47 protein-coding genes (2 of these 47 only partly in view) are annotated in these 57,671 nt (G+C 58.2%); 22 read left to right on the top strand and 25 right to left on the bottom strand.

The window, feature by feature from the left end; translation table 11 throughout:
* The 3 genes in view from AC5S26_RS21465 to AC5S26_RS21455 are tightly spaced (each overlapping or abutting the next) and all read right to left on the bottom strand, a layout consistent with a single transcriptional unit that may run on beyond the window.
* On the bottom strand, nt 1-47 hold the 5' end (the start) of the coding sequence (locus AC5S26_RS21465) for a M28 family peptidase (RefSeq protein WP_494186988.1). Its footprint begins 922 nt before the window's first position; the window shows 47 of its 969 coding nt (coding positions 1-47); it begins with the start codon at nt 45-47; its stop codon lies beyond the left edge, outside the window.
* Nucleotides 44-823 (bottom strand): twin-arginine translocase subunit TatC, encoded by a 780-nt coding sequence (gene tatC / locus AC5S26_RS21460; protein WP_494186987.1) that lies wholly within the window; start codon nt 821-823, stop codon nt 44-46. The genes AC5S26_RS21465 and tatC overlap by 4 nt, the downstream gene beginning before the upstream one ends.
* Nucleotides 816-1,340 (bottom strand): twin-arginine translocase TatA/TatE family subunit, encoded by a 525-nt coding sequence (locus AC5S26_RS21455; RefSeq protein ID WP_494186986.1) that lies wholly within the window; start codon nt 1,338-1,340, stop codon nt 816-818. Before AC5S26_RS21455 ends, tatC begins: the two co-directional genes overlap by 8 nt.
* A 370-nt stretch (nt 1,341-1,710) precedes the next feature.
* Here AC5S26_RS21455 and nadA point away from each other — a divergent pair, with 370 nt between their 5' ends.
* The gene (nadA, locus tag AC5S26_RS21450) at nt 1,711-2,853 is read left to right on the top strand and encodes a quinolinate synthase NadA (protein ID WP_494186985.1); all 1,143 of its coding nucleotides are present in this window, start codon (nt 1,711-1,713) and stop codon (nt 2,851-2,853) included.
* Nucleotides 2,850-3,287, top strand: a complete 438-nt coding sequence (locus AC5S26_RS21445; protein ID WP_494186984.1) for a DUF2203 domain-containing protein — start codon at nt 2,850-2,852, stop codon at nt 3,285-3,287. The genes nadA and AC5S26_RS21445 overlap by 4 nt, the downstream gene beginning before the upstream one ends.
* A gap of 168 nt (nt 3,288-3,455) precedes the next feature.
* On the opposite strand, the gene AC5S26_RS21440 is transcribed toward AC5S26_RS21445, so the two are convergent.
* The 7 genes from AC5S26_RS21440 to AC5S26_RS21410 form a co-directional block, all read right to left on the bottom strand.
* Nucleotides 3,456-4,181 carry a 16S rRNA (uracil(1498)-N(3))-methyltransferase gene (locus AC5S26_RS21440; protein ID WP_494186983.1) on the bottom strand — a complete coding sequence of 242 codons (726 nt, stop codon included), beginning with the start codon at nt 4,179-4,181 and terminating at the stop codon, nt 3,456-3,458.
* Nucleotides 4,178-4,783: a hypothetical protein gene (locus tag AC5S26_RS21435; RefSeq protein ID WP_494186982.1), complete on the bottom strand. Its 606-nt coding sequence runs from the start codon at nt 4,781-4,783 to the stop codon at nt 4,178-4,180. Before AC5S26_RS21435 ends, AC5S26_RS21440 begins: the two co-directional genes overlap by 4 nt.
* 112 nt (nt 4,784-4,895) lie before the next feature.
* The gene (locus AC5S26_RS21430) at nt 4,896-5,897 is read right to left on the bottom strand and encodes an AI-2E family transporter (protein WP_494186981.1); all 1,002 of its coding nucleotides are present in this window, start codon (nt 5,895-5,897) and stop codon (nt 4,896-4,898) included.
* Between the two features lie 110 nt (nt 5,898-6,007).
* Nucleotides 6,008-6,601 (bottom strand): shikimate kinase, encoded by a 594-nt coding sequence (locus AC5S26_RS21425; protein WP_494186980.1) that lies wholly within the window; start codon nt 6,599-6,601, stop codon nt 6,008-6,010.
* 243 nt (nt 6,602-6,844) lie between these two features.
* Nucleotides 6,845-7,135, bottom strand: a complete 291-nt coding sequence (locus AC5S26_RS21420; RefSeq protein WP_494186979.1) for a hypothetical protein — start codon at nt 7,133-7,135, stop codon at nt 6,845-6,847.
* Complete coding sequence (locus AC5S26_RS21415) at nt 7,132-7,791, bottom strand: RNA polymerase sigma factor (RefSeq protein WP_494186978.1); 660 nt, start codon at nt 7,789-7,791, stop codon at nt 7,132-7,134. The genes AC5S26_RS21420 and AC5S26_RS21415 overlap by 4 nt, the downstream gene beginning before the upstream one ends.
* Before the next feature lie 168 nt (nt 7,792-7,959).
* Complete coding sequence (locus tag AC5S26_RS21410) at nt 7,960-9,075, bottom strand: ThiF family adenylyltransferase (RefSeq protein WP_494186977.1); 1,116 nt, start codon at nt 9,073-9,075, stop codon at nt 7,960-7,962.
* A 233-nt stretch (nt 9,076-9,308) separates the two neighbouring features.
* Here AC5S26_RS21410 and AC5S26_RS21405 point away from each other — a divergent pair, with 233 nt between their 5' ends.
* The 5 genes from AC5S26_RS21405 (at nt 9,309) to AC5S26_RS21385 (ending at nt 19,552) form a co-directional block, all read left to right on the top strand.
* On the top strand, nt 9,309-12,539 hold the full coding sequence (locus AC5S26_RS21405) for a BamA/OMP85 family outer membrane protein (protein WP_494186976.1): 3,231 nt from the start codon (nt 9,309-9,311) through the stop codon (nt 12,537-12,539).
* Nucleotides 12,540-13,301: a SurA N-terminal domain-containing protein gene (locus tag AC5S26_RS21400; RefSeq protein ID WP_494186975.1), complete on the top strand. Its 762-nt coding sequence runs from the start codon at nt 12,540-12,542 to the stop codon at nt 13,299-13,301.
* Nucleotides 13,298-17,758 (top strand): translocation/assembly module TamB domain-containing protein, encoded by a 4,461-nt coding sequence (locus AC5S26_RS21395; RefSeq protein ID WP_494186974.1) that lies wholly within the window; start codon nt 13,298-13,300, stop codon nt 17,756-17,758. Before AC5S26_RS21400 ends, AC5S26_RS21395 begins: the two co-directional genes overlap by 4 nt.
* Nucleotides 17,759-17,829: 71 nt before the next feature.
* Nucleotides 17,830-18,612: a BON domain-containing protein gene (locus AC5S26_RS21390; protein WP_494186973.1), complete on the top strand. Its 783-nt coding sequence runs from the start codon at nt 17,830-17,832 to the stop codon at nt 18,610-18,612.
* Nucleotides 18,613-18,688: 76 nt separating this feature from the next.
* Nucleotides 18,689-19,552 carry a UbiA-like polyprenyltransferase gene (locus tag AC5S26_RS21385; RefSeq protein ID WP_494186972.1) on the top strand — a complete coding sequence of 288 codons (864 nt, stop codon included), beginning with the start codon at nt 18,689-18,691 and terminating at the stop codon, nt 19,550-19,552.
* Between the two features lie 58 nt (nt 19,553-19,610).
* Here AC5S26_RS21385 and AC5S26_RS21380 read toward each other — a convergent pair whose 3' ends face one another.
* Together AC5S26_RS21380 and AC5S26_RS21375 are read right to left on the bottom strand one after the other, a co-directional pair.
* Entirely contained in the window at nt 19,611-19,946 is a 336-nt protein-coding gene (locus AC5S26_RS21380; protein ID WP_494186971.1) for a CsbD family protein, read from the bottom strand.
* 91 nt (nt 19,947-20,037) lie between these two features.
* Nucleotides 20,038-20,187, bottom strand: a complete 150-nt coding sequence (locus AC5S26_RS21375; RefSeq protein ID WP_130418194.1) for a lmo0937 family membrane protein — start codon at nt 20,185-20,187, stop codon at nt 20,038-20,040.
* 139 nt (nt 20,188-20,326) lie between these two features.
* Here AC5S26_RS21375 and pheA point away from each other — a divergent pair, with 139 nt between their 5' ends.
* Nucleotides 20,327-21,181 (top strand): prephenate dehydratase, encoded by an 855-nt coding sequence (gene pheA / locus AC5S26_RS21370; RefSeq protein ID WP_494186970.1) that lies wholly within the window; start codon nt 20,327-20,329, stop codon nt 21,179-21,181.
* Here pheA and AC5S26_RS21365 read toward each other — a convergent pair.
* From AC5S26_RS21365 to AC5S26_RS21345, 5 genes are all read right to left on the bottom strand, one after another.
* Nucleotides 21,168-21,548: an EVE domain-containing protein gene (locus AC5S26_RS21365; RefSeq protein ID WP_494186969.1), complete on the bottom strand. Its 381-nt coding sequence runs from the start codon at nt 21,546-21,548 to the stop codon at nt 21,168-21,170. The genes pheA and AC5S26_RS21365 overlap by 14 nt on opposite strands.
* A 43-nt stretch (nt 21,549-21,591) precedes the next feature.
* Nucleotides 21,592-22,425: a glutamate racemase gene (gene murI, locus AC5S26_RS21360; RefSeq protein ID WP_494186968.1), complete on the bottom strand. Its 834-nt coding sequence runs from the start codon at nt 22,423-22,425 to the stop codon at nt 21,592-21,594.
* Nucleotides 22,422-23,051, bottom strand: a complete 630-nt coding sequence (locus AC5S26_RS21355) for a GerMN domain-containing protein (RefSeq protein ID WP_494186967.1) — start codon at nt 23,049-23,051, stop codon at nt 22,422-22,424. The genes murI and AC5S26_RS21355 overlap by 4 nt, the downstream gene beginning before the upstream one ends.
* A complete protein-coding gene (locus AC5S26_RS21350) occupies nt 23,048-23,791 on the bottom strand; it encodes an N-acetylmuramoyl-L-alanine amidase family protein (RefSeq protein ID WP_494186966.1) in 744 nt (247 codons plus the stop codon). The genes AC5S26_RS21355 and AC5S26_RS21350 overlap by 4 nt, the downstream gene beginning before the upstream one ends.
* 196 nt (nt 23,792-23,987) lie before the next feature.
* The gene (locus AC5S26_RS21345; RefSeq protein ID WP_494186965.1) at nt 23,988-25,343 is read right to left on the bottom strand and encodes a DUF1015 domain-containing protein; all 1,356 of its coding nucleotides are present in this window, start codon (nt 25,341-25,343) and stop codon (nt 23,988-23,990) included.
* 401 nt (nt 25,344-25,744) lie between these two features.
* Between AC5S26_RS21345 and AC5S26_RS21340 the strand changes: the two genes are divergently transcribed.
* The 6 genes from AC5S26_RS21340 to AC5S26_RS21315 all read left to right on the top strand — a co-directional run bounded on the left by AC5S26_RS21340 (nt 25,745) and on the right by AC5S26_RS21315 (nt 32,092).
* A complete protein-coding gene (locus AC5S26_RS21340) occupies nt 25,745-26,716 on the top strand; it encodes a VWA domain-containing protein (RefSeq protein ID WP_494186964.1) in 972 nt (323 codons plus the stop codon).
* A 4-nt stretch (nt 26,717-26,720) separates the two neighbouring features.
* The gene (locus AC5S26_RS21335) at nt 26,721-27,878 is read left to right on the top strand and encodes a VWA domain-containing protein (RefSeq protein ID WP_494186963.1); all 1,158 of its coding nucleotides are present in this window, start codon (nt 26,721-26,723) and stop codon (nt 27,876-27,878) included.
* A 3-nt stretch (nt 27,879-27,881) separates the two neighbouring features.
* Nucleotides 27,882-28,796 (top strand): PLP-dependent cysteine synthase family protein, encoded by a 915-nt coding sequence (locus AC5S26_RS21330; RefSeq protein WP_494186962.1) that lies wholly within the window; start codon nt 27,882-27,884, stop codon nt 28,794-28,796.
* 81 nt (nt 28,797-28,877) lie between these two features.
* A complete protein-coding gene (locus AC5S26_RS21325) occupies nt 28,878-30,029 on the top strand; it encodes a trans-sulfuration enzyme family protein (protein WP_494186961.1) in 1,152 nt (383 codons plus the stop codon).
* A 516-nt stretch (nt 30,030-30,545) separates the two neighbouring features.
* On the top strand, nt 30,546-31,136 hold the full coding sequence (locus AC5S26_RS21320) for a TetR/AcrR family transcriptional regulator (RefSeq protein WP_494186960.1): 591 nt from the start codon (nt 30,546-30,548) through the stop codon (nt 31,134-31,136).
* Entirely contained in the window at nt 31,133-32,092 is a 960-nt protein-coding gene (locus AC5S26_RS21315; RefSeq protein ID WP_494186959.1) for a haloalkane dehalogenase, read from the top strand. Before AC5S26_RS21320 ends, AC5S26_RS21315 begins: the two co-directional genes overlap by 4 nt.
* 25 nt (nt 32,093-32,117) lie before the next feature.
* Here the strand turns inward: AC5S26_RS21315 and AC5S26_RS21310 are convergent, their stop codons facing one another.
* Nucleotides 32,118-34,070 carry a TonB-dependent receptor plug domain-containing protein gene (locus AC5S26_RS21310; RefSeq protein ID WP_494186958.1) on the bottom strand — a complete coding sequence of 651 codons (1,953 nt, stop codon included), beginning with the start codon at nt 34,068-34,070 and terminating at the stop codon, nt 32,118-32,120.
* A 750-nt stretch (nt 34,071-34,820) separates the two neighbouring features.
* Nucleotides 34,821-37,022 carry a hypothetical protein gene (locus AC5S26_RS21305; protein ID WP_494186957.1) on the bottom strand — a complete coding sequence of 734 codons (2,202 nt, stop codon included), beginning with the start codon at nt 37,020-37,022 and terminating at the stop codon, nt 34,821-34,823.
* Between the two features lie 183 nt (nt 37,023-37,205).
* Here AC5S26_RS21305 and AC5S26_RS21300 point away from each other — a divergent pair, with 183 nt between their 5' ends.
* The gene (locus AC5S26_RS21300) at nt 37,206-38,360 is read left to right on the top strand and encodes an acyl-CoA dehydrogenase (RefSeq protein WP_494186956.1); all 1,155 of its coding nucleotides are present in this window, start codon (nt 37,206-37,208) and stop codon (nt 38,358-38,360) included.
* A gap of 325 nt (nt 38,361-38,685) precedes the next feature.
* Here AC5S26_RS21300 and argG read toward each other — a convergent pair whose 3' ends face one another.
* The 6 genes from argG to AC5S26_RS21270 all read right to left on the bottom strand — a co-directional run bounded on the left by argG (nt 38,686) and on the right by AC5S26_RS21270 (nt 46,363).
* A complete protein-coding gene (gene argG, locus AC5S26_RS21295) occupies nt 38,686-40,029 on the bottom strand; it encodes an argininosuccinate synthase (protein ID WP_494186955.1) in 1,344 nt (447 codons plus the stop codon).
* A gap of 246 nt (nt 40,030-40,275) precedes the next feature.
* The gene (locus tag AC5S26_RS21290; RefSeq protein WP_494186954.1) at nt 40,276-42,576 is read right to left on the bottom strand and encodes a protein kinase domain-containing protein; all 2,301 of its coding nucleotides are present in this window, start codon (nt 42,574-42,576) and stop codon (nt 40,276-40,278) included.
* A 19-nt stretch (nt 42,577-42,595) separates the two neighbouring features.
* Nucleotides 42,596-43,303: an iron-containing redox enzyme family protein gene (locus tag AC5S26_RS21285; RefSeq protein ID WP_494186953.1), complete on the bottom strand. Its 708-nt coding sequence runs from the start codon at nt 43,301-43,303 to the stop codon at nt 42,596-42,598.
* A 100-nt stretch (nt 43,304-43,403) separates the two neighbouring features.
* A complete protein-coding gene (locus tag AC5S26_RS21280; protein ID WP_494186952.1) occupies nt 43,404-43,688 on the bottom strand; it encodes an aroma-sacti cluster domain-containing protein in 285 nt (94 codons plus the stop codon).
* Between the two features lie 228 nt (nt 43,689-43,916).
* The gene (locus AC5S26_RS21275) at nt 43,917-44,459 is read right to left on the bottom strand and encodes a hypothetical protein (RefSeq protein ID WP_494186951.1); all 543 of its coding nucleotides are present in this window, start codon (nt 44,457-44,459) and stop codon (nt 43,917-43,919) included.
* Between the two features lie 71 nt (nt 44,460-44,530).
* Nucleotides 44,531-46,363, bottom strand: coding sequence for a trehalase family glycosidase (locus tag AC5S26_RS21270; RefSeq protein ID WP_494186950.1), 1,833 nt, complete (start codon nt 46,361-46,363; stop codon nt 44,531-44,533).
* Between the two features lie 244 nt (nt 46,364-46,607).
* On the opposite strand from AC5S26_RS21270, the gene AC5S26_RS21265 reads away from it, so the two are divergent.
* From AC5S26_RS21265 to AC5S26_RS21235, 7 genes are all read left to right on the top strand, one after another.
* Nucleotides 46,608-47,807 (top strand): sugar isomerase, encoded by a 1,200-nt coding sequence (locus AC5S26_RS21265; protein WP_494186949.1) that lies wholly within the window; start codon nt 46,608-46,610, stop codon nt 47,805-47,807.
* Nucleotides 47,808-47,874: 67 nt separating this feature from the next.
* Nucleotides 47,875-48,957 carry a substrate-binding domain-containing protein gene (locus tag AC5S26_RS21260; RefSeq protein WP_494186948.1) on the top strand — a complete coding sequence of 361 codons (1,083 nt, stop codon included), beginning with the start codon at nt 47,875-47,877 and terminating at the stop codon, nt 48,955-48,957.
* Nucleotides 48,958-49,124: 167 nt separating this feature from the next.
* Complete coding sequence (locus tag AC5S26_RS21255; RefSeq protein WP_494186947.1) at nt 49,125-51,332, top strand: bifunctional rhamnulose-1-phosphate aldolase/short-chain dehydrogenase; 2,208 nt, start codon at nt 49,125-49,127, stop codon at nt 51,330-51,332.
* Nucleotides 51,329-52,777 (top strand): rhamnulokinase, encoded by a 1,449-nt coding sequence (locus AC5S26_RS21250; protein WP_494186946.1) that lies wholly within the window; start codon nt 51,329-51,331, stop codon nt 52,775-52,777. Before AC5S26_RS21255 ends, AC5S26_RS21250 begins: the two co-directional genes overlap by 4 nt.
* Nucleotides 52,778-52,796: 19 nt before the next feature.
* Nucleotides 52,797-55,532 carry a glycosyl hydrolase gene (locus tag AC5S26_RS21245; protein WP_494186945.1) on the top strand — a complete coding sequence of 912 codons (2,736 nt, stop codon included), beginning with the start codon at nt 52,797-52,799 and terminating at the stop codon, nt 55,530-55,532.
* Nucleotides 55,533-55,705: 173 nt separating this feature from the next.
* Nucleotides 55,706-56,974: a glycoside hydrolase family 28 protein gene (locus AC5S26_RS21240; RefSeq protein WP_494186944.1), complete on the top strand. Its 1,269-nt coding sequence runs from the start codon at nt 55,706-55,708 to the stop codon at nt 56,972-56,974.
* Nucleotides 56,975-57,009: 35 nt separating this feature from the next.
* Nucleotides 57,010-57,671: the beginning of a glycoside hydrolase gene (locus tag AC5S26_RS21235; RefSeq protein WP_494186943.1), read on the top strand. Its footprint extends 1,249 nt past the window's final position; 662 of the gene's 1,911 nt are visible here — the first part of the coding sequence; it begins with the start codon at nt 57,010-57,012; its stop codon lies off the right edge, out of view.

Raw genomic sequence — 57,671 nt, 5'->3', positions numbered from 1 at the left:
AATAGAGAGCAAAATACTGAAGGTGAAGCGCACTTCCTGCGGATCATGCGGACTTCGCCTCTTTCCGTCGCGCCGGATTGAAGACCCATGCGACTCCCACCCCGAGCATGTACAGAACCAGCATCGGCAGGGCAAACAGGCACATGCTCACCGGGTCGGGAAGAGGACAGATGATGGCCGCGATGACGAAGATCGCGAGCACCGCGTAACGGATGTGGCGGATGAGGAACTTCGCATCCACGATGCCGAGGATGGAGAGGAAGAAGATCAGGATGGGAAGCTCGAAGGTGATGCCGAGGCCGAGGATCACCGCGAGAAAGAAGCTGGTGTAGTCCTCGATGGTGATGATCGGATGAAAGCGCTTGCCGAAGTCACCGATCAGCACTTTGAGAGCGCCGGGAAGCACCCATTGGTATCCGAACCAGACCCCGGCGAGAAACAGCGTGACCGTCGCGGTCATAAACGGAATCACATATTTCTTCTCATTGGAGTACATGCCCGGCGCGATAAACAGCCAGAGCTGGTAGAGGATGAAGGGGGAGGCGAGGATCGCGCCACCGACGAGAGAAGTCTTCAGGTAGAGGTTCAGGCCATCGGTTGGATGGGTGAAGTTCAACGGCAGGTTGAGCATGTCGATGGGTCTCGACACCAGGCCGTAGAGGCGCTCGTGAAAGGCGTAGGCGACGGCAAAGCCAATCAGCAGATAAACCACTGAGTGGATAAGGCGCTTACGTAGCTCGCCCAGATGCTCCATCAGGCTCATGCCTGGAAGCTCGGCGCGGTCTGTAACCGCTGTACGAGCGCGGTCGACCAGATCATCCATGCAGTTGTGCCTCGCTTGCTATGTGGTCCGGGGCGTCCGGAGTGTGGCCTTCGGAGGGATCAGACAGGAAGGTTGTTGTTCCTGGAGCTTCTACGTGAGGGACCGAGTCGAAGGCATGGGAGATGGAGGAGCTCTCCACGGGCAGACCGGTGGAGGGAGGCATCAGGTTGAGATCGCCTGAAGTCGCAATCGGCAGCGGAGCGGTCTCCGGCTCCGAGGCGCTTTCGATAGAAAGATCCCCTGAGGCGTCAGCTGGAGCCGCGATCGTATTTTCGGTTCCGTCGGAGATAGCGGGTGTCGGCGGTGCCGCGGCTTCCATGGCGGCTATTTTCTTCTGCTGTTCGGACTGCTCGGAGAGGCGAAGCTCTTCCTCCATTTGCATACGGAACTCGTTGGAGGCACGGCGGAATTCGCCCATCAGCTTTCCGAGTTGGCGCGCGAGTTCGGGCAGCTTCTTCGGGCCGAAGAGAATCAGGGCAAGGATAAAGATGAAGGCGCTGTCGCCGAAGCTCGGCATAATTCTTTTTATGATACGGCCTTGATCGAAGAGCGACAATGGCCCCGCGAGGGTCTTTATCCTGTTGTAAAATCGATGTTGTAATGCCACCTCGCCGGATGACGGGGTAGCGGGAAAGAAAAAGATGTGTCGTTCCCGTTAAAAGATCGTCCAATGCAGTAGAAGCGGCGAGAGCCGCTGCAGTGAAGTAACGCAGGTTGTAGATGTTTGGTTGCAACATCCCCGTGGGTTGGGTAATGGCTTTTGAGCCGGCACAGCGAGCCCACTGCAACCGTTGCAGTGCATGCTTTCAACATCCCCGTCTCAGAGGCAAAAGACGGCGCCCGCCCATTGGTGCCTGACGCCTCCGTGAGACTGAAGGCGGAGTGCTTTGAGTTTACTGATGGAAGAGGCCGCGGTAACGTCCGCGGCAGGTGCTGTTCAGGATTCTTGCTCCCTCGATCACTATCTCTCGCAGCCGGACCACACCATGGACGACCGCATTGCAGCGGCGCGTGCCTCGCTTGGAACCGACGTCATCCTGCTGGGGCATCATTATCAGCGCGATGAGGTCATCCGGTTTGCCGATTACACCGGCGACAGCTACAAGCTGTCGAAGATTGCCTCCCAGACGGATTCGAAGTACATGATCTTCTGCGGCGTTCACTTTATGGCCGAGACTGCCGATGTGCTGGCGAAGCCGTGGCAGCAGGTGATTCTGCCGGACCTGAACGCGGGTTGTTCGATGGCCGATATGGCCGAGATCGGCCAGGTGGAGAACTGCTGGGATTCCCTCGAGCGGGCTGGCCTGACGGGCGACCTGGTTCCGCTGACTTATATGAACTCCGCCGCTGCCATCAAGGCGTTTTGCGGCGAGCGTGGAGGGCTGGTCTGCACTTCCTCGAATGCTCGCGGTGCCTTCGAGTGGGCCTTCGAACGGGGCTCAAAGATTCTCTTCCTGCCCGACCAGCATCTTGGGCGTAATACCGCCTTTGCGATGGGGATTACCTTGAGCGAGATGGTCATCTGGGATCCCTATCAGATCAATGGCGGGCTTGCGCCGGATCGGCTTCGGGCTGCAAAGGTCATCCTGTGGAAGGGGCATTGCTCGGTGCATCAGCGGTTCCTGCCGGAGCACGTCGACCGCATTCGGCGCGAGCGTCCGCAGATGCAGGTGATCGTACATCCGGAGTGCCGCTGGGAGGTCTGCCAGAAGGCAGATGCGATCGGCTCGACCGAGCGCATTATCGAGGTCATTGAAAAGGCTCCTGAGGGCTCGAGCTTTGCGGTCGGGACGGAGATCCACCTGGTCAATCGTTTGGCAAAGCGCTTCGCTCCGCTAGGCAAGGAAGTGATTACTCTTGACGATGCGGGGTGCCTGTGCACGACAATGTACCGCATCTCTCCGCAGCACCTTGCATGGTCGCTCGAGAACCTGATTGCTGGAAATGTTGTGAACCGCATCAAGGTGGAGGACGAGGTGAAGCATTGGGCCAAGGTGGCTCTTGACCGCATGCTGGAGGTCAAGGCTTGAGCAGAACCTTCACACTTGGCGAAGCACAGACCCTGCTACCGGTGCTGGAATCACTTTTGCGCAGGGCACAGAAGACCGGCACGCGAGCGGCCGAGCTCGAAGCCGAGCTGGAGCAGCTGCGCCAAAAGATCTTTCTGCTCGGCGGCGTTCATGTCGATATCGCCACTATGGCGCGACGCCGGGCGGAGCGGGATAAAGCCTTGCAGGACACGAAAGACACGCTGGCAGAGATCGACGCGATTGGCGTGCAGGTAAAGGATCTGGACAAAGGGCTGCTGGACTTTCCATGCATTCTGGATGGCGAGACGATTCTGCTGTGCTGGAAGCTTGGGGAGACGGAGATTGGCTACTGGCACTCCACCGAGGAAGGCTTTGCGGGGCGGAAGCCTTTGGGCGCGAGATTCGGACGGACGGAGCGCGATAAGCCGAACTGAACTGGCCGATGGTTCGATACGTCTCGGGCGAGTTGGTTTTCGGCTTCTGGGGTAATGCTCTCTTCTGCCTTCGACCATGATCTGTGGCTGCATAGGCAAAATACAGGGATTCTTCGCTGCGCTCAGAATGACGTTCTTTGGGGTGCGCTCTCTGTTCACAAACCGATTTCAGGCAATCTGCGAGGAGAGAATTGCAATTGCCGCGATAGCCGCAGTTTCAGCGCGAAGGATGCGTGGCCCCAGAGTTACGGGTTGCCACCCATGTTGCGTGAAGAGGCTCATCTCCTCGGGTGTCCACCCGCCCTCCGGGCCGATGCCCAGAGCATATTCCGGTGAATCTCCGAGTGCGACATCTTTCGAAAGAGCAGAGGCGATGTTCGTCGTCTGCTCCGTCTCCGAGAGAAGGATACGGATGGGCTCAGTCGCACTTTCGAGAACGGATTTGAGCGGGGACGGTTCGGAGATCTCAGGAATGGTGGTTCGCCGGGACTGTTTGGAGGCTTCGAGCGCGATCCGACGCCACCGCTCCACACGTTTCGCCGCGGCCTGAGCGAGATGCTTTTCCGTCCGGCGTGCGAGGACAGGCGTGATGCGGGCTACGCCAAGCTCGGTCGCCTTTTCGATAGCCCACTCCATGTGATCGAATTTGAAGACGGCAAGCAGCAGGTGCAGAGGAAGAGCTGTGTCCGATTCCAGCTCCTCGTGCAAGGCAAAGACAACCTCACTGGACTGAACGGTCAGGATCTCGGCGCGATGAAGGAAGCCCCCTGCGACGACGTCATAAACCTGTCCGGGAGTGGCGCGGAGTACACGTGCGAGGTGCTCGGCTTGTTCTCCCGTGAGTGTGGCGTTGGTTTTGTTCCAGGTATCGGCGATCCAGCGGCGGCGGGTCATTCTTCTTCTGATGGTCTTTCGTCTTTAGGAGAAGAGGCGTGATCGCCAATCGGGATCGTTACGGAAACACGGCCCTGGTGATAGAGGGCGACATGAAGTGTAGCCGAGCGGCGGTGGTTCCAGACTTCTTCGCTGACCGGGAAGTGCAGCAGCACCATTCCCTCGGCTGTCTTGCCGGAATCGATGAGGGTGTCGCGCAGAAGCGGCTCGGAGGCGAGAGGACGCAAGGCGGGGAAGCTGGTGTAGAGGTTTTCGAACTCCTGCTTCTGCACCGCGCTGGTCTCGATCTTTTCTCCATCGGCGGTGACCAGCGTGGCGGTGAAGTCCTTGATAAAGAGAGGCAGGTTCAGCCGGTCTTCCATGCGCAGCGTGGTGACCACGTAGAGGTCGTCCTGTGAGCGATCTCGATTGACGAGGATGGAGTCTGATTTGAAGACGATGTGGGCCGGATAGACTGCGGTTTTCAGGATTCTAAGCTCGGCGGTGCTGTGCGGGGTATAGCGCAGCACGAGGGCGATAGCGATGCCGAGAACCAGGAAGGCAACAAGGACAGGAGCCAGGAGGTTGCGGCGTTCGGGTTGTGCAAACTTTGGATCAGGCACTGTTAAAAGGATAACAATTGGATTTTATAAAACGACATTTTTTCTTTCACTACCAGTTACCAAAGGTCGCTATACCTTTTGTCTACATAAATTTACGGGAATTGGATCATGGCTAAGTTACATCCTTGTGAACGGCATACTCCTCGAGCAGGACGGCGATCAGGGCGGCGGTTGGCACCGCTACCAGAGCCCCTACGATTCCTGCAAGAGCGGTGCCGCAGAGAAGTGCGATCAAAACCGTGAGTCCCGAGAGCTCGACACTGCTGCTCATGATGCGCGGGATGAGATAGGCATTTTCGACATTGAGATAGAGCGCGTAGAAGATTACGACGCCGAGAAGCTTCCCCCAGGAATCGAACGCAGCAACGATGGCGGACAGCGTGATGGTAAAGACACCTCCTGCGATGGGAATGAGATTGAACAGTCCCATAAGAAAACCGAGCAGAAGGAAGTAGCGAACATGCAGGATAGCGAAGACGATGGTCGAAGAGATACCGAGGATGAGCATGAGAAGCCCCTGACCGATGAGCCAGTTGCTGATCTTGTCGTCTGCGCGCTCAAGGGTTGCGCCTAACCGCTCCCGATGGGTTGAAGGGAACAGGGACAGGATAAAGCGATAGGCAGTATCTCCCTCGAGCATGAAGTAGATGCAGAGAAACAAGGCGGAGAGGATATCGAAGAGATGCGAGAGCCAGTTGGGCAGCGATGTCATCAGATAGCTGGCGGTCGTGGTCAGAGCGCCCTCGGCGCGCTGGACGATCCCGTCGACGCCGAGCCGATTGGCGATCGGTAGCTGGTTGAGCCGCGACATCATCTTCGGAATACGTGCCGGAAGCTCAGCGGAAAATTGGTTGAGATCGTGCAGGACCGGCGGGAGGCCGACGGTCAGAAAGATGCCCACAACAAGTACTATGCCGGCCACGAGAAGAAAGATGGCTGCGGGTTTGGATGCTTTGCGACCGAGAATGTTGATCCGCATGATGCGATTGACGATGGGCATCAGAACGGCGGCAAACAATGCACTGACGTAGATGAGGATGATTTCTTTGACCAGCAACCAGGAGAGGCCGAGGGCAAGCAGAAGACCAAAGGTGAAGAGAATGTGTCCCCGCACTATGCGGCGGGATCCCTTCTCGTTGGGGTTGAGATCGGTTGTGTGCGTCAGCTTCCTTCTCCTGTGGAGCGATGCTGTGGATTGGATGCCGATAGTTTGCTGCCTGGCGTCTAGGAGCGGGAGTACGGAGTCTGGTTCAGCCCCGTCAGAATCGCCTCGACGGCGTCCTCTACGGTAAGCACAGAGGTATCGACCGTCAGTCGAGACAGGCGCGCGTAGAGTGGGCGGCGTCGCTCGAACCGAAGCGCGGCTGCAGCCGGGTCCGCGAGGACGGGACGGGAGATCTCCTGCAGCATGCAGCGATCAAACAGGGTGGAGAAGGGAGCATCGAGAAAGACTGCCAGGGTCGAAGGGGTCTGCTCGATGAGAAGACGGTTGGTGAGATCCTCGGGGGTTCCTCCGCCGAGGGCGATTACAGCCCGGGAGCGGCCAAGCGCAGAGGCGAGGGCTGTCGACTCCAGGCGGCGGAAATGAGCTTCCCCGTGGAGCGAGAAGAGTTCGGGAATGGTTGCGCCGGTGCGGCTCTCCAGATGGTTGTCGAGGTCGAGAAACTCCCAATCCAGACGCGAGGCGAGCAGGCGCCCAACGGTGGACTTTCCGGCGCCCATGAATCCGGTGAGGACAAGGCGGCGCAAGGGAAAGGGAAGAACGCGTGCTGTAAGCGTCTCTGGTTTGCTCAGGATCTCTTGCTGGCTGGCTGACATCGGGTTTCTCCGGTTCTTTCAATTATCTGCTAACAAACGAAAACCGCGACCTTTTGGGTCGCGGCTCGGGAAGATCGAAGTCTCTGAGGATTAGCTTTTTTCAGAGATGCATGCGAAAGCTCCGCCGGCCGCATACTGATACCAGTAGCAGTAGCTAAATCGGCCGGAGTGAGTGTAACTCGTCATGCACATTTGACGATACACGGAACGAGGGGTCTCCGCAACTTCAAATTTGAGGCTAAATTATTTTTCATTGGACTCAGTGACGTAGTTGGAATCGGAGGAGAGGCTCTCCTGGATCTTCTTCCAGACATTGTCACTGGGCTCGTGCGTGGGTTGCAACAATTGCTTCGCCTGGTCAGCGATGTATTGGAGGTCGCGGACGAGAGCCGAACAATTTTCGCAGGTCCTGAGATGCTCCAGCAGCGAGGGGTCGTCGATATGGTCGCTGCCTCCGGCGGCAAACAAGTCGGGCAGCTGTTCCTGGAATTCGGCGCAAGACAGGGGATTCGAACTAGAATTCTTCGGGGTCATAGTGCCGCTTCCTTCAGATCGGCCAGAGAGGTTGACTCCGACTGGCGAAGCAGCTCCCGGAGCTTGAGACGCGCTTTGTGGAGCTGAGACTTGCTGTTTCCGGTGGAGCACTCCAGCATAACGGCAATTTCATTATGCTCGAAGCCTTCCACATCATGGAGGACAAAAACCATGCGATAGCCGGGAGGAAGGGAGGCGACTGCGCGCTCCAGGGCGACGCGATCGACCGATCCCGCAAGCTGTGTGTCCCGGCTGCCAAAGTCGCGCTTCGGCGAGTCATCTTCGGAGGGATTGATCGTCTCTTCGAGGGAGACCAGCTGCAGTCCCTTTTTGCGAAGATGCATCAGAACGAGGTTCACCGTGAGACGGTGAAGCCAGGTGGAGAAGGCGCTCTCACCGCGGAAGCTGCCGATCTTGCGGAAGAGGTGGAGGAAGGCCTCCTGGGTCATGTCTTCCGCCTCGGAGACGTTGCCGAGCATGCGAAGGCAAAGGGTATAGACGCGGCGCTTGTGCAGCGCATAGAGCTTGGAGAAGGCCTCGGCGTCGCCTGCCTTGGCACGCTCGATGGCTTCAGCTTCTCCTGCAATGGGTGGATTTCGTTTGAATAGCCCGGGGGCGGTCTTTGCTTCTGTCATTTGTAGGCCTTGAACTTCCATGGCTCGTTTGCTCCGGGTTGTGTTGATTGATTCAACGCTTCATCTGGCCTGTTTCCAAGCCTATTGTAAGGACGCAAAGGAATCTTCATTCGTAGTGAAGTTGGAGTGTTGGAGAGTGAAAAAGGTTGCGCCATGCGGCAAGGGAAGGAGTTATCTCCAAATTTTCGTTCAGCTTCCAATGAAGCGCGCGTAGAGCGATCGTGCGATGGTGATATCGGTAGTGCCCTGAATAATTGCCCGGCCATCGGCAAAGAGTGTGAGAGTATGCGGCGCTCGCTCGAATCGCAATAAAAGATCGTTGAAGCGCACCTTGCCATGAGGAGCGAGGCGGTCGCGCATGGCAGCGAAATCGACAGGACGATGATGCTCATGAATCTGAACGGAGTTTCTGCCGCAGAGAGTGATATGAGGCCGGCCTTCGCCCGCCAGGTGAGTGAATTCGCGAAGATCGCAGACCGGGCAGCCCCTGCGCGGTACGGCGCTCGATATCTCGGAGCGTTCCGAGGTCCAGAGATCGAAAGAGAGCAGTGTTCGACGCATGAGCGCGGGCTGATGGGTGAGAAATTTAAGTGCCTCGGTGACCTGAATGGAAGCCGCGAGGTTGACTGCCGTAGAGAGAATGCCAGAGGTATCGCAGGTCTCGACGGGACCGGACGGAGGCTTGGGAAAAAGGCAGGCGAGGCAGGAGGTCGGTTCCCAGGTGGATCCGGAGGCTGAATTGGCATTGTCAGATGCGACCTGCGGAAGGATGTTCATGGTGGCCGCATAAGAGCCGATGGCGGCTGCATAGATCCAGGGCTTTGCCTGTTGCACAGCGAAGTCGTTGATGAGGTAGCGGGTCTCAAAGTTATCGGTCGCGTCGAGGATGAGCTGGCTACCCGCGAGCAGATCGGCGATGTTGTCGGGAACCAGATCGGCGATGTGAGTGCGGACTTTAATGCTGGAGTTGAACTGCGCGATCTTGCGCCGCGCGGCCTCGGCCTTGGGCAGCGACTGCAAGGCGTCGGCTTCGTCGAAGAGTACCTGGCGCTGAAGGTTGGAGGGCTCGACGAAGTCGCGATCGATCAGGGTGAGCGTGCCGACTCCGGCGCGCGCCAGCAGAGAGGCTGCGGCTGCCCCGGTAGCTCCGCAGCCGACGATCGCCACGTGAGCTGCGGCAAGCCGGGCCTGTCCTTCGGCACCTATACCGGGGAAGAGAATCTGGCGGGAGTATCGCTCCTGGTCCTCGATGGGAGAGGCTTCGCTGGAGGTGGTGTGAACAAGCTCAGGGAGTGTGTGCTGCATAGGGTGGCTTTCCAGTCCCGAAGGACTCTGCTCTTTCGTAGTATAGGGAATGCATTGCCCTACATGGAATCAGCGGACGCGGAAGGATAGCTCCGCATCCAAACGGGGCAGGAGTTGATGGCCAGCGGGTTAGCTCGTTCGAATCCTGGCAAGCCGTGTGGGTTGCGGAAGAGGAAAGGTGTTTTTTGGGTCAGTGGCGCAGAGGACGAAGGGCAAGTGGGAGCGGTGAGGCGTTGAAGCATATCGTCATCGCGGCCCTGTCGTTCTGGATGGGAGCGACGTGGTGCCCGGCCCAAACGGCTCCTGCAGACTCTACGCAGTCGATTCCCGCAGCTTCGACGCCTGCGCCCCAGAACATTCCGGGCGCGGGGGATGCAACCCGCCCTCTAGTGACACCGCAGGCTTCGCAGGTCCCAAGGACGCAACCGCAACGCCGCGATCAAAGGCCTACGATTTCAACCGGTCCGGGCCTCACGACCTCGGTCTGGGAGTGGAAAGGACTGATCGTGAATCACATCGAGTTCCTGGGTGTGACCTTTGAGAAAACGGATACGCTGCCGAACGAACTGGCGCAGAAGGTGGGTGAGCCGCTCGATCCACAAAAAGTTCGCGAGAGCACACGAAGGCTTTTCGATAGCGGCCGATATCGCGACGTCTCGGTACGCGGAGTACGAGAGGGCAACGGGATGACGCTCATTTTCGCGGGGATACCTCGATACTATGTCGGCCGGGTCACGATCACCGGGGTAAAGAGCGATCGACTGTCGTCATTGCTGGAGTACGCGAGCAAGCTCAATCCGGGCGCTGCGTACACAGATACGTCTGTGGCGACTGGCACCGATGGCATCCGCGAGGTGCTGCAATCGCAGGGCTACTACGAGCCTAAGGTCTACGCGGGAACCACGCTGGATCGCCCAAACAGTCAGATTAATGTCGAGTACGACGTCGCAGTGGGTCCGCAAGCCCGTATCGGTCAGGTCAAGGTGGAGAGCGCGGACCTGGGGATGACCGTTGATGAGTTTCGCAAAAAGGGCAAGCTGAAACAGGGGAGCAAGGTCACTCGCGACACGACCAGCAATGCTCTGACGAGGCTGCGGAAGCAATATCAGAAGAAGGACCGCCTGGAGGCGACGGTGAGCCTTCAAAAGCAGACTTACAATGCGCCGCGACGCCAGGTGGACTATGAGTTTCGCGTCAACCAGGGGCCTGAGGTCAGGGTGCTGGTGGAGGGAGCCAAGGTCTCGAAGAGCCGGTTACACCTTCTAGTGCCGATCTTTGAAGAAGGAACGATCGATAACGATCTACTGAACGAGGGGATGCATAACCTCCGCGACTTCGTGCAGCAGCAGGGCTACTTCGATGCCACCGTCGATGTAAAGGTCATTGGCCAAAACACTCCAAGCGCACGGGTGGTCTACACAATCGATCGAGGAATCAAACACAAAGTGATCGCCGTCGACCTGAAGGGGAACAAGTACTTCTCCGATGACATTCTTCGGGAGCGTATGCAGGTGAAAAAGGCGGATGCCTATCAGCGTAGCGGACGTTACAGCCCTGGGCTGGTTGCCGCCGATGTTGCCGCGATGCAGGCCCTTTACAGGGCCAACGGCTTCGACCAGGCAAAGATCACAACCAACGTCAAGGACACCGACGAAGACAAAAACACTCCTAAGAAAAAAGATGGCCAGATCTCGGTGCTGTACAACATCGTCGAGGGGCCGCAGAAAACGTTCGGAACCGTGAACGTAGTGGGTGTAGACCCGAGCCGCATGCAGGACGTAAAGGCGCTGATGAATACGCAGCAGGGGCAGCCGTTTTCCCTTGTGACTCTCTCCGGCGACCGCGATGCGGTGCTGACCTACTATTTGAGCCATGGCTTCGATCAGGCGAAGGTTGACCTCCAGCTGCACAAGGAAGCGGACCCAACCCGGACTGACGTATCGCTTGACGTCTCCGAAGGACAACAGGTCTTTGTGAACCGCGTCCTGCTCTCGGGCTTACACTTTACGAAACCCGAGGTTGCGGAGAGCCAGGTGCTTGTTCATCCGGGAGATCCGCTGGACCAGACGGCGCTGCTCGAAACGCAGAGGAATTTATACAATCTCGCTCTCTTCAACGAGGTGATCGCTGCGGTGCAGAATCCCACAGGGGATGCTCCGCGCAAGAACGTGCTGATTCAAACGACGGAGGCGAAGCGATGGAATGTGACCTATGGCTTTGGCTTTGAGGCGCAGACAGGAAATCCGGGTGGAACGACCCAGACGAATTCGGGAAGCAGCAATAACTTTGGGCCTGAGGGGAGAGGCGGTATCAGTCCCCGGGTATCGCTGGATGTAGCGCGCATCAACTTTCGCGGGACGCAGGACTCCTTGACCCTTCGCACTACGTATGGGTTGCTCGAGCAGATTGCGATTCTGACTTACCAGAATCCAAACTCCTTCGGATCCAAAAATTTCTCAACTGCTCTCTCGGGCGGTTACACCAACATTCAGGACATTACGACCTTTGCCTCTTCGAGACTGCAGGGCAGCTTTCGCGTTACGCAAAAGTTGCATCGGACGGATACTTTTATCTACGAGTTCCTGTTTCGAAGGGTCAAGGTCGATCCGAACAGCCTTCGAATCTCCGCGGACCTGATCCCTCTGCTTTCGCAGCCGGTTCGTGTCGGCGGCCCGAGCCTTACCTGGTTTCACGACACCCGCCAGCCCTCGCCACTGGATGCGACCAAGGGAACCTACTCATCCTTGCAAGGGTTCTACGCATCGTCGAAGTTCGGATCCCAGACCGATTTCTGGAAGCTGGATGGAACGAACTCGACCTACTACCAGCTGTTTCACCACCGCTATACCCTGGCACGAAACACCCGGATTGGATATGAACATCCTTCCGGCCCGAATCCAAATGCCAGCAGCGAGGTCTGCGTCGGGGATCTGCGGACCACCAATCCGACCTGCAATGCGGTGCCGCTGCCGGAACGGCTCTACGCCGGCGGCGCGACCTCTCACAGGGGCTTTGGCATCAACGCCGCCGGACCACGCGATCTGCAGACCGGCTACCCGGTCGGCGGCTCTGCAGCCTTCGTCAATACCTTCGAACTGCGAATGCCGCCTCCTACGCTTCCCTACGTGGGGGACAGTGTAAGCTTTGTACTCTTCCACGATATGGGCAACGTATTCCAAAATCCGGAAGACATGTTTCCTAGCTTTTTGAACTTCCGCCAGCCGAATCGCGACACTTGTCGCGATGTCTCTGGAACCATTGGCCATTGCAGCTTCAACTACTTCTCCCATGCGCTTGGAATCGGCGCACGGTACAGAACGCCCGTGGGCCCGATCCGATTGGACTTCAGCTATAACCTGAATCCGCCGATTTATCCGGTCATTGACGACTACAACGGCAAGCCGCCGTACGTAGGTCAGGGCAATCACTTCAACTTCTTCTTCAGTATCGGACAGAGCTTTTAAATGCGCAGGCTGACCCACAACCCGGCGATGCAGCGGTTTGCGAGGCTATTTGCGCTCATGCTCGTGGCCCTGCCCGCAGGCGCGCAACAGAAGAGTGTCCCGCCGTCAGAGCCATTGACTAAGCCTCCAGCCCAGGAAAGGGGAACTGAGATCGATGGCGTCGTCGCGGTAGTGAATGGAGACGTCATCCTCGAGAGCGATGTGGATGAAGAACGGAGGTTTGAGGGGATTCAGCCCTATCGCGGTTCCGCTGCCGAGTTTTCGCGGGATCGTGCGGTGCAGCGATTGATCGACCGAACGTTGATTCTTCAGCAGGCTGCAGTGGAGGCCGACCAGATCTCAGTCTCAAAGGAAGAGCTCGACAAGCAGCTGCAAACGCTTCGCCACGACATCCCCGCCTGCCGGCAGTCTCAGTGCGACACGGATGCCGGGTGGGAGAAGTATCTCGCCGCAAATGGATTCACGGTGCAGGAGTTTCGGGACCGATGGCAGAAGCGTATGGAACTCCTGCGCCTGATTGAGGTGCGTTTTCGAAATGGCATCCACATCTCGGACAGCGAGATCAAGGAATATTACGAAAAGACGATGTTGCCGGAATATACGCGGCAGAAGGTAACGCCTCCAAAGCTGGAGACGATCTCGCCGCGTGTTGAAGAAGTTCTGTTGCAGCAGAGGGTAGGAAATCTGTTTCTTGACTGGCTGCAGTCTCTTCGGGCTCAAGGCAATGTGTGGATCATGAAGCCGGGCGAGGTGGCGCCATGAGCGATCCACAGGTCCCGCCTTCGACGCCTCCTCCGGACGAGGAGAATCGCCAGCGGCTCGACGAGCGCATTGAAGAAAAGCGTCAACAGCTGGAGGAGAAGCTCGAGGAAAAGAAAGAGCAGATCGAGCAGAGGCTGAAACAGGTCAAGCGATCCATCGCCTCGCGCATTACTCGCGGCACAATGTGGGCGATGGGTGGAATCGTTGTTTTTCTGCTCGTTCTTTTTGGCGCTTTTGCCTGGTACACCACGACACCTGACTTCGAACGCCGTGTGAAAGCGGCGCTTGTCACAGTCCTCGGGGATGCTACAGGCGGGCGGGTTGAAGTGAAGCGGGTTCAATTCGATCTTTGGCACCTGGCCGTTCAAGCGGATGGATTGGTGATTCATGGATTGGAGGGGCAGGGCGAAGCTCCTTATCTCTCCGTCGACAAGATTCTGCTTCGGGTCAAGATCGTCAATCTCTTCTCGAGGGTTGTGGGCAGTGGGTTCGCCTCTCACGTTTCCTTGAATTACCTGCGTGTCGATCATCCCCAGTTTCATCTGATCGTGGATAAGGATGGGCGAACAAACCAGCCGGTACCGAAACATCCAAGCACCAGTAAGAAGCCGATCACCGATACGCTGCTCGATCTGCGTGCTCGCAGCGTGGAAATCGCCAATGGAGTCGCCCTGATCAACGATCGAGCGATTCCGTTCGATCTCGCCGCGCGCGATCTCGAGGCGGAGATTCACTATATCTCCCATACGGATCGATATGGAGCGACGATTGACCTGAAGGACCTTCGCACACGTCTCAAGAACGAAGCCGAGGCGCAGTCCTCTTTGCATCTCGAGGCAGAGCTGGGAAGGGACGAAGCCGATCTGAAGCAGTTGAAGCTGCACACCGGAAAGGCATCCCAACTCCAGGCATCGGGCACGCTGACCCATTTTGCTCAGCCGGAGTGGCATGCAACAGCAACCGGTTCTCTGGAGCTGGGCCAGATTGCGATGATGACTGGAGTCGATGGCCTGAAAGCGGGCGTCGTCGATCTCAACCTTCGGGGACACAACTGTGTTGCCACCACTCCCCAATCCGAGAAGAAGCCCCCACTCTGGCAGAGACTTCGTCCACCCTCGAAACAGCAGAAAAAGCCTCAAGCGTCATCCGTGCTTGAGCCCGGGTGTCCGGCGACGTTTCTTGTGGCGGGATCGGCAAAGGTCCGTGGTGCCGCATACCGCGATCAGTATGTGACGGTACGGGGCGTCGATGCCGCAACCCAGATCCACATGACGCCTGCGGAGTTGGCCCTGACTGAGATCACAGCGAAACTTCCCAGCGGCGGATCGATCACCGGAGACATGCGCATCGAAGACTGGATCGGAGAGACTCCAGTTGAAGATTCTGCATCGCCGACAGCCAAAGCAGCGGCTACTACGGTGAATAGAGCTGCGAAGACGCTGAATGCGAAGACTCCCGTGACGAAGGTGCCAGAGATCAAGCACTCGCACGCGTATCTCAACGCGGTGCTGAACAGGATTCCACTGCGATCCATCATGGACATGACCGCAGAGCACTTTGGCGACCTGGGCTTCGATACAGCGGTGAGCGGTCCGGTCAAGGTTCAGTGGGGTGGGGCCGCAAAGGATGTTGCTGACACTGTTGAACTGGACGGCGATCTGAAGCTGACGCCCACCGGTTCGTCACGTCCGGGAGTTTTCTCTAACGTTCCCATTACCGGACAGGTCCTGGCGCACTATACAGGGAAAAATGAGACGGTACAGATTCGACAGCTGTCTGTGCAGACTCCGCAATCGACCCTGCAAGCCTCAGGCATTCTCGGAGTCAACCTGGGTGATCCCTTAACCGCGCTTCATGTCGATCTTACGGTCCACGATCTTGAGGAATACAACCAGTTGTTGACCTCGCTGGGGCTCGAGGGGGAGGGCAAGAAGGGAAGTGCCGCCATACCGGTAAAGCTTCACGGCGCGCTGCATTTCTCGGGCACAGCGCAGGGAATGGCGCGGGATCTTGATGTAAAGGGGCATGTCCAGGCGTCGAACATCGAGTTTGCGATGGGTTCTACGGATGCGTTGATTGACTCGCTTGTAGCCGATGCCGAGTATTCGCCCAACAACGGGGTCGCTGTGGCGAGCTCAACTCTTCGTCGTGGAACCGCGGTCCTGAATGCGGAAGGAACTGTGAAGCCAAGGCGCGAGGTTTCCCGGAGAGGAGTGGCGACGTTCGTCTGGGACGATGGCACCGCGATCGACGCGCAAGTGCAGCTGGCGGATGCGCAGGTTCGCGATCTCCTCGAGATCGCAGGCCAGCAGCAAAAGATTCCCCTGACTGGAACGATCGATACGAACGCGCACGTCGTCGGGACGATTGAGGATTTGACTGGAAACGGTCATATCTCCCTGAAGAATGGCGTCGCCTATGACGAGCCATATGAGGCAGTCTCCGCAGACCTGGCGGTGCGGGGCAAGGCGATCGATGCAACCAACGTATTGGCAAAGTTGCATGGCATGCAGGTGACTGGAAACGGTGGCTACGACATGGGAAATCAGCATCTCCATGGCCACCTGGAAGGCCATGACCTGATGTTGTCGAAGTTCGAGACCGTTCGGAGATTCGGCGTCGATGCCGATGGCAGGTTGACGTTAGTCGCAGATGCGAATGGTACTGTCACGGAACCGGCCTTGCGCGCCAACGCCACGCTGAAAGAGGTTACTTATGCCGGCCAGGCAATAGGAGAGGCCACGGCGGAAGCCCATAGTCAGGGGACGCAATTATTTTTCACCGCTGATTCCAGGCTTGTGGGCGCAACGTTCAATCTTCAAGGGCAGACGGAGATTACGGGTGACTATCAGACGCAGGCGAAGCTGTCGCTGGCCAACCTGGACGTCAATCGACCGCTAACGATGTTTGGTCCCGGAAATATTAAGGCACAATCTTCCATCAGCGGCACGGTTACTGTAAGCGGTCCCTTGAAGACGCCGAAGGCCCTGAGCGGCGTCGCCCAGCTGGACAATGTCGACGTAAAGCTGCAGGGGATCGAGTTGAAGGCGGCGCAGCCGTTGCGAGTGAGTCTGCGGAATGGCCTGGCTACGCTTGAGGAAGTTCACATCACCGGGCAGGACACGGATATGCGTTTCTCCGGGACGGCACAGCTCTTCGGCGCAACCGATCCGAAGGGCGGCAAACTCAACATAAAAGGGAACGGAGGCATGAGCATGGCTCTGCTCCATACCCTCGACCCGGATGTGATTGCAAGCGGGAGTGTGCAATTCACGGTAGCGGCGGGCGGTCTGGTGAAGAATCCCACGTTCAGCGGAAACGTTCGGCTCGAACACGTCAACATGGCGCTCGATGGCGTCCCGAACGGCTTGAGCGATATGAATGGAACCCTGGTATTTACCGAAGATCGCCTGCAGGTGCAGAATCTCACGGGAAAGACCGGTGGCGGCGAGTTGAAGTTTGGCGGAGCCCTGCGATTCCGCAATGGCTTTTATGTAGACCTGACAGCAACAGGGGATGCTGTACGGGTTCGCCTCTACGGCCTGAGCGCGACCGCAAATGCGAATTTGAAGTTGCAGGGTGCGGCATCGAGCATGCTTTTGAGCGGCAGCATTCTGATCACACGGTTTGGAATCGGTCCGGACGTTGACTTCGCCGCCTTTGCCGGCAGCGGAAGCACGATCAGTGCGCCACCAGATCCGGATGCGCCCTCAAACAAGGTGCGTCTCGATGTCCACGTTACGAGCTCCCCACAGCTGGATTTTCAGAACTCCTATGCCAAGCTGGCTGGTTCGGTTGACCTGAATATTCGTGGAACGGCGGCTGCGCCTTCCATCCTAGGCAAAATTCAGATTACGGACGGCAGCGCGACCTTTGCGAACACGAAATACCAGTTACAGCGCGGCGATATCTATTTCACCAATCCGGTACGCATTGATCCGACGATCGATGTCGATGCGATGGCGCAGGTGGAGAATTATGAGGTCACGGTGGGACTGCATGGCACGGCGAGCAACCTGAAGCCGACCTACCGTTCGGAACCTCCGTTGAGCGAAGCGGATGTCTTTGCGCTACTTGCACTTGGACGGACGCAGGAAGAGGCCCAGATTTACCAGGAACGGCAGTTAGCCGCAGGAACGGACCCAACCACAAGCGCCCTGTTGGGGGGCGCGCTGAATGCTACAGTCAGCTCGCGGGTCGAAAAACTTTTTGGCGTGGGAAGTGTCAAAATAGACCCGGCGTTTGTCGGGACCCTGGGCAATTCCTCGGCAAGGATCACGGTTCAGGAACAGATATCCAAACAGGTGACCGCGGTTTTTGCCACCAACGTCAATACTTCGGCCCAGCAGCTCATCCAGGTGCAATACGATCTCACTCATAACTCGTCGATCGTGGTGACACGCGATGAATCGGGTGTGTTTAGCATCGTTTATAAGCTACGGCGGCGATATCGCTAAAGAACTGTGCCTTCGCAGAAGGCATCCTATTCGGGTGACTTGATCAACATGGCAAATTTTTGGAGGAACGGATGGATTTGAAAGATAGAAAAGGCGTGCTTGCCTCAGCGCTGATGGCAATGATTCTTCTTGTGGGATATAGCAGCGGCCATACCCAAACGACGGCCAGTAGTCCCCAGGATGCATCAATTCAGTCCGATATTGCCAAGGCATTGGACAACAAGCGATTCAAAGACGTTCACGTGGCTGTGCAGGACGGCGTTGTGACCCTGCAGGGAACGGTCGAGCTTTATGCCGATAAGGAAGATGCGGATAAAAAGGTTCATCATCGCAAGAATGTGAAGGGCGTGCAGAACCTGATTGAGGTTGCTGGCCCGACCGTTGAAGATGTAACCCTGCGGAACAAGCTGGCTGAGAAGCTGACCTATGACCGCGTAGGTTATGGGACGACGGCATTCAATGCCTTCACCATCGGCGTGCAGAATGGAGTTGTGACGCTGGGCGGAGTGGCTTATGGTCCTACCGACAAAGACTCTGCGATTAGCCTCGTCTCGAATTTTCCTGGCGTGAAAGACGTCGTAGACAACATCGAAGTCGCTCCTGTCTCCCCCATGGACGACCGCATCCGTCTAGCGACCGCGCGGGCCGTCTATGGCGCTCCTCAATTGAACAAATACGCCATCGACCCTGCGAAGCCGATTCGAATCACAGTCGTGAATGGCAACGTTACCTTGTCCGGCATGGTGGACAATCAGGGAGATAAGGACGTCGCCAACATCCGCGCGAACGGCGTTCCAGGTGTCTTCAAGGTGACCAATAATCTTCAGGTGGCGGGCTCATCCCCGGAAAAATAACTGCGACAGTCAGGGCTTATGCGGCAAACGGGTCATGGGGATACCCCCATGGCCTGTTGTCTTTTAGGATGAAGGTATGGGCTTGTGGAAGAGTACGGCTGTCACGCTCGAGATGATCAAGTGGGAACACTCGATCTTTGCGCTCCCGTTCGCGCTTACCGGGGCTGTCCTGGCTGCCGGGAGTTGGCCTTCTCTGCGCGTGCTGGGATGGATCATTGTATGTATGGTTGCGGCGCGTTCCGCTGCCATGGCTTTCAATCGGCTGGTGGATGCGCGGCTTGACGCGGCAAATCCTCGAACTGCGATGCGCGCCTTGCCTGCGGGTACCTTGACGACGAGCTTTGTTGCCGGTTTTGTTCTCTTCTCCTGTGCGATCTTTGTTCTCGGGGCGGCAATGCTCAATCATCTGACCTTGATCCTGGCCCCTGTCGCCCTGGCCATTGTTCTTGCCTACAGCTACATGAAGCGGATCACTCGCTGGTCGCACGTGGTGTTGGGCCTCGCACTTGGCATAGCACCGTCGGCTGCTTGGATCGCGGTCCGCGGCTCGCTCGATCCGAGGATCATTATTCTTACGCTGGCCGTACTTTTGTGGGTCGGGGGCTTTGACGTTCTCTACGCCTGTCAGGACTTTGAGCACGATCGCCGTGTGGGGCTCAACAGTGTGCCCCAGGCTTTCGGGCTCAATGCCGCATTCTGGATCGCCCGCGTCATGCATGCAGGAATGCTGATCACGCTGTATTGGCTTGTCGCTTCTTTTGGCCTGGGCCGGATTGCGATGATCGGAATTGGGTTAGTCGCCCTGTTGTTGCTGTACGAGCACCTGATTGTTTCGCCGAAAGACATTCGAAGGATGAACGCCGCGTTTTTCACGCTGAATGGCGTCATCTCGGTCGTGTTTTTCGCGTTCGTCGCAGCCGATGTTCTGCTTGGTCGATAACGAAGAATGGCCCGCCTCGTAAGGCGGGCCATCGATACCATACCATCCAACTGAAAAACTAGGCGTCGTGACGATCTCGGACGTTTTCCAGCTTTTCGTTGATGTTGTTCTTCAGATTCTGCGCGGCATTGACGATGCGATCTCGTGCGCTGTCGGCGCGATCCTCGGCCTGGAGACGCGCCTCATCTTTGCCTTCGGCAGCGCGTACTGACGCATCCGCTCGCTTTTCTGAGGCGACGTCTTTCGTCTTTCCCCAGGTCTCCTTGGCCGCTCCCTTGACCTGTTCGGCCACACCGGAGTTAGCCAGACTCTGATCATGGAAAGCCTCTCCGACTTTCTGCTTGATTGCACCGGATACCTGATCAAATTTTCCTTCTACTGTGTCCTTGTTCATAATTCGACTCCATTCCTACAACATGCGTTATACGGTTTTCGATCGAGCTACCGTTGCAACGGTAAACAACCTGGCATTAGTCGACCTGACGCTATAAAGCTCTACGGCCACTCAGCAGATTGAAGATCAATACGATGATTGCCAGGACCAGGAGAATATGGATCCAGCCGCCAAGTGTGTAGCTGCTGACCAATCCAAGGATCCAGAGAATGAACAGAATGATTGTGATCGTCCAAAGCATGGTTAGCTCCTAATAGGATGCGATTTGTGCCGCAGTCGCAAGGCCTAAACTGCCATGCCTGCGCGGCCTTCTGTTGTAAGTTGCTTCCGGTGCGGGGGAGGTTGCCATTCCATGAATAAAATAGAAAGTCAACGGAGGCATGCTTTTGAGGATTGCGATACAAGGGGAACTCGGTTCTAACAGCCACATGGCCACGATGTCCATGCTAGGCAACGAAGTTGCGGATCTTAGCATCCTTCCGTGCAACATTTCCGCGGAGGTCATGGCGCGCGTAATCTCCGGCGACGCCGACGCTGCAGTTCTGCCTATTGAAAACAGCCTTCACGGCTCAGTGGCAGAACACTACGATCTCCTGCTGGAGCTTGATGTTCGCATTGAAAGCGAAGGCTTGCTTCGTATCCGGCACAACCTCATTGCCGCGCCGGGCGTGGCTGCCAAGGAGGTACGCAAGGTCATCTCCCATCCAGTGGCATTGTCCCAGTGCCGGAAGTTTCTTCAATCGCACCCTGAGTTCGAGGTAATGCCCTTTTACGACACCGCGGGCAGCGTGAAGTATCTGATGGAGCAGAACCTGCGAGATGTTGCGGGAATTGCTCCGCAGCTTGCGGCCACACAGTATGGAGCCGAAGTTATTCTCGCCTCGGTGGAAGACAATGCCCAGAATTTCACGCGTTTTCACCTGATACGCCGTTCGGAAGATCCGTGGCTGATCGAGCCCACGGAGCCGGAAAACAAGATGAGTCTCGCCTTCGCGATTGATCACCGTCCCGGCACGCTGGTTGCCGCGCTGGAGAGGCTGGCCGGCGCAGGCGTCGATCTGACAAAGATCGAATCCCGGCCGGTTCCCGGCAACCCCTGGGAGTATGTCTTTTATGTGGATGTGCGATTCGATACGCCGGACAAGGCCGAAGCGGCCATTACCGCACTGAGGGAGCACTGCCGGATGGTTAAGGTGCTGGGACGATATCGCGCCGCTTCGACTACGGCTGAGTGAGCCAGTCGTATTGCTCCTCGGTCAGCGGAACAACCGAAAGTCGAAACTGGCGGAAGAGAATCGATCCGTGAAACACGGCCGCCTCGCGAATCTCCGCCAGCGGTTTTTCGCGTTTCAACGGCTTCACCGGCGCGATGCGGACGATGGGGCTCTTTGGATCGCTTGGGTCAACTGAGACAACCTTCGCGGTTCCCACCGCAGCCTTGCCGATGTTGGAGTGATAGATGACAAGCTTGTCGCCCTTCTTCATGTTGCGAAGCGTCAACAGCGCCTGGTTGTTCGAGATTCCATCCCACGTCGTCTCGCCGTCGCGGACAAGATCGTCGTAAGAGTATTTATTCGGTTCCGTCTTGAGCAGATAGGGCATGCTGCAAGATTATCGCGCGAGAACGCCTGCCTTGGAAAAAATCTCAACCGCCAAGGTCGACAAGCTTTACCTCCGGCAATGCCTTGCGAAGGAAAGTAGAGCCCAGCCGCTGGAACTTCTCTATCGAATCGGTCGCATAGAAGGTGCATTCCGGTGCTGTGGTCGATACCGGACCTGCATCCGGTATCAGGGTTACGACTTTATGGGCGGTGGCTGCGGCAGAGTCAATGATGTGCATGGGGTGATGCAGATTCTTGAGGGTCGTCTCGATAAGCGGCCTGAGCAGGGGATAATGTGTGCAGCCAAGCAGGAGGATGTTGGCATCGGGAGCCTGTTCCAGCGCTTCCAACAGGTAGATGCGCAGGACCTCCAGAGTCACGGAAGAGTGGGCAGGCTGATGGAGCCAGTCTTCCTCGACCAGCGGCACCAGCAGCGGGCAAGCCTTCTCCGTAGCTCGAAGGCCAAGCCCGTTCAACGTGCGGGTATAGGCTCCTGATTGAGTCGTGGCAGCGGTGGCGAGGACCAGGACGTGCGATTTGGCTACAGTCGAAGGACTGGCTGAAGCTATCGCCAGGGCGGCCTGGGCTCCCGGCTCTACGACGCCGATGATCGGAAGGGGCAGGGCCTCACGGATCTCTTCCAGTGCCAGCGCGGTGGCTGTATTGCAAGCGATGACGAGCAGGTCGGAACCTTGATCCGCAAGAAATCTTGCGCTCGAGATTGCATACCGGGCAATGGTCTCATGCGACTTGGATCCATACGGAAGCCGTGCCGTATCGCCAAGGTAGACATAGCGAGCATCCGGAATCAATGGCAGAAGCTCACGAAGAACCGTCAATCCGCCAAAGCCGGAATCGAAGACGCCGATCGTTTTCATGGTTGCGTTGCGGCCTCACTTGGAACCGTTGGGTGCATTGCAGTATCTCGCAGGAGATAGGTGTGATCGAGACTGGAATGTCCGGCGAGCGTGGCTCGGGACTGGCCGTCTACGAGGAATCTGACTTCGGCGAACTCTGGAAAGGCCGCATGCAATGTGCCAATCATGGAATCCAGCGTCAGTTGTTCGACTTCGATCCCGGAAGGATGATTATCGGCGAAAGAGCCGTGCAGGTTGACGGTGATTTCCTTGCCCTGATTGGGATGAGAAGCGTCCGCCAGAAAAAAAACATCATCGACTGCTGGACCGCTCTGGAGCGGGTGCGCGGAATCGGGAAGCGAATACTGGGCCAGCAGATATTCGAGGAGTGCTCGCGCCCGTAACGATGGATCCTGAGGCAAGGCAACCTGGGAGCGCGTTGGCTTGATCGTCGCATCTGCGTCGGAAGCGATGTACAGGCTCACCTCTTCGGTCGCGGCCGTCGTCGGCGCGGCAATCGGAGTAGCGTCGTTGAGCGCAGTAAGACGCTTATGCGCCTCCCGACAGCCGTGCAGCAGAAACGCACCCATCAGCAGAATGCAGCCAACCAGGCTCCAGAAGAGAATGCGCTGATAGCGGGGAATCATTGCGTTACCCCTGGGCGAGCCCCGACACCTGGCGTGGAGATCGGCGGCGGTGCGTTATGAGTGCGAAAGGATGCGAGACCTGTGGCAATCGCCGTAACCACGCGCTGCTGGTAGCCGGGGTCGGATGGGAGGGTAGCTTTGCCAGCTTCCGTTTTAAGAGGGCCAAGCTCGATCGCTATGGCTGGACAGATGAGATTGTCGATCGGGGGAACGGAGGCACGGAGTAGCAGCACGGGCAGCTGGGCTGCGTCGAGGGCAAGCCCTGTCTCGTTAGCAAGGCGCAGGCTCATGGCGATGACCGGAACCTGCGCCTTGCTCCAGGTGACGGCACGGCCCGAAGAGGCCTTTGCATCGGTCTCCGCGAGGGATGAGATGATGCGAATGCCGGAACCTGCAGAGGACGCATGAACCACGATGCAGGCGAGAGGCCGGACATGATTCGCCGTCCCCGCCCGTTGATCGGTCGTAAGTTCATCTGGGGGATCTGAGTCGCGCGTCGCGGCCACTGTGAACCCCTGGGCCACAAGTGCCGGGCGGAGTTTCTGTACCAGCGCAAGAGTCACATCCTTTTCGACCGCGCTGCTCGACAGCTGCGCCCCATTGTCTCGCCCACCATGAGCCGGATCCAGCACGATCAGGTTGCGGTAGAAGGCCGGAGGAGGCTTGGGAGGAGGTGCTGGCTGTGGCAGAGCAGCACCCACAGGAGGAGCCTGGGGTACCCGCGGCGTCTCTTGTGCCACTATGGAGCACGCCCCGCCAAGCAGGAGTGTTATCGCGAACATGGGGATTGGGTTGCGGATTTGAGTCACGGGTTTGGGGAGTGTGGTTTCGATTGTATCGGGCGAGGTCCCGGGTGTGCTAACGAACGGCGTCTCTTTGGGCAAAGAGCGGTACACGCTCGCTTACGCGAGCCAGAAGAGAGCCTGCCAAAATGAGTTAGTCGAGCGCGTAGATCGCAAGTCCACTCAGAAGCTTGGGATAGAAGTCCGTGGACTTCTGCGGCATAATATCGCCTGCAAGCGATACCTCTTTCAGCTGTTCCAGGGTGATCGGCTTAATCAGGAATGCGATATTCGCATCCCCCTCCGTAACCATGGCGGCAGCCTCGTCTGCTTCCCGAAGATAGCTCACGCTGCCCAGCCGCGTAATGGTCTCCTGGTCCAGCCCTAATAGCTTATCCAGCACAACTCGGTGAAGCTGCACAACATCCAGTTGCCGTTGCCGCGGGGGCAGGTCCTGAAGCAGGGAGTCCATTGCATCCGCCTTTGCCGTCAACAAATAGCTGCCGTCGATGGTCACCGCGATAAATGCGGTGCGGCCGTTCGCATGGAGGGCAGATACATCGTGAGTCTCCAACTCCTTGATTTCGAAATAGGCGCTGGCCCGGGTAATGAAGTCCGGAGAGGAGAAGCCCTCGACTCCGTGAACGACGCGGTGGGTCGGAAGGATGGTGATGCCGGGCGTGTCCATGTTGACGAAGGTCATCATCATCGCCGCCTCTGGAAACGAAGGAGCAGGCAGGTGGGCCGGAGAAAGTTTCTCGTCTTCGTCGCGAGGCTGGTTGAGAGGAAGCTTCAGTTGGGCGGAACGCTCTTTGGCGTAGGCGACAGACGTTTCGTAACGGTGGTGTCCATCGGCAATAATCAGCTTCTTGTCGGCCATTGCCGTAACGATCAGGTTGATCAGGGTTGGATCCGTCAGCCTCCACACCCGATGCAGCACGCCGTACTCGTCTGTGATCGCAAGGTCGGCCGGGTTGCGGTCCTTTCCATTGGGTCCGCTCATCCCGAAGATCAGCTTCTCCGCGGTGAAGGCGGGGTCTGAATAGAGCATGTAGATCTGCTCGCAGTAGGCGCGCGTAGCCTTGAACAAACTCATGCGATCGCTCTTGTGCCGGGGGAAGGTCTGCTCGTGGCGATAAACGACCTTGTCGGCATAGTCGTAAAGGTGGCCAAGGGCAATAAATCCACGGCGTTCCCGGACCTCGTTCTCATGGGGGACGGTATAGGTCTGGGAATATCCATAGAGAGCCGGCTCCGCCTCCTCTTCAAGGACGCCTTCCCTGCGCCAGTCGCGGAGCGTCTCCGCCGCCCGGGTGTAGACGTTCTCCTGGTCGTTATCGTCAGGCAGGTGTTTGCCCAAAATGACCCGTACAAGGTTGTAGGGGCTGGCCTGGTAGTAACGATCCTGCATGGCCGGGCTGATCTTGTCGTACGGCTGGGTGACGACATCTTCCATCTTGACGCGGGAGGGGTCATAACGAAGAGCGCGGAAGGGGTAAATACGAGCCATGCGGTTCTTTGGGTCTCCCTGAAACAGAAATGTATGGGTGATTGTACGAGGGCGGGTGGATTCCTGTTGTGGCGAAGCAAACAACTGTTTGCAAAAGGATGACAAATAGGTCGAAAAACGCGTCTATAAAAGAGACGCAGAGCGGGAATGGAATTTCGGGTGTATAGTCTGCGGACGTAGTTGCAATTGGCGGGTGTGGGTTGAGTTAGGTTTTCCGGGAAACGCGGAGTCAGCGGGAATAGGGTCGCGGAGATGGCCAGACGATGCTGGATGCGAATACAGAGTTCGGATGCAGGTGGGAATTAGCGAAGTCTCTTGATCGGGACCCTCGACGGCGTCGAGGCTTGTCTGTGGCGTGGGTTTTGCTTGTCGGGCTCGCGTTCGGGAGCCTGTGCGTCTCCATGGCGCGAGCGCAGGAGAATCCCCTGGGGGAGATTCATACGCAGCCGCCTCCTCCGCCACCCAAGTCTCCCGAAGATTCCAAGCCCATCATCGAGGGAGCAGACAATGTCGCCGCCAAAGCGACATCCCGCCGCGATTCGCGGCTCCGTGTGGACGTCAACCTGGTATTGGTTCCAGCGACTGTGACCGACTCGCTGAACCGCCTGGTGACAGGTCTCGAGAAAGAGAACTTCGAGATCTACGACAACAACGTCGGCCAGACGATCAAGAGTTTTTCAACCGAAGACGCCCCGGTAACGATCGGAATCGTCTTCGATCTGAGCGGAAGCATGAACTCCAAGTTCAACCGTGCTCGGAGAGCGCTGAGTGAGTTCCTGCGGACGTCCAATCCGTTGGATGAGTTCTTTGTGGTGGGCTTCAACGACAGGCCCGCAGTGATCGTTGACTATACGTCGGATGTGGATGACGTCGAAGCTCGCATGGTGATGCTGAAACCGGAGAACCGGACGGCCCTGATCGATGCAGCTTACCTGGGGATGACCAAGCTTAGAGACGCCAAGTACGAGCGCAAGGCCCTCCTCATCATCTCCGACGGAGGCGACAATCGCAGCCGCTACACCGAAGGCGAACTCCGCCGCGCCGTTCGTGAGAGCGACGTCCAGATCTATTCCATCGGCATCTTCGATCAGTACGCCCCAACTCAGGAAGAGCAGCTTGGTCCGGTTCTGTTGAGTGATATCTGCGAGATGACGGGTGGAAGAATGTTCCGCGTGGGCGATATCGCCGATCTTGGCGACATCGCAACCCGCATCAGCGCCGAATTGCGCAACGAATACGTCCTCGGATACAGGCCATCGGACGTGAAGAAGGATGGAAACTGGCGTAAATTGAAGATAAGACTGGTGCCGCCTCCGGGGCTTCCCCCGCTGACGGTGCACAATCGCCAGGGGTACTATGCACCTTCGGAGTAGATTTTTGCCGTGGGCGGTTGCAGCCGTCATGATGCTGGCAGGACCCGGAACGGCAAGTGGATGGGATGGGCAGGGAACTGCATCCCAGGCCGCCAATCCGGTCCAGCACCATCCGTCTCAGCCGGCCCAGCCGTCGCTAACGGTGGACCGAGACCCCGTGGCTTCCCCGGATCCGGACACCCCTGCGCCTCGGGACGGAAGCAAGGCGCCGACGGGTCCTTCAGGACCGATCCAGCGAGGAGAAGGTGGAAAATATACGCTTCGCACCGACGCCTATGAGGTTCGGCTGAATGCCACGGTCCTGAATTCCGATGGCAAATCCATTCTGACGCTTAACCAGGATGACTTCCGTGTTTTTGAAGACGGTGTACCTCAAACCATCGCCTCTTTTCGACATGAGGACATTCCGGTTTCTTTGGGAATTCTGATCGACAGCTCAGGTTCGATGTACGACAAGCGAGCGGCGGTGGAACAGGCTGCGCTGGACCTGATCAAGCTCTCCAACAAGGACGATGAGGCATTTGTGGTGGACTTCTCCTGGGAGGCGTTCATCGACACGGATTTCACCAACGATATCGACAAGCTGCGCGATGGTTTGAGCTACATCAAGTCCAGCGGTGGAACCGCGGTCTACGATGCGCTGGTGGCTTCCGCTGACTATCTGACGAAGAACGCTAAACGGCCTAAGCAGGTTCTGCTGGTTGTAACCGATGGCGAGGACAATGCTTCCAGCGCCTCTCTCGAGCAGGCGATTCGCCGCATCCAGGATCTGGATGGCCCAGTCATTTACTCTGTGGGCCTTCTCTTCGGGCAGGACACCGATAAAAGAGAGTCGCGCCATGCAAAGCGTGTATTGGAGACGTTGAGCGAGCAGACGGGCGGAGCGGCATACTTCCCGCGATCGATCAAAGATGTTGACGCGATCGCTGCCCAGGTTGCTCAGGATATTCGAACCCAGTACACGATCTCCTATCACTCCACGAAATCGCCGACGCTGGGAGGCTATCGAGAAGTGCACGTGGATGCAAAGGCCAAGGGGATGGGTAAGTTGTCGGTGCGAACACGAACCGGATATTATCCACGCATTACGTCCGAAACCGTTCCGGCGGGCCAGGCGGCGTCCAATACACGAGGAGCAGACGACGCGGCAGCGCGGCCCTGATTAATGCAGAAAGCACAGAAAATTACAGACCTGGTGGGCTATACGCCGATGGTGCGTCTAGCGGCGCTTGAGCCGAACGGCGGAGCTGAGATATGGGCGAAGCTGGAATATCTGAATCCCGGCGGAAGCGTAAAGGATCGCGCGGCGCTGGGAATCGTACTCGATGCCGAACGTCGCGGGGTGCTGCGTTCAGGCTCCACGATCGTTGAGGCAACAGCGGGCAATACCGGCGTTGGATTGGCACTCATCGGCGTCAATCGCGGCTACAAGGTTGTACTGTATGTTCCCGAGCAGTTCGCCGAGGAGAAGTGCATTCTGATGCGTGCTCTGGGTGCGACGGTGATCCGCACTCCCGAGTCCGAAGGCATGGCAGGTGCGATTCGTCGGGCACTTGAGTTTGAGCGCGAGACCGAAGGCGCGTTTGCCGCGCTGCAGTTCGAGAACCCGGCCAATCCTGACTTCCACGAGCAGACCACGGCGGTCGAGATCTGGGAGCAGATGGAAGGCAGCGTAGATGCGTGGATTTCGGGCATCGGCTCTGCAGGAACCTTTACCGGAGTCGCACGGTTTTTGAAACGGCAGAGCGCGGAGATTCTCTGCGCCGCGGTCGAGCCGCAGGGCAGTGTGTTGCAGGGTGGAGAGCCAGGCAAGCACGAGGTTGAGGGAATTGGTGTGTCGTTCATTCCTGCGACGTTCGATGCGAGTGTCTGCGACCGGGTGATTCGCGTGATGGATCCTCCTGCCTTTGAGATGGTCAGGCGATTGGCTTCAGAGGCTGGTGTCTTCGGCGGTTCGAGTGCGGGTGCGATGGTCTGCGCTGCGGTTGAGGTTGCCGGCGAACTGGGAGCGGGGAGACGTGTGGTTACGGTGATTCCGGATTCGGCGGAGCGGTATCTATCGAAGGGGATTCTGAGTTGAGCCAGGTGGTGAGCGAACCACAGATCCTTCGACTGCGCTGCGCTTCGCTCAGGATGACACGATCAAAGAGAGCAGGGAGAGATGGCTGAGAAGAAAATGGGATTTGCGACGCGTGCGATTCATGACGGCCAGGACCCGGAGAAGGTGACTGGAGCGGTGAATGTTCCGATCTTTCTGACTTCGACTTATCAGCAGGAAGAGATTGGCAAGAACAGGGGCCACGAGTATGCGCGGCTGACCAATCCCACGCGCGATGCCCTTGAGGAGAGCCTTTGCTCGCTTGAAGGAGGAACCAGCGCGCATGTCTTCGCCTCCGGCATGGCCGCGATTACGGCGATGCTGACCATGATGAAGACGGGCGATCACGTGGTGTGCTCGGACAACGTGTACGGCGGGACACAGAGGGTCTTCGACAAGGTGCTGGCGAACTACGGACTGACATTCACCTATGTTGATACGTCGGTGGCCGGGAATGTGGCGGCGGCGATTCGTCCGGAGACAAAGCTGGTCCACATCGAGACGCCGACAAATCCGATGATGGCGATCACCGATATTCACGCGGTCGCGAACATCTGCCATGAGAAGAGCATAGAACTAAGCGTGGACAACACCTTTCTGTCGCCTTACCTGCAGCAGCCGATCGCGTTGGGCGCAGATATCGTGATGCATTCGACGACGAAGTTTCTGAACGGCCACTCGGATGGACTCGGCGGTGTTCTTGTCTGCACGAAGCCGGAGCAGGCGGAGCGGTTCCGGTTTGTGCAGAAGTGCACCGGAGGAATTCTCTCTCCTTTCGAGAGCTACCTGCTTTTGCGTGGCGTAAAGACGCTGGCGGTACGGATGAAGCAGCACGACGCAAATGGCCGCGCGGTGGCGGAGTTTCTGGCGCAGCACAAGGCGGTGAAGAAGGTCTTCTACCCCGGGCTGAAGGACCATCCCCAGCACGAGCTGGCCAAACGGCAGCAGAGCGGGTTCGGGTCGATGATCTCGATTGAGTTGGGCTCGCTGGAACGGGCGAACGCGTTCGCAAAGCGGCTGCGGCTCGGGCTGCTGGCCGAGTCCCTGGGCGGCGTGGAGACACTGGTCTGTCATCCGGCGACGATGACCCATGCGGCAGTGGGGCCGGAGGGCCGTGCTCGGCTGGGAATCACCGATGGACTGATGCGGATCTCGGTCGGGATCGAGGATGTGGAGGACATCATCGCGGACCTGGACCAAGCACTGGGTTGGTAGCCCCTACTGTTTTGTGTCAAAGTCTTGATTCTCTTGAAGTTAGGCTTGGACTTGGTTTGTAAAGTATTCATAATACGCGAGTTAGTTTTCAAGATTTAGAAAGCAAATAAGTTAGCCAAGAAAAGGCCCCGATCTCCGGGGCCTTTTCTTCTTATTCTCTGAATCCAGTTTAGCAGGCGGAAGAGGGTGAATCGGCACATCGGATGGCGATATAAAGCTTTTATTATGTGTTATTTGTATGGATTTATGAGGTTTTTGGGCTTGACAACCGTTTTGGCGTCGATCCAGCGGTAGTCGCTGCGCCCTTCGGGCTCCGCTCGAGCCTACGGCAGTGCGGTTCGCCGCTTTTAGCGGCGGGCTTTTAGAGGGCCAAGGCTGAAGCCTTGGCTTACCTAGAAGCGAGAGATGACCTTGCCTAGAAACAAGATGGCTTAGCTAGAGGGCTACTTAGAAGCAAGAACTGTGGGTCTATAGAAAGATGTTGACTGAGAATACGTACGAGCGTATTAAAACTTCATGAGCAGACCTTCCCTTCGCGACGACATTCTCAACGCCGGTCTCAAGGTGATGTTTCATTCGGGATATCAGGGAGCTACGGTACGCGATATCTGTGCGGCCGCCGAGGCTCCGCATGGTTCTTTCACCAATCACTTCCGCTCCAAGGAGTTGTTTGCCCAGGAGGTTCTGGACCGCTATTTTGCAGACCTTCAAGGGTATGTCAACGAGGCTTTGGGGGACAGGTCCCTTACTCCCCGGCAGCGGTTGAGGCGGTATCTGGACATCATCAGCAGTGTTCTGGAAGCCGACCACTGGAGTCGCGGATGCCTGATCGGCGATTTCAGTCTTGAGACGACCTCGCAGAGCGAGAGGCTGCGCACGCGGCTGGAGAAGATCTTCGAGGAGTGGCGCGCTCCGTTTGCCGCATGCATTGGAGAGGCGCAGGATGCCGGGGAGATCGATAGAACGTTCGACCCTATGGATCTTGCCGAGTTTCTTCTGGCTTCGTGGGAGGGAGCGATTCTGCGCATGAAGGTGGAGCGGGGGCCTGCGGCGCTCGAGCGTTTTAAAAAGATTGTCTTCCAAACCGTATTCAAGGAGTTGAGATGACTGTTTTGGCTGATGCTGCTTTGCCGCAAGTCAATGTCCTAGGTTCTACGATGGCGTACCGGGAGGCGGGAGATCCCGAAGCTCCGGTTGTGCTCTTTCTGCATGGGAACCCGACCTCGTCGTACATATGGCGGAATGTTCTTCCTCTGGTCGCGCCGGTGGCGCATTGCATTGCACCGGACCTGATCGGGTTCGGCCAATCGGGAAAGCCGGAGATCGAGTATCGGTTTGCGGATCATGTGCGGTATCTCGATGCGTTTCTTGAAGAGGCTGGAATCGAGTCGGCGTTCGTTGTGGCGCAGGATTGGGGAAGCGGATTGGCATTTCACCTGGCGGCTCGGAGGCCAGAGTTTATCCGTGGGCTGGCTTTCATGGAGTTCATACGGCCGATGCCTACGTGGAATGATTTTCATCCCGATCAGATCGAGACCTTCCAGAAGTTCAGGACTCCCGGGGTTGGTGAAGAGATGATTCTTGAAAACAACGTCTTCGTAGAAGGGGTTCTACCCGCGGCGACCGCGCGAAAGCTAACGGAGGAGGAGATGTCCGTGTATAGAGCGCCATTTCCGACGCCTGAGTCGCGCCTGCCGACGTGGCGGTTTCCGAATGAGCTGCCGATTGCGGGAGAGCCAGCGGATGTGTACTCCACCATAGAAGAGGCGCATGATGCGCTGGCGCAGTCGTCTTATCCGAAGCTGCTTTTCGTCGGCGATCCGGGCGCGCTGATATCACCTGCCTTTGCGGAGAGCTTTGCGAAGGGACTCAGGAACTGCAGAGTGGTTCGGCTCAGCTCTGGACTGCACTACCTGCAGGAGGATCATCCTGATGTGATCGGGGTCACGATCAAGGAATGGCTCCTTGAGCACGGAATTGGGGAACACGGAATTGGGAACAAGGAATTGGGAATAACGGATTGGCTCCGCGCCAAAGTTGAAGCAGTGAATAAGCCAAGATGAGACGGGATGGATTTTCGACCCCGTCTCAGAAGGCATATTTAAATCCTCCGTCCGGGAACCGTGGCATCTGGTCCTGGGCAAGGACGCCAGCTCCATTTGCTCGAGGTCGCCATTCATAAGAGTAGAAGTTGCTGGTTCCCAAAGCATTCTGCAGGCCAACATGCCAGGTAAGCGTTCCTCGCCTTACGGGGAGGCTCTGCTCCAGCCTGAAGTCCATTCGGCTATAGGCCGGTCCTCTAGATGCATTGATCTTTGAGAGGTCGTAGACATCCCGGTTCTGCGCTGTGCTCAGAGGAAGATTGTCCGGCGTGTAAGGCTTTCCCGAGGCCACGCTATAGCGGGATGACATCACCATGGTTTTTCCAAGGCGAAGATTTCCTGCGATGTTTGCGACAAAGGGTAGGTCGAAGCTGCCTCTACGAAGCACACCATCCAGTCCTGAGTACCAGCTTCTGGAATAGGTCACGGCACTGGTGAGGGTGAAGCGGGAAGACAATTTGCAATCCAATCCCAGTTCGACGCCTCGGGCCAGTCCCTGACCTTTGCTGGTCATGGGAAACATGAGAAAAGCCTGGCCGAAGGTGTTCGTGATATTCGCCAACGAAAGCTGCGGATAGTTGAGAGCAACCGGGTAATCCGAGTAACGCTTTTGATAGGCCTCGATGGAAAGCCGTATGTGTTGATAATGGACTGCTTCAAACCCGCCTGTGATATGCCGCGATCGAATCGGTTGCAACGAAGACTGGTTGTTGAACGAGAGAAGATAGAGCGATGGCGGAAGCTGCGCATACTCGGCATAGCCGACATGCGCGATTCTGCCGAAGATCGGCATTGCAAACAGGACCTTGGGAGTCCACACCTGGCTTCCCACGATCGCCCATTGCGAATACCTCTGGCCAAGCACTAATTTCATTCCGCGCGGAAGCAGGAATGAGGCCTGGCTATATTCCGCCGAAGAGAAGGTAGAAAAATCGCGATGGAACGACATCGCATTCACAGGTGTCGCGTTCTCGCTGTATGGATTTTGGAGTCCTAACGGTTGATTGAGCTGATAATTCGTCCGGTTTAAAGCTGTTCGGACGCCGGCTGTAATTGTCAGCCAGGGCTTTGCCTGCAGCGTTCCATCGTATTTTGCTCTTGTAATTCCGTCTCTTGTATCTTCCGCATACACCATCGCATTCGCCAGTAGCTGCGCATTTTCCCGTAGAGATTGCGATTGCTCCGAATTGGAAAGACTCAGAACCCCGAAGGATCGATTGGAAAAGACGTGCTGCCAGTTGAGTCCCGTCGTATTTCTCCATCCTTTGTAGGCGATGTCATAGGGATTTGTTTGCCATCGATTGTTGGGATCGGGATGGATCTTTATCGAGTCCACTCCTGTAAGAGAGAGCCCCCAGAAGTTATTTTTCTCGTCGACGTGCCTGTCCGCTCGAAAAAAACTGTTGCTGTAGATCGGTACGCCATTCATGCCGATATCATCGGTCAGCAGGTTGAGAACGCTTCGACGGCCGGAGAGAAACATCGATCCATTGCTACCCCAGGGCCGATCGATAGAGCCACCGGCTCCGGCCATTCCCAGTTCCACCTCGGCATGGGGGGGAGTTCGGCCATTTTTGGTGGTCGATATTTCGACGATCGCAGAAAGCCTCTGATCAAATTTGCTGTCGTAGGTATCTGTGTGTAACGTCATCTGCTGAATCGCTTTATTGTCGATCATGGAGACAAACCCTCCGGTCGTATCGGAGAGAGCGAGCTGATTGATCGACGGCATCTCGATGTTGTCGACGATAAAGAGAGTCTCCTGCGAGTTGCCGCCGCGAACGATAAAGTCATTGAACTTGTCGTTGTCGGATATGATTCCGGGCAGCATTTGCATGAATCGGGAGGGGTCGCCGAATGTTCCGGCAGAGGTCTCGATCTCTCTCGGACTGATTTTTCTTTCATAGCCTTCGCTGCTGTCGGCTGGTGTCGCGACCACTTTTATTTCTGTCTTTACGATTCCGACACTCTCTTTAGAAGGGTTCTCAGCCTGAGGTGTGGACGAGTTCGCGGTGGGAGATGCAGGCGGACTGGAAGAGTGCGAATTCTCCGCAACCTCTGTTTTGGCACACTCTGCAACGGCGCGGAGCGAGTCTTTCGGGCACGGTTTTTGGGCTTGCAGCGGAGTGGATATCGCGATTCGGTCGATGCTGGACGTGTTTGAACTTGTCTGTGTAAATGCACTCGGTGAGGTGAAGAGAAGCGTTGCAACAGCGCACAAACTGCTGGGAAATGGAGAAAAATTGTGGCTCGACATGGAGAAGGGACCCGGCTTTCTGGTTGAATTCGTGCGTTAACTGCTCCTTTGGGAGTTGACTCTCGTCGCAAATCTCCGCATGTGCACTGGGATAAAGCACGTTTACCCCCAAAAGTGCAAATGACGCAGAAGATCAACAGATCGGAGGCTATCTGGTGGTCGGTCAGAGGATTCAGGATGAGTGCAAATACTTTTGCCGGAGATAGGCAAACAGTCTCTTTGCGCAAGCGAAGGGGAACAGGTGAAATCCCATGCACACTTTTTGCGGTTTTATTCCCTGATCTGCTTCGCATCCGATCGCGTCAGAGGCCCTTCATCGTCCATCGGCGACAGCGCGGAAGGACGATGAAGGGCCAATGCCGTCAAGACAACATGGGCTGCTCCGGATCGTGAATGTAAAGCCGGTTTGCATTTGCCGGCGTCGCATCCTCGTCAGCTAGGCGATGCCTCGATGTTGAGGTTTTCGATCTTGTTGGCCAGATCCTGCTGGGCGGTTTGACGTTGCTGCTGGAGGGCGTCGAGGTCTTTGCGGAGGGTGGACAGCTGGTCCTCCTGCTGGTTGAGCTCTTCGGTGTAGCGCTTGGCCAGGGCTCGCTCTTCGGCAGTGCCTTTGAGAGCGGAGAGGTTTTCGCGGATGCGTTTCTGGTCCCCGGCGATCTGGTCGACCTGGGACTGTTTGGATTTGATCTGGGTATCGAGGGAGGCTACGGCGCGCTTGGCGGTGAAGACCGGTTCGAGTTGCTGACGGATGGCAGGATTGGCGTTGCGAAGGATGACGGTGAGTTGCTCATCGGTATTGTCAACGAGACGATAATGCAGCTCGAAGAGGCGACGCTGGCCGACGTGGAGGCGAACGGATTCGCCAGGAGCGGTGGCGACTCGAAAACGGTAGGCGGTGGGGGTGGTCTCGGCGGGTTTAGGGTCGGAGTCGAGGTTCCAGCCCTGGCGTATAGGCTGTTCGACGATGACAGTGCGGGCATCGGGGGCAGCGTTGTGGACGATGTACTCCATCTCGGAGACCTCGCTGGTCTGCTGTCGGAGGACGCCTCTGACGACGGAGAAGGAGAGGACACGCTGCGTGTTGTGAGAGTAGTCGGTCGTGACGGTGACGGCGGTATCGGCGGCGTAGGAGAGGAGGCGGCGCTCGTTGGGATGGATGGGGTCGATGAGACCCTCGCCTCCGAAGTTGCCGTTCTCAACGATGGAGAAGCTGCCTCGGTCGAGGGTGAGGTTGCTGTTGTTGGTGATCCAGAGGGCGCGCAGCGGGCGTGGTTGTGATGGCGACCAGAGAGTGACGCGTTCGGTGGGGATCTTTGCCTGGAGAATGGGGACGAGGGCGGACTCGTTTTTGCGGATGGTGACAGGGTCGGTGAGCTTGTACTCGAAGTAGTCGTCGAAGGCGGCGGTGGTGGTTTTCGGGACGATGGAGCTCACGGCGGCGGTCTCGTAGGCGATCATGGGCATGGCACGGCTGTTGACGGCGACGGTTTGATTGCTGAGGCTTTTATTCAGTTCAGGAGCGGAGCCTATGCCACCCATGACTCCACCGGGAACGCCGGAGCCGGAGCCCGCTCCTATGGCGAAGCCGGACATGCCTGCAACTCCTGCCATCTGAGGTTTCTCGATTGCGTCGCCGCTTTCGTGGGTCTGCGGCGTCAGCTGAGCGTCCTGGGCGATGGGAATGTCGGGGCGGCGGGAGTAGATGGGCTGGGAGAGAGGCTGGAGGAAGCTTTGCGGCGAGCCGGCGATGAGGGAGAGCTGGACGTTGGTCCAGTCGGTTCCTACGGTGTTGTCGACGACGGCCCAACCCTGCAGGGTTGCGGTTTGCGCGGTACTGGATGCGGGAGATGAGGTGAGGAGGATGCGGTAGGTGGACTTCCAGATGGGGACCTCGGAGATGTAGGAGACATGGAGGTCCCGGGTGCCGGTTCCGTTGTCTTCAAGGGTGAGGTGACGGAGGCCCTGGCTGCGGTTGTTGGCGATGAGCTCGAGGTAGCGGGTGAGGTCGGTGTGGAGGGCGGAGTCGAGGAGGCGGACCTGGGTGGAGGAGGTGAGCTCGAGAGTGCGCACGATGCCGGAATCGGAGATGACGGTGAGGAAGCGGCGTTCGGTGGAGGGCGCTCCGTCTTTGGCGCCGGGTATGGAGCGGATCTCCATGTTGAGGATGCGTCCTGTGAAGGATGAGCCGGTTCCGGTGACCTCGACGTGGGCTCCGCGAAGGGCGGCGTAGAGATCGGCAGCGGAGGGATCTTCGGAGAGGGCGAGGGGGAGAGCCTTGAGCTGCTGCTCGAGCGGGGTGGTAGAGTTGTAGCCCGCTCCGGAGATGCGGCCGCCGTTGAGGTCGATGGCGGTGAGGGATTGGAGGACGTCGTTGAGCTGCGCGGTGGTGAAGTCGATGGTGACGGACTGGTTGCCGGAGACGTGGCCGGAGTGCTCAAAGAAGCCGACACCGTTTTTGTAGAGAGCGACCCGGGTGACGGGGAGCTGGGTAGTCTTTTCGGTAGCGGTTCTGGAAGCAGTGCGCGATAGTTTCGGTACGGCCAGTACTTTGGTTGTGCTTTGGCCCGGAGTGGCGAGAGGGGCGGCGAGGGCAGCTGCAGAGAGAAACAGGGCAGGCAAAGCAGAAGGTCGCACAGGAGGCCTTTCACCCGTTAGGGCTGATGTTGCTGGGTTTATAGACCCCGAGGGAGCATGGAAGGTTCCCTGAAAGTGAGATTAATTTCGCGTAGGGAGAAGGGATCGGAGACAGAGATGTGGAGTGAGGAGTATGGTTTATGGTGATAGATGTATTAGTTTTGGTTATGAAGGAGTGAGGCGATGTTTCTGACCGACGAACAGGAGCAGCTGCGAAAGGAAGTGCGGGCGTTTGCGGAGAGGGAGATTGCGCCGCACGTCTCCGAGTGGGACGAGAAGAGCGAGTTTCCGCATGCGGTGGTGAAGAAGCTGGGAGAGATGGGACTGCTAGGCGTGATCTTTCCCGAGGAGCTGGGCGGCGCGGGGATGGGGTACGTGGAGTATGTAGTCGCGATTGACGAGCTGTCGCGCGTGGATGGAAGTGTGGGGATTATCGTGGCCGCGCACAATTCGCTGTGCACGAACCACATCATGCTGGCGGGAAACGATGAGCAGAGGAAGCGGTGGATTCCAAAGCTGGCGAGCGGAGCGTGGCTGGGAGCGTGGGGACTGACGGAGCCGGGGTCGGGAAGCGATGCGGGCGGAGCCAGGACGACGGCGGTGAAGCGCGGGGACAAATGGGTGCTGAACGGATCGAAGACCTTCATCACGAACGGGACCTATGCGAACTGCGCAGTGGTCCTGGCGGTGACGGATAAAGAGAAGGGCGCGAGCGGAGGGATTACGGCGTTCGTGGTGGAGAAGGGGACCAAGGGCTTTCGGCCGGGGAAGAAGGAGAACAAGCTGGGGCTGAGGGCGAGCGATACGGCGGAGCTGATCTTCGAGGAGTGCGAGATTCCGGAGGAGAACCAGGTCGGCAAGATCGGTGAAGGCTTCAAGGACGCGATGCGAGTGCTGGATGGAGGAAGGATCTCGATTGCGGCGCTGAGTCTGGGGATAGGGCGTGGCGCGCTGGATGCGGCGGTGAAGTACTCGCAGGAGCGGCGGCAGTTCGGCAAGACGATCTCGGAGTTTCAGGCGATCCAGTTCAAGCTGGCGGATATGGCAACGGAGCTGGATGCGGCGTGGCTGCTGACGATGCGGGCGGCGCAGATGAAGGATAAGGGTATGCGGGTGACGCGCGAGTCGGCGATGGCGAAGCTGTATGCGAGCGAGGCGGCATGCAGGATCTGCGATGAAGGCGTGCAGATTCACGGAGGCTACGGGTTCATCAAGGACTATCCGGCGGAGAAGTTTTACCGCGATGTGCGGCTGTGTCCGATTGGCGAGGGGACGAGCGAGATTCAACGGATGGTGATTGCGCGGGAGCTGCTGGGGAAGGCTCCCAGCCGAGGGTAGCCTCTCAAGGGCTGAAGCCGTGCCCTAACGGGACGGTTCAGCTTTGCGCGAATGGGCCCACCTTGGCGACGATGAAGCCGTCGCCAAGGTGGGGCACCCAGTATGCGGCACGACGTGTTTCTGAGGGGGAGAAGCAGATTTCTCCACTTCGCACCGGACGATGGAGCCGTCCGGCGCTTCCGGTCGAAATGACACTTCTTTTTTGGATATCGGCAGCCTGCGATTAGCAACCCGCAATGACGGACAACTTGTAAGCGTGCGTCCGCAAAGACGAGCGCGCGATCGCGACTGACAACACACAACTGTAACTGACAACTTGCTACCGCTACTTGTCGTTCTCTTCTTCGCTCTTGAGCCGGGGCAGCGAGATGCCTTTGCCCATGTTCAACAATCCGGTGCTGGCGTAGGTGAGGAGCTTTTCGCGGGTGTCGCTGATGTCGAGGTTGCGCATGGTGAGCTGGCCGATACGGTCTCGGGGGGAGAAGGTGGATTCTCCCTTTTCCATCGTGAGGCGCTCGGGCTTGAAGGTAAGGTTCGGGGATTCTGTGTTGAGGATGGAGTAGTCGTTGCCGCGACGCAGCTCGAGGGTGACTTCACCGGTGATGGCTTTGGCGACCCAGCGCTGGGCGCTCTCGCGCAGCATGATGGATTGGGGATCAAACCAGCGTCCCTGGTAAAGCAGACGGCCAAGCTTGCGTCCATTCTCTCGGTACAGCTCGATGGTGTCTTCGTTGTGAATGCCGGTGATGAGGCGCTCGTAGGCGATGTAGAGCAGGGCGAGGCCTGGGGATTCGTAGATGCCACGGCTCTTGGCTTCGATGATGCGGTTCTCGATCTGATCGCTCATGCCGAGACCATGACGTCCGCCGATGCGGTTGGCTTCGAGCAGCAGGTCCACCGCATCCGGGATTTCGGTGCCGTTCAGGGCTACGGGCCATCCCTCTTCGAAGCGGACGGTGACTTCCTCGCGTTTGACATCAACGTCGTCACGCCAGAATGCCGTTCCCATGATGGGGACAACGATCTTGGCGCTGCTGTTGAGGTGCTCGAGGTCTTTGGCCTCGTGGGTTGCGCCGAGGATGTTGGAGTCGGTGGAGTAGGCCTTCTCGGCGGACATCTTGTAGTCGAAGCCCGATTGACGCATGAACTCGGACATCTCCGCGCGTCCGCCCAACTCGTTGATGAAGTCGTCGTCGAGCCAGGGCTTGTAGATCTTGAGGTCGGGATTGACGAGGAGACCATAGCGGTAGAAGCGCTCGATGTCATTGCCCTTATACGTGCTGCCATCGCCCCAGATGCTGACGTCGTCCTCTTGCATGGCGGCGACGAGCATCGTTCCTGTGACCGCGCGTCCGATGGGAGTCGTGTTGAAGTAGGTGACTCCCGCGGTGGAGATATGGAACGCGCCGCATTGCAATGCGGCCAATCCTTCAGCGACCAGCTGCGGACGGCAATCGATCAGACGCGCCTTTTCGGCGCCATACTCCAGGGCTTTTCGTGGAATCTGATCGTAATCGGTCTCATCGGGCTGTCCCAGATTTGCGGTGTAGGCGTAGGGGATGGCGCCCTTGATCTTCATCCAGTGGAGCGCGGCGCTGGTGTCCAGGCCGCCGGAGAATGCAATACCGACCTTCTGACCGGATGGAAGATGCTGAAGAATATTCGACAATGTCTGGTCCTGAAAAAGCAGATTTGAGGGAGTGCTCTTTAAGTATCCCTGCTGGTTTAAGGTCGGGTCAACTTTTCTGAGGGTGATTCGGTTTCAATGCGATGAATAGAGACTGGTGGTGGCAGTCTGGGGGGGCGATTTGCCAACATCCATGACGCTTCGATCAAAATACAGGGATTCCTCGACTGCGGCCTTCGGCCTCCGCTCGGAATGACGGATTTGAGAGGAGTTCGTAAATGAAAGAGATCAGACTTCGAAGTTTTCCCAGCGTTCGCGGAGCCGGTCGACGAGGGAGTCGAATTGTGGGGTTTTGCGGATGGGAGTGAGGAGCGGATCCCATCGGCTGATCATGGGGTAGTTGATAAAGCCCTTGCTCATCGCCGTGTTGATCCAGGAGAGAGATTTTTCGGTGTCGCCGACGAGGGCGAAGCACTGGGCGAGGTTCCAGGAGTAATGCGGGTCGTGCTCGGAGATCTGGAGGAGCTCGCTGGTGGCCGCTCGGTTGAGCCCTTCACGATCGCCGACGAGGGCGGCCTGCATGACGGCTCCCAATTGAGAGAAGAAGTGGACCGGGTCGATCTGCTGGATGGCGCGGAACTGCGCAATCGCCTCTCCGTCACGGCGCAGAAGGGCGAGGATCTGTCCTCGGCACCAAAGCAGCATGGTGTTGGAGGGGTCTAGGCGGATGGCATCCTCGAAGGACGGGAGAGCATCGGCGAACTCGCCTCCCATGAGCGAGAGCAGGCCGGGGATGAAGCGGTAGACGGGAGTGAGGGGGTCGATCTCCAGGATGCGGCGCGCGAGCGGCATGGCGGCGTGGGCCTTGCCGCTGAGTCCGCAGACGGCCGAGTACCAGCTGAGGGTGTCGGAGTCGTTGGGGTCGGCTGCGATAGCGCGTTTGAGAAGATGGACGGCGCGCTGGCTGTCGCCTTCCTGAACGCTGATGAGCCCGAGGAGACGATGGGCGTGGGCGGAGTCGGGGTCGATTTCGAGAGCCTGATTGGCACAGTCGCGCGCCTTGGCAAGGTAGTCGGTGTCGGAGGAGATTCCGGCGTTGATGTACTGCCAGTAGACCTGCCCTTTGGCGGCGAGCAGAAGAGCGTTTTTACCGACGATGCCCTCGCCGGTGTCGAGATATTCGAGCGCGCGGGCTAGGGCGTCCTCGGAGTAGTTCAGGATCTCGTGCTTCGCCATCAGGTAGTAGCGATATGCCTCGACGTCCGGCAGGGGGCGCTCATGCATATGTTGATCCTCGGCAGGTGTGAGCTTGATCTTAAGGGCCGTGACGATCTGGCGCGAGATGTTTTCCTGGATGGCGAAGACGTCATCCAGGGTGCCGTTGTACTTGTCGGCCCAGAGCAGGGACTGGCTCTCGGGATCGATGAGCTGAGCGGTGACCCGGATATTCGTCTTGCCGTCGCGCGGGGTGTTGTTCAGCCGGACCGATCCTTCAAGGACATAGCGAACGTTGAGGTCGCTGGCGATCTTGCGGGGGGAGTCGTGGGTTCCCTTGAGCTGCATGGCGGAGGAGCGGCAGATGATGCGCAGGGCGTGGACGCTGGAGAGATCTGTAATGATCTCTTCGGTCAGGCCGTCGCAGAAGTAGTCCGCGCTTTTGTCAGCGGGGGCAGTGGTGAAGGGGAGAACGACGACGGAGGGCGAGTCCACGCTGTTGCGGTAGTCGACGACCAGAGTCGGGAGGGTAACGGTGTACCCGGAGCTGGAGCGAACCTGCGAGAAGGGCTCGAGTGCCGCGATGAACTTCGCGGCGTCCTGAAAGCGTTGCGTGGGATCTTTGGCGAGCGAGAGATCGACGAGCTGGAGAAGCGGCTCGGGAAGATCGGCGCGGTAGTTGCTGATCGAGCGAGGACGCGTGTGGAGGATGGAATCGAAGACGGCATACGGCGTGTTGCCGGGAAAGGGAAGGGTGGCCGTGAGCATCTCGTAGAGGACGACTCCGGCGGCCCAGAGGTCGGCACGATGGTCGACGGGGCGAGAGAGGACCTGCTCAGGCGCCATGTAGGCGATGGTTCCCACGAGAACGCCAGTCTCGGTGAGGGCGCGGGAGATGTGGGGGCGCCGGGCCAGGCCGAAGTCGACGATCTTGACCTCGCCTTCGGGATTGAGGATGAGGTTGGAGGGCTTGATATCGCGATGGATGATGCCCTTGCCGTGAGCGTGGTGAAGTCCGGAGAGGAGCTGGATTGCGATCCAAGTTGCGGAGGGAAGATCGAGAGGGCCACGCGTGATGCGCTGGGCGACGGTCTCGCCTTCGTAGTACGCCATGACGAGGATGATCTGGCCGTCGGGGAGTTCCTCGATGTGATGAATGCGGCAGATATTGGGATGGTCGAGAACGCTGGCGGCGCGGGCTTCTTCGAGAAGGCTGCGTTTGTGCGCGGGGTCGGTGAGAGCGGACGGGGCGAGACTCTTGAGCGCGACGGTGCGGTGAAGCAGAAGATCCTCTGCCTTGCAGACGATCCCCATTGCTCCGGAGCCGAGGTGCTCAAGGACTTTGTAGTGCGAGATGGTCTGTCCTTCGATCATTTCCTGCCATGAGGTGCGTCTACGATGCCCTGAGAGTCCGAAGCCTGATCTCGGGGGAGGTGGCGTGAAGCGCCAGGAGCTCCTCGAAGACCGAGGCGACCGCATCGATGGTGTGAAAGGCGCTGAGCGCGATGTATTGTTGCTGCTCGTCGGAGAGCGGCATGGAATCGAGCGTGCGATTGAGATCCGCGATGTGGTGCGGGTCGTTATCGGCGTGCGCGATGAGACAACGGAAGGCGGTCGCGGGAAGCCGGGTTCGCTTGCGGATGGCTTCGAGCTGCTCGGTAAGGGGGGGATAGCCTTCGAGAACGATGAGATAGCCGAAGACGGTGACCGGATGGATATTCAGCGCCCAGAAATACTGGGCTCCCAGGAGGGAGACGACCGCGGGAACAGGTGTGGCCGATGCGACTTCGGCGGGGGAGATTCCGAGGGTTCCGATGTCGTCGAGCAGCCAGTCGTCGTGGTCCTGCTCCTCGACGATGTGCTGGTCGAGATAGGGAGCAACGATTCGGGAGACGGGATCGTCGGGAAGAGTGAGTGCGCGATCGCGGGCGATCCGCATAAGCTGGAGGCCACCCTGCATCACGCGATGGAGCTGGACCAGAAATACGGGCAGCAGTTGAGCGAGCTCCGGGTGGGTCCAGAACTCATCGCTGGCCGCATTGAGGCGTCCTTCGGCGAGATGGATTTTAGCCCAGAGGAGATCGCTGTGAGACGAGTGCATAACCGTATTCCTGCGAGATTGAAGTTGCTTCCGCTGGAGGGGCCGCGAAGTACGATGCGGCTGCCCTCACGTGCGGGCATGTTGGATGGAATCCAACGGGTTATACGGGAAAGTTCGGTCGAGCACTGGCGCGGGTGGCGAGAGGCGCGTCACCCATCTTCTTGCGCAGCTTGATGAGGGTATTGACCTCAGAGGCGCTGAGCTTGTTGATGACCGTGTGATCGTGATCGGCAACATTCTCCTGGGGAATGACGCCGGCTGCGGTAAGACGCTCGATATTCGATGTCTTGGGGGCGGACTTCTTTACAGCTTTCTTCTTAGCCGGCGTTTTTTTTGCCGGAGCCTTCTTTACGGCTTTCTTCTTTGCTGCCTTCTTGGTTGCCACGGTGTTTCTCCTTTTCGGCGTGAGGTTCACTGACGCCAGACAAACGCTTACACGGCCCGGGAACAAACAGAAATGTTTTTGAAGCTGGGCCAATTGTATACGCGACAGATCAAAGCGCGTGAGGCTTTTGGCCTAACAGTGTCCTCTGTTTTCTGACAGGCTCTCAGAGGAAGCTATTCGATCCGGCAACGATGGCTCCGCGACAGAAACCATCTCAAAGGATGGAAGCTACTGTGGCTCAGATTTTGCCGGAGAGAGCTCGACGAAGTTGCGGCCGGCATAGAGGCGATAGCCGTGCGAGGCAGGCGCTGAAAGGATCTGGAGCGGAGTCGGCCGGGAAAGCGCGGTATCCCGGGTGGACGTGGCGGTGAAGAGGTCGTGGCCTCCAATATCCATCACCAGGAAGGTGTTGCCGGTGATGAAGCCGAAACCGTACGCCCCCGGTGCAAGCCGATGGCCGCCGATCTCGATGGGAGACTCCGTGATGAGATAGGCCTGGTATTTCTGCTGCACGGCGCTGGAGTAGCCAGAGGTGTCGACGAGCGTCGCGAGCAACAGAGCGTCTTTCGAGAAGCGGATGCCTGCCGAGTTGCGCGCCTGGATGGAGGCGCTCTGGCCACGGAAGAACACGCTTGCCGGCAGAATGGCACCGGCTTCGGAGGCATTGAGGATGGTCGAAGCACCGGCCGGCGACGGTGACTGAGCTAAGGCCAGTCCCGGCGCGAAGGCCAGAGGGAGGGTGAGGGCGAGATTAAGGATGTGGCGAAGCATACGCTTGCCATCCTAACTTCCGGCTTCGTCCGCCTGCAATGGAAAGGATGCGTAGGGTCGCTTTTATTCCATCAGGGTGTATCTTTGCCAGCCGCATGCCGGTGGAACCGACTGTGCTCTCCCGTCCAGAGAAGGTTGGTGCGGGTGGGAATGCCACGGGAGGTTCGGGAGTGATTGCGACTGATCCCGCTGATCCTGAGCTGGTACGCAACCGTCTCCGGGTCATAGTCGCGATAGAGAGAGGCGGCCGCGCGTCTTTTCGCGGCCTGTCCCAGAAGGCTGTTCATCTGAAGGTAAACGCCGTTAGTCCAGCCAAAACCGACGACATTGCTCTTGTACCCGGTGGCTACATCGACGTTTGCGGAGCCATTGACGACGTTGTACTTTTCGCGGATGGTGCCGTCGCGGAGAAAATTGTCGAGGATGGTCCCGGAAAACTTGGTGGCGATGCGATCGGCGTCGGAGGTGAAGCCATATTGTGCAAGGCCTTTCACTGTGATCCAGGTAGGGGGCGCCCAGCCGAAGGGCAGATCCCACTGGGTTCCGGAGTTGAGGTCGCTCATCGTGATACCGCCAGCGCGCTCCAGCAGGGGAAGGTGAAGACGAAGCGATGCGGCTTGCGCTGGGGACGCCACGCCGGCCCAGAGGGGATAGAAGGTGGTGATGTAGTTATAGCTGGAGGGCCGCCCGTTTACGAAGTCGTAGTCGTAGAACATGCCGGTCTTGGCGTTCCAGAGATATTTGTTGATCGCGGCCTTGCGGGCGGTGGCGCGGCGGTTCCATTGGGCTGCTTCGGCGGGACGATGAAGCAGGGTGGCGAAGTGGGCCATGTCCCGCTCGTACTTATAGAGCAGGCTGTTGAGACAGATGGGAGCAAACTGATCGGTGGACCCGCTAAAGGGGCCGAAGCGGAAGCTCGGGTCGAAGCCGGATTCGCGCATGGCCCGATCACCCCTGTAGAAGGCCGCGGTAAGCCGATGGCCGTCGACGTGGGCGGCGGCGCAGACCTTGGACAGGGTGACGTCACAGCTTGTTTTGGCGAGTTGAGAGGCCTGCTCTGGCGTGGGACTGTCAGGGGCTTCGAGAAGATAGTCGGCGTGGGCGCCGGGATGGTCGAGCAGCCATCGGATGACGTCGGGATAGTACATGCTGTCGTCGGCCATCTCGGGAACCGGACCGGTGCCGATATCGAAGTATCGGGCGAGACCAGTGTCGCCTGCCAGATGGGGCTCGGTGGTCCAGGTGGTGTAATCCCGTTTGGCGTAGTCATAGGCACGCGAGAGCCAGGCGTTGGTGACGGGATGTCCGGCGGGGTGCTCATACAGTTCGCGGATCATGGAGGTGAGGAAGGGGGGCTGCGAGCGGGTGAGATAGTACGTACGGTTGGCGTTCAGGACGGAGCCGTAGTTCTCGATCTCGAAGAAAAAGTTTTCGATCATGTTGCGCGCGAGATCGGTGCGCCGGTCGGCGACGAGGCCAAGGACGATGAAGTAGCTGTCCCATCCGTACATCTCGTTGAAGCGGCCTCCGGGCACGACATAGGGATGGGGAAGGTAGAGCAGGCCTTCGTCGGGAACGTCAGCGACGGTGACATCTCCCATATGGGAGATCTTCCGCGGCAGGTTGCGGACGTCGAGCTTGCACTGCTGCTGCATCGCGGCAACCGAGGAGGGAATCGTCATACCGGAAGGCAGGTAGAGGACCGGTGGTGTCGTGACCTTGGGATCGATGACCGATTTGCAGCTGAACATCGAGCGAGAGAGGGTATCCCATCCGTTGTGGATGTAAGAGAGAATCTTCGCCTTGTCCGCCGCCGAAGGGCCGGCAGACTGCTCCGTGGCCGCCGCAGCCAGACCGGGACAGAGAAACAACAGAAGAACGGACAGGCGAAGGAACTGCTTCATTCGGGAGAGTCTCCGCTACTGAATCAATCAAAATCTATTGATATTGTAGGCTGCGAGCGCCGGTTCCGGTTATGTCCCGGCAGCCAAGGGGATACCCGGCGAGCTTCTTCGAAATTGCAGCAGAAGCGGGAATTTCGGAGGGTGGAAAAGGGCCGCGTTGGAGCAAAATTGACTTGTTTTCGATGCTTGCATAATTTGGAGTTTCAATAGAGACTTATTTCCGGAAAGGGAACAGGTGCACCCCATGACGAAAAACGGAGCGACGCAGTCGAAGCAGGATAAGGTTTGGGCAGCTCTGGATCGGTTTCGCATTGAGATCCCTTCATGGGGCTTTGCGAATACGGGAACGCGTTTCGGGAAATTCGTCCAGAATGCCGCCGCGACCACCATTGAGGAGAAGTTTGCCGATGCAGGCGAGGTGAACCGATTGACGGGCGCGAGCCCCACGGTGGCGCTGCACGTTCTCTGGGACGTTCCGAACGGCACCGCGGATGTGGAGAAGATTCGCGCACTGGAGAAGCAGCATGGCGTGAAGTCGGGTTCCATCAACCCGAACCTCTTCCAGTCCCAGGAGTACAAGTTTGGATCGATTGCAAACCCGAGTTCAGAGGTGCGCAAGATGGCTCTGGGCCATCTTCTGGAGTCGGTGGAGATTGGGCGGGCACTGGGGACTCGCGATATCTCGATCTGGGTCTCGGATGGCTCGAATTATCCCGGCACACAGTCAATTCGCCGCCGCATCGGGTGGATGGAGGAGGTATTGGGAGCGATGCATGCAGCCACCAGCGAGAGCCAGCGGCTGCTGATCGAGTACAAGCCCTTCGAGCCAGCCTTCTACCACACGGACATCGCCGATTGGGGGATGGCGCTCCATCTTGCACAGAAGGCAGGACCGCGGGCGAAGGTTCTGGTGGATACGGGACACCACTATCCCGGCACCAATATCGAGCAGATTGTGGCATGGCTGCTGCATGTGGATGCGCTCGGAGGGTTTCACTTCAACGATCGCAAGTATGCGGACGATGATCTGACGCTAGGCTCCATCGATCCGTACCAGGTCTTTCGCATCTTCCACGAGATTCTGAGCGCGCCAGCGGCGAAGACGGACGGCATCGCCTACATGATCGATCAGAGTCACAATCTCAAGGGCAAGATGGAGGCGATGGTGCAAAGCGTGGTGACGGCCCAGGAGCTGTTTGCCCGTGCGGCGATGGTCGATCGCGAGGCCCTGACGACTTTACAGGACGAGTGCCAGCTGGTGGAGGCGGAGGAGATGTTCCGCGACAGTTTCTGGACGGATGTGCGGCCGATGGTCCGGGCGTGGCGCGAGGCGCGTGGCCTGCCTTCGGACCCGCTCGGGGAGCTGAAGGCGAGTGGCTATGTCGACCGAATCGCCGGAGAGCGCGCGCAACGAAATCGGAGTGCTGTTTCGAGTTACGCTTGATCGTTCTCTCTGGAAGAATCGGAAGCTCGGGTGATAATGGTCCGAGCTAAAGAAGGAGCTGCACGCGTTGGCCAAGACATCGAAGCGTCTCTACCTTATCCCGGTCCTTTCGAAATCCCTGGACATTCTCGAGCTGTTGCAGGCGGAAAACCGCCCCATGTCGCTCGAGGTGATTCATCGCCGTACCCGCATCTCGAAGACCACGGTCTATCGGGTATTGAAGACACTGGTGCATAGGGGATACCTGGCGCAGTCGCCGGATGGCATGTACCGGCATGTCATGCGGCCGAAGAAGCTGCGCTTCGGATTCGCCGGCCAGAGTGCGGATATGCCGTTCTCGGAAGAGGTGACGCGAAGCCTGCGAGATGCGGCTGCGGCCTCGGGAGTCGACCTGGTGGAACTGGACAACCGCTACGATGCCGCGACCGCGGTGCAGAATGCGGAGGAGTTCATTCGCAGCAAGGTCGATCTCATTATTGAATTCAATGTCGAGCAGTCTGTCGCCGCGATCATCGGAGACAAGGTGGCCTCAGCCGAGATCCCCCTGATCGCGATCGATATTCCTCACCCGAATGCAACGTACTTCGGGGTGGATAACTATCGTGTGGGAGTGGAGGCAGGAGAGGCGCTGACGCGGCATGCGCAGACGGAATGGAACGGCAAGGTGGACCGGGTGATCGGACTGGATCTTCCGGAGGCCGGCATTCTTGTACAGGGGAGGATCTCCGGCGCATTTGAGGCGGTTCGGTCCGCGTTTCCAAATCTCCCGGCGGATGCCTTCCTTCGTCTGGACGGCCGCGGCATGCGTGATACCAGCGCAAAAGTGATTGCGGACTATCTGAAGAAACATCCCAAGGACCGTCATATTCTGGTCGCCGCGGCAACCGACACCAGCGCGCTGGGGGTGGTCGATGCGGCTCGTCAGGCCAAGCGCCAGAAGCAGATCGCCGTCGTCGGCCAGGATTGCATCGCAGAGGCATTGGAAGAGATTCAGTCGGCGTCATCGCCGTTGATCGCTTCGGTTCTGCATGAGACCAACGCCTACGGGCCCAACCTGATGCAGCTAGGCCTGGCGCTGTTGAAGGGACAGATCGTACCTCCCTACAACTATGTGTCGCACAAACTGGTTACGCGAACGTCGCTACCCTGAGTGCGGGCTCGCCCCCGGTCCGGGATGCGGAATTCCCAAAGCGACGCCGGTTTTCTGTCCTTCCGAGGGAACGGCGCGATCCGATTATTTCGAATCAGAAACATTTGCCGTATTGGTCACCGCTATGGAATGATGGTGATCGCGAATTCTGAAGGGGAGAAAGCTCAATGGCTGGGGATGGAAGACTGAAGTTTCTGGAAGATAAATGGGACGAGGCGGTCGCGGCGAAGCTGGACGCGCCGGAGCTCCTGCGTTATCGCAGCAACCTGCTGGGTTCTGACCTGCGCATCACCAACTTCGGGGGCGGGAATACCAGCTCCAAACTCGATGAGACCGACCCCGTCTCCGGTGAGAAGACCAAGGTGCTTTGGGTGAAGGGCTCGGGCGGCGATCTGGGCAGCATCAAGCGTTCCGGCTTTGCCACGCTTTATCTCGACCGCTTGCTGGCGTTGGAGAAGCAGTACAAGGGCGTGGCTGAAGAGGACGCCATGGTGGCTCTCTATCCCCTGGTCACCTTCAACAACAACCCGACCGCGGCTTCAATCGATACACCCCTGCATGGCTTCCTTCCGTTCGCCCATGTCGACCATCTCCATCCTGACTGGGGAATTGCCCTCGCTGCTTCCGCCAACGGCAAGCAGAAGATGGACGAGTTCAACAAGGAGTTCGGCCACAAGCTCGCGTGGCTGCCCTGGCAGCGGCCCGGCTTTGAGCTGGGGATGATGCTGCGCAAGATCGTCCAGGATACGCCGGGATGCGATGGCGTTGTTCTGGGAGGCCACGGCTTATTCACATGGGGCGACACACAGCGCGAAGCCTACCTGAATACGATCACGATCATCGATCAGTTGGGACAGTTCATCGAGCGCCACGCCTCGCAGGCGGGATACAGCCGTTTCGGCGGCGCGAAGGTGCAATCCCACGCGGAGCGCGGCAAGGTTGCCGCCGAGGCGATGCCTTACCTGCGTGGGGCGGTCTCGCGCAAGCAGCGTTGGATTGGAAGCTTCTCCGACTCCGAGGCGGTGCTTAATTTTGTGAACTCGAAGAATGCGGAGCAACTGGCGCATCTGGGAACGAGCTGCCCCGATCACTTCATCCGCACCAAGATCCGTCCGATGTTCCTCAAGTGGGATCCGTCGAGCGATCCGAAGGAGATTCCGGCGTTGATCGAAAGCTCGCTGGAGACCTATCGTGCCGAGTATGCGGACTACTACAAGAAGCATGCGTTGACGGATTCGCCCAAGCAGCGGGACGCCAGCCCGACCGTGGTGCTGCTGCCGGGAGTAGGAATGTTCACCTTCGGCAAGAGCAAGACGGAGGCTCGCCTGACCGGTGAGTTCTACATCAATGCCATTGGGGTGATGCAGGGCGCGGGTGCCCTGGGTGGAGGTGTGGAGTGCAAGGACATTCCGCAGGCCGGCCCGGCTGCTTCTGCTGACCAGTTCACGATGTATGACAACTATGTCGCGCTTCCGCCGAGCGAGGCCTTCCGGATCGAGTACTGGGCCCTGGAAGAGGCGAAGATTCGCCGTCAGCCGCCGGAGAAGCAGTTGAGCCGTCAGGTGGCGTTGATCGTCGGCGGAGGAAGTGGCATCGGCCATCAGGTCGCCCTGATTGCAGCCGAGCGCGGAGCCCATATTGTTGTGGCGGATCGCGACCTGGCCGGTGCCGAGCGTGTCGCCGAAGAGTGCAGAGCCATCGCGGGCAAAGAGGCCGTGGGCTTTACCTCCATCGACATTCGCGACCGCAAGGCGATTCAGTCTGCGCTTGAGGCCACGATCAAGCAGTTTGGCGGTATCGACATTCTCATCAACACCGCCGCAATGTTTCCCTCGTCGCCGGATGGCATCATCACCGACGCGCAGTGGGCGCTTACTCTTGAGATCAACGTGACCGCGAACTACCTGCTGGTGGACGAGGCGCAAAAGATCTTGAAGGCCCAGGGACTCGATTCGAGCGTCGTGCTGACCAGCTCGGCGAATGCGGTAGTTGCGAAGCGTGGAAGCGAGGCGTACGACGTGAGCAAAGCTGCGCTGAGCCACCTGGTTCGCGAACTCGCCGTCAGCCTTTCGCCGAAGGTTCGCGTCAACGGCATCAGCCCGGCCACCGTCGTGAAAGGATCCACGATGTTCCCGCGAGATCGCGTGAAGGCATCGTTGACCAAGTACAAGATTCCGTTCACGGAGTCGAGCACGGACGATGAGCTGCGCAACGCGCTGGCGCAGTTCTATGCCGAGCGCACCCTGACCCATACCCCCATCGATCCCAAGGATTGCGCCGAGGCCATCATGTTCCTCGCTGGTCCTCTGACGCGATGCACAACCGGACATATCATTCCCGTGGACGGCGGACTGGTGGAGGCTTATCTGCGATGAGTGAGGCGCAGGAGCCACGTATCCCCAAAGACAGGCGTGCCTCCATCGCGATCGATCTCGGCGCAGAGAGCTGCCGTGTGAGCCTGCTGCGATGGCAGGATGGCGCGCCGCACATGGAACTCGTCCATCGCTTCGGCAATGGACCGGTGCAGCGTGAAGATGGGCTTCACTGGCCGCTGGATAAGATCGTCGAGGGAGTAGAAGAAGGTCTGCGGAAGTGTGTCGAGCTCGCGCCTGAAGGCGTGCGCTCGATCGCTGTCGACGGCTGGGCGGTGGACTACGTTCGCCTGAACGATGACGGCGTACCGGTTGCTGAGCCCTTCTGCTATCGGGATGAACGTAACGTCCGCGCCGAGACAGAGCTGCACAAACGGATCTCCACAGAACGAATGCGCGAGATTACCGGGATTGGGCAGTTGTCGATCAATACGCTCTACCAGCTTTACGCGGATCGCCAAGCTGGGTACGCGCCTTCCCGCTGGCTCAATCTCCCGGAGTATATGCTTTCCCGCCTGGGTGGGGAGCCGGTTGCCGAGTTCACGAATGCAACGCATTCGCAGCTGATCGACGTACATACCCGCGAATGGAGCGCAGAGCTCTTCCGCGAAGCCGGACTGAAGATCGAACTTGCGCCGCGAATCGTTCCTCCGGGCACCCGCCTGGGAAAACTAGGCGGCCCTCTGCAGCAATTGGCTGCGTTTAGCGATACGGAGCTAATCGCCCCCGCCTGTCACGATACCGCTTCGGCGATCGCGGGGATTCCCGCGCTGGGAGATGACTGGGCCTACATCAGTTCGGGAACGTGGTCGCTGGTAGGCGCGCTTACGTCGCGACCCGTCGATAGTCCGGCGGTGCGTGCAGACAACTTTACGAATTTAGGCGCGGTAGGCGGAGCCAACTGCTTCCACAAAAACGTAAACGGCATGTGGCTGATCAAGCAGTGCGAAAGCGCATGGGCTGAGCAGGGTTTCCAGCCTGGAGTGGCTGAGTTGCTTCGAGGATGCGAGGGCATGGCTCGTCCGGAGGTTCTTCTGGACGTTGACGACCCCGATCTTCTTCTGATGGGAGAGATGCCCCAGCGCATCAATCGTCAGCTGGCTGCGAAGGGGGCAAGGCCGCTCGTGGAATCCCCCGACGGAGCACCCGCGTTTGTTTCGCTCATTCTTCATAGCCTGGCCGCGCGTTATGCGCAGGTGCTGGCGCAAGTGAAGGAGCATACCGGCAAGGATCTGAAACGTGTCTTCGTCGTTGGCGGCGGCTCGCGGAATAGTCTGCTGAATCGCCTGACTGCGGAATCGACAGGGCTGGAGATTTGTTGTGGCTCTGCAGAGAGCTCCACCCTTGGCAACTTCGCTGTGCAGCTCGCCACACTGGAGAGCACATGTTCGCCGGCTTCTTCGGCCTTTGCTGCCGAGGTCTATAGCTGGGCCCGTCAGCTTGCATAAGTTAGAAATGGAGCGATCGATGAGTCGCATTGCAGATACGCAACGAGGCCGCCTTCTTCCGGCTTTGCTTTCCATAGTGATCGGAGCGGCTGCCTGCGCGGCTCCGCTGCAGGCGCAGCAGACGTTGGACCAGTTGCGGCAGGGGTTTGCAGCGCCTCCAAACGACGCGCGCCCCATGGTTCGCTGGTGGTGGTTCGGCCCCGCGGTAACGAAAGACGAGATTGCACGCGAGATTCACCAGATGCATGAGGGCGGCTTCGGCGGCTTCGAGCTTGCATCGGTGTATCCACTGGCACTGGACGATCCGCAAAAAGGTATTCGGAATCTTCCCTATGCCTCGCCGGAGATGGTGGAGATGCTTCACTTCGCGCGCGAGCAAGGCAGCTCGCTGGGAATGCGCGTCGATCTCACGCTTGGAAGCGGCTGGCCGTTCGGCGGTCCTCAGATTCCAATTGATCAGGCAGCAGGCCGGTTGCAGATTGTGGTTGAGGCTCTCCCGGCAAAGAAGATGCCCGAGCTTGCGGCTGGCGATTTACCCGTTGCGGCATTCATCGCGGAAGGTACGCCGGAACACTACGACTCCGCGACGGCGAAGCAGATTAAATTTCCCGAGGACACGAGCGTCCTTCCAACGGTTTCGTCCGGTCAGCCTCAGGTTGTTCTCTTCTTTATCAACAGCCACACGCGGCAGATGGTGAAACGCGCTGCGGTGGGCGGGGAGGGCTTCGTGCTCGACCACATGTCGCGCCAGGCGATCGATACACACCTTCGCACGGTTGGCGATGCATTGCTCAAGGGATTTGCCGATGCGCCGCCCTATGCCATCTTTTCGGATTCGCTGGAGGTCTATGCCAGCGACTGGACCCCGCATCTGCCGGAAGAGTTCAAGAAGCGTCGTGGCTACGATCTGATCCCACATCTTCCCGAGCTTGTTGCGGGAGGAACTCCAGAGGCAGAGGCGATTCGTCATGATTGGGGCGTGACGCTCTCCGACCTGGTGCGAGAAAACTATCTCAGGCCGCTGACGGACTATGCCACTGCGCATCAGACGCGGTTTCGTTCCCAGACCTATGGCTTTCCCGCTGCCACATTAAGTGACGAGAGGGTTCCACAGCTGCCCGAAGGAGAAGGGCCGCAGTGGAATCGTTTTTCGTTTACGCGCTGGACCTCCTCCGCGAATCATCTCTTCGGTAACAACGTCACTTCGGCGGAGACATGGACGTGGCTGCACTCGCCTGCCTTTCGCGCTACGCCGCTCGACATGAAGGCCGAAGCGGACCGGATGTTTGTTGAAGGTGTAAATCAGATCATCGGCCACGGCTGGCCCTATTCGCCATCTTACGCCACCGAGCCCGGTTATTCGCTTTATGCCGCTGCCGTATTCAACGCGCACAATCCATGGTGGGCGGTGATGCCGGATGTCACGAGCTATCTGCAACGCGTGAGCTGGATGCTGCGTCAAGGAGAGCCGGCAAACGATGTCGCTGTTCTGCTGCCGGAAGACGACGCGCAGGCGAGCTTCCGCCCCGGCCATGTCTCGGTGACGGACGAGATGAAGACCAGGATTACACCCGCGCTGATGCAGGCCATTCTCAACACGGGCCACAATGTGGACTACGTCGATGGGCCCGCGCTCAAGGATCTTCACAGACATTCGCTGCTGATCGTTCCTCCGACGCAGCGAATCGAGCTGGCTGCTCTCGAACAGGTTGCAGCTTATGCGAAGAGCGGTGGCAAGGTGATCTTCATCGGCACAACTCCTTCCATGGCTCCCGGACTGCTGGATGCGAAGGACACGGCAAAGATCCAGGCTGTGATGCAGCAGTTGGTCTCCGCCTGTGTGCATGTGGATAGCGAAGCGGAGCTGCCTGCCGCCATCAACCGCCTGGTGCGGCCTGATCTCGACGTGCAATCCGCAAACGGTGCCATCGGTTTCCTGCACCGGCGCCTGCACGACGCAGATGTCTATTTCATCGCGAATGTGTCGCCCCAGTCTCAGACTCTTCCACTGCATACCGGCAGCAGCTATAAGACTGCAGAATGGTGGAATCCCGATGAAGGGACCGAGACTCTTGTGGGACAAGGCAAGCCTGTTACGCTCGAGCCGTATGGCTCTCGTTTGCTTGTCTTGCACGACGGCAGTGCTCCAGCGGAGATCTCAAGAGCGAAGGATCTGATGCCTGACTCGGTCGCGCCGATCGAACTGGGTCATTGGTCGGCAGCGTTTCCTGGGAACAAAGGATCTGCCGTACTGCCATCGCGAACGGATGCGAATACCGTGTGGACGGATGATCCGGCGGATGAATTTTATTCAGGTGAAGTGCGCTACAGCACCAGCTTTCGCGCTGCGGCCGCAAAGAGCAGAGAGCATCTCGTCCTGCACTTCGCGGATGGGAAGATTGTGCCGGAGACACAGCCTCCTGCTCCCAACGGCACGCGTGCGTGGTATGACGCTCCCATTCGCGAGGCTGCGATCGTCTACGTGAACGGGAAACGCGTAGGAGCGCTGTGGCATCCTCCGTACGAGCTTGATCTCACAAAGTTCATTCATGCCGGTGAAAACACTTTAGAGATTCGCGTATACAACACTGCGATCAATGAACTGGCGGGTCAGCCGCCGCACGATTACACGGCTCTGAAGGCCAAATACGGAGACCGGTTCCAGATGCAGGATATGGATCATCTGCAGCCTGTACCATCCGGGATCTTTGGTCCCGTGCAGATCGTCTATCGAAGCGAGCGGGCCAAGCCTTAAGCGACTGAAGGCTAGGCAAACAATTGTTTGCTCGAGGCATTCATAAAAAGCTTGCTCGCAGAAAGAATGACGAGCAGACCCGATCATCGTTGACACTGTCCTGCACGAAAAGCCAGTGTATAGAAACAGGTTTTTTCTGCACGTTGTCGATCTCACTTAGGAAAGCTGTCTTCATGCCCTTGCATCGCCCTTTGCCTTATCTCTCTGCGCTTGCCGCAATGCTGGCTACATCTTTTACCTTCGCAGCCGGTAAGACCTGTGACGTTCGGTCCATGGGCGCTGCGGGCGATGGACGTACAAAGGATACGGCGGCGATTCAGAGCGCAATCGATGCCTGCTCGGTGCCGCATGGCGGAATTGTTCACTTCGCAGCGGGAACCTATGTCTCCGGCCCGCTCGACTGGAAGAGTCATGTGCGTTTGCAGTTGGATTCCGGAGCCACGCTGCTGGGATCGCCGGACCGGAGCGATTATCCAATACGCGAAGACTCGCAGTGGCGCAGGGTTTCGTTGCTGCACGCGGATCACGCGACAGAGATCTCCCTCACGGGCGAAGGAAAAGTGGATGGGAACGGCCATGTGTGGTGGGAGGCGAAGGCTGAAGACCGCAAAAAGAGACTGCCTGAGGCACCGCGGCCGATGCTCTTCGATCTGACGCACTCGAAGAAGATTCTCATTGATGGCGTGACCATCCAGAACTCCCCGCAGTACAACATCATGGCCGTGCTCTGCGATGGATTGACGGTGCGGAATGTAAAGATTCTCAATCCGGGCCGAACGGCGCCGAATACCGACGGCATTGATCCCATCTCAACCAGCCATGTATTGATCGAGCACGATCTGATCGATACGGGCGACGACAATGTGGCGACCAAGAGCGGACTGGTGGAGCGTGGCGACCCGAATGTGCCAAGCACGGATATCGTGGTTCGCGACTGCGATCTTCGCAATGGCCACGGACTTTCCATCGGCAGCGAAACGGCTGGCGGGGTGCGCAACGTCAAAGTGGAACGCGTGAAATTTCAAGGCACGCGGCAGGGAATTCGCATCAAGAGCGCGCGTGGCCGCGGAAATGACGTCGGCAACTTCAGCTTTCGCGAAATCACGATGACCGGCGTCGAAACTCCCATCCAGATCACGAACTACTACACCGGCGGGATGAAAGGTGATACGGCTCATCCTGTAACCGAGCATACGCCGCGCTTTCATGACATCGTGATCGAGAATGTAACGGCTACCGGAGCAAAACGTGCCGCCGTGATCTATGGCCTTCCGGAGAGCCCTGTAAAGCACGTTGTGCTGAAGAATGTTCATATCACCGCCGAGGCTGGAGCAGATATGCAGTACGCGCAGGTGACAGCGACCGACTTTGTCATAAAGGCATCGAGCGGCGAGGCGATCACAAAGGGTCCAGGCGTAACCATGGACGAGAAGCAGCAATGATGGGATCGGCGATGACGAGAGCTATGCGGAACCAGATGCGTACTCTTAAGATTTTGCTGGCAGGCTCATTCTGTCTGTTCCCGTATGTCTCGGTTGAGGCACAACAGGCGGTAACGCTGCCGATAACCGGACCCTCCGCGCAGAAGGCCATGCAGCACTTCGACTTCGTCTCCGATGGGCCGATCGGCCCCGGATGGACGCGGCCGGACCAGATCGCGCGGGTGTATCTGCATGAAGATTTACCAGCTCTGTTTCAACGTACGGTGGGACTCGAGGACGATGTGCCGGCCCACACAAAGCTTTCGTGGATCTTTACCGGTCCTCATGCTGGGGTGACGGTGGAGTTGACCGATTCGAAGATCCGTTTGCTCGAGCGATTCTATGATTCGACGGCTCTGGCGGACACGGGCGGCTATCCGGAGAGGATTGTGCGGGACGAGACGCGATCCTATGTGGGACATGCGCGAACCTTGAAGGTTGTCGTGGACGCGCATCTCTCCGTGCAGGTTCTCCTCAATGGCGAGCTGATGTTGAGCCAGCCCCTGGTCTTCGATCTGACGCGGCACCAGTTGATGTTCTCTGGTCCACGCAATCAACATCTGACGTTATCGGGAGACGTGCTGGAGGAGAAGCCTGAGAACGCGTCGATCACGGTGATGCAGCAAAACCGGCATCAGACAATGATCGGCTTCGGTGG

It is taken from the genome of Edaphobacter sp. FHG110511_03 (genome assembly GCF_059115365.1).
Note: the sequence above shows the minus strand (reverse complement) of the source record. Positions and strands in the feature narration are given on the sequence as shown.

Bases quoted from the DNA above. Each gene is read 5' to 3' on its own strand.
- tatC (WP_494186987.1), bottom strand. From the start codon at position 823: ATGGATGATCTGGTCGACCGCGCTCGTACAGCGGTTACAGACCGCGCC.
- AC5S26_RS21455 (WP_494186986.1), bottom strand. From the start codon at position 1,340: ATGCCGAGCTTCGGCGACAGCGCCTTCATCTTTATCCTTGCCCTGATT.
- AC5S26_RS21440 (WP_494186983.1), bottom strand. From the start codon at position 4,181: ATGACCCGCCGCCGCTGGATCGCCGATACCTGGAACAAAACCAACGCC.
- AC5S26_RS21425 (WP_494186980.1), bottom strand. From the start codon at position 6,601: ATGTCAGCCAGCCAGCAAGAGATCCTGAGCAAACCAGAGACGCTTACA.
- AC5S26_RS21420 (WP_494186979.1), bottom strand. From the start codon at position 7,135: ATGACCCCGAAGAATTCTAGTTCGAATCCCCTGTCTTGCGCCGAATTC.
- AC5S26_RS21415 (WP_494186978.1), bottom strand. From the start codon at position 7,791: ATGGAAGTTCAAGGCCTACAAATGACAGAAGCAAAGACCGCCCCCGGG.
- AC5S26_RS21410 (WP_494186977.1), bottom strand. From the start codon at position 9,075: ATGCAGCACACACTCCCTGAGCTTGTTCACACCACCTCCAGCGAAGCC.
- AC5S26_RS21400 (WP_494186975.1), top strand. From the start codon at position 12,540: ATGCGCAGGCTGACCCACAACCCGGCGATGCAGCGGTTTGCGAGGCTA.
- AC5S26_RS21395 (WP_494186974.1), top strand. From the start codon at position 13,298: ATGAGCGATCCACAGGTCCCGCCTTCGACGCCTCCTCCGGACGAGGAG.
- AC5S26_RS21390 (WP_494186973.1), top strand. From the start codon at position 17,830: ATGGATTTGAAAGATAGAAAAGGCGTGCTTGCCTCAGCGCTGATGGCA.
- AC5S26_RS21385 (WP_494186972.1), top strand. From the start codon at position 18,689: ATGGGCTTGTGGAAGAGTACGGCTGTCACGCTCGAGATGATCAAGTGG.
- AC5S26_RS21380 (WP_494186971.1), bottom strand. From the start codon at position 19,946: ATGAACAAGGACACAGTAGAAGGAAAATTTGATCAGGTATCCGGTGCA.
- AC5S26_RS21375 (WP_130418194.1), bottom strand. From the start codon at position 20,187: ATGCTTTGGACGATCACAATCATTCTGTTCATTCTCTGGATCCTTGGA.
- pheA (WP_494186970.1), top strand. From the start codon at position 20,327: ATGCTTTTGAGGATTGCGATACAAGGGGAACTCGGTTCTAACAGCCAC.
- AC5S26_RS21365 (WP_494186969.1), bottom strand. From the start codon at position 21,548: ATGCCCTATCTGCTCAAGACGGAACCGAATAAATACTCTTACGACGAT.
- murI (WP_494186968.1), bottom strand. From the start codon at position 22,425: ATGAAAACGATCGGCGTCTTCGATTCCGGCTTTGGCGGATTGACGGTT.
- AC5S26_RS21355 (WP_494186967.1), bottom strand. From the start codon at position 23,051: ATGATTCCCCGCTATCAGCGCATTCTCTTCTGGAGCCTGGTTGGCTGC.
- AC5S26_RS21345 (WP_494186965.1), bottom strand. From the start codon at position 25,343: ATGGCTCGTATTTACCCCTTCCGCGCTCTTCGTTATGACCCCTCCCGC.
- AC5S26_RS21340 (WP_494186964.1), top strand. From the start codon at position 25,745: ATGGCGCGAGCGCAGGAGAATCCCCTGGGGGAGATTCATACGCAGCCG.
- AC5S26_RS21330 (WP_494186962.1), top strand. From the start codon at position 27,882: ATGCAGAAAGCACAGAAAATTACAGACCTGGTGGGCTATACGCCGATG.
- AC5S26_RS21325 (WP_494186961.1), top strand. From the start codon at position 28,878: ATGGCTGAGAAGAAAATGGGATTTGCGACGCGTGCGATTCATGACGGC.
- AC5S26_RS21320 (WP_494186960.1), top strand. From the start codon at position 30,546: ATGAGCAGACCTTCCCTTCGCGACGACATTCTCAACGCCGGTCTCAAG.
- AC5S26_RS21315 (WP_494186959.1), top strand. From the start codon at position 31,133: ATGACTGTTTTGGCTGATGCTGCTTTGCCGCAAGTCAATGTCCTAGGT.
- AC5S26_RS21300 (WP_494186956.1), top strand. From the start codon at position 37,206: ATGTTTCTGACCGACGAACAGGAGCAGCTGCGAAAGGAAGTGCGGGCG.
- AC5S26_RS21290 (WP_494186954.1), bottom strand. From the start codon at position 42,576: ATGATCGAAGGACAGACCATCTCGCACTACAAAGTCCTTGAGCACCTC.
- AC5S26_RS21285 (WP_494186953.1), bottom strand. From the start codon at position 43,303: ATGCACTCGTCTCACAGCGATCTCCTCTGGGCTAAAATCCATCTCGCC.
- AC5S26_RS21275 (WP_494186951.1), bottom strand. From the start codon at position 44,459: ATGCTTCGCCACATCCTTAATCTCGCCCTCACCCTCCCTCTGGCCTTC.
- AC5S26_RS21270 (WP_494186950.1), bottom strand. From the start codon at position 46,363: ATGAAGCAGTTCCTTCGCCTGTCCGTTCTTCTGTTGTTTCTCTGTCCC.
- AC5S26_RS21265 (WP_494186949.1), top strand. From the start codon at position 46,608: ATGACGAAAAACGGAGCGACGCAGTCGAAGCAGGATAAGGTTTGGGCA.
- AC5S26_RS21255 (WP_494186947.1), top strand. From the start codon at position 49,125: ATGGCTGGGGATGGAAGACTGAAGTTTCTGGAAGATAAATGGGACGAG.
- AC5S26_RS21250 (WP_494186946.1), top strand. From the start codon at position 51,329: ATGAGTGAGGCGCAGGAGCCACGTATCCCCAAAGACAGGCGTGCCTCC.
- AC5S26_RS21245 (WP_494186945.1), top strand. From the start codon at position 52,797: ATGAGTCGCATTGCAGATACGCAACGAGGCCGCCTTCTTCCGGCTTTG.
- AC5S26_RS21240 (WP_494186944.1), top strand. From the start codon at position 55,706: ATGCCCTTGCATCGCCCTTTGCCTTATCTCTCTGCGCTTGCCGCAATG.